The 57,671-nt window shown below is 34.9% G+C and carries 53 protein-coding genes and 1 other annotated feature (1 of these 54 running past the window's edge); of the genes, 40 read left to right on the plus strand and 13 right to left on the minus strand.

Translation table 11 applies throughout. The features are described 5' to 3' along the window. Positions 1-628: 628 nt before the first annotated feature. The 3 genes from CS063_RS08880 to mltG form a co-directional block, all read right to left on the minus strand. A complete protein-coding gene (locus tag CS063_RS08880; RefSeq protein WP_099449346.1) occupies positions 629-1,885 on the minus strand; it encodes a peptidase U32 family protein in 1,257 nt (418 codons plus the stop codon). Next, a complete protein-coding gene (locus tag CS063_RS08885) occupies positions 1,866-2,555 on the minus strand; it encodes an O-methyltransferase (protein WP_099449347.1) in 690 nt (229 codons plus the stop codon). Before CS063_RS08885 ends, CS063_RS08880 begins: the two co-directional genes overlap by 20 nt. Positions 2,556-2,658: 103 nt before the next feature. Next, the gene (gene mltG, locus CS063_RS08890) at positions 2,659-3,765 is read right to left on the minus strand and encodes an endolytic transglycosylase MltG (RefSeq protein ID WP_099449348.1); all 1,107 of its coding nucleotides are present in this window, start codon (positions 3,763-3,765) and stop codon (positions 2,659-2,661) included. 198 nt (positions 3,766-3,963) lie between these two features. Here mltG and CS063_RS08895 point away from each other — a divergent pair, with 198 nt between their 5' ends. Further along, complete coding sequence (locus CS063_RS08895) at positions 3,964-4,785, plus strand: recombinase family protein (protein WP_099449349.1); 822 nt, start codon at positions 3,964-3,966, stop codon at positions 4,783-4,785. Between the two features lie 85 nt (positions 4,786-4,870). Here the strand turns inward: CS063_RS08895 and CS063_RS08900 are convergent, their stop codons facing one another. From CS063_RS08900 to CS063_RS08910, 3 genes are all read right to left on the minus strand, one after another. Further along, positions 4,871-5,464: a dipicolinate synthase subunit B gene (locus CS063_RS08900; protein ID WP_099449350.1), complete on the minus strand. Its 594-nt coding sequence runs from the start codon at positions 5,462-5,464 to the stop codon at positions 4,871-4,873. A gap of 3 nt (positions 5,465-5,467) precedes the next feature. Next, complete coding sequence (gene dpsA, locus CS063_RS08905; RefSeq protein WP_099449351.1) at positions 5,468-6,337, minus strand: dipicolinate synthase subunit DpsA; 870 nt, start codon at positions 6,335-6,337, stop codon at positions 5,468-5,470. Between the two features lie 106 nt (positions 6,338-6,443). Then, on the minus strand, positions 6,444-7,424 hold the full coding sequence (locus CS063_RS08910) for a nucleoid-associated protein (RefSeq protein WP_180270735.1): 981 nt from the start codon (positions 7,422-7,424) through the stop codon (positions 6,444-6,446). A 150-nt stretch (positions 7,425-7,574) separates the two neighbouring features. On the opposite strand from CS063_RS08910, the gene CS063_RS08915 reads away from it, so the two are divergent. From CS063_RS08915 to CS063_RS08960, 10 genes are all read left to right on the plus strand, one after another. Then, positions 7,575-7,820, plus strand: coding sequence for a TIGR03905 family TSCPD domain-containing protein (locus CS063_RS08915; RefSeq protein WP_099449353.1), 246 nt, complete (start codon positions 7,575-7,577; stop codon positions 7,818-7,820). Positions 7,821-7,888: 68 nt separating this feature from the next. Further along, the gene (dapG, locus tag CS063_RS08920) at positions 7,889-9,082 is read left to right on the plus strand and encodes an aspartate kinase (protein WP_099449354.1); all 1,194 of its coding nucleotides are present in this window, start codon (positions 7,889-7,891) and stop codon (positions 9,080-9,082) included. Between the two features lie 62 nt (positions 9,083-9,144). After that, on the plus strand, positions 9,145-9,888 hold the full coding sequence (locus CS063_RS08925) for a ClpP family protease (RefSeq protein ID WP_099449355.1): 744 nt from the start codon (positions 9,145-9,147) through the stop codon (positions 9,886-9,888). Beyond that, positions 9,870-10,085, plus strand: a complete 216-nt coding sequence (locus CS063_RS08930) for a YlzJ-like family protein (protein WP_099449356.1) — start codon at positions 9,870-9,872, stop codon at positions 10,083-10,085. The genes CS063_RS08925 and CS063_RS08930 overlap by 19 nt, the downstream gene beginning before the upstream one ends. A 145-nt stretch (positions 10,086-10,230) precedes the next feature. Continuing rightward, on the plus strand, positions 10,231-12,522 hold the full coding sequence (locus CS063_RS08935) for an FtsK/SpoIIIE family DNA translocase (protein ID WP_143452455.1): 2,292 nt from the start codon (positions 10,231-10,233) through the stop codon (positions 12,520-12,522). A 25-nt stretch (positions 12,523-12,547) separates the two neighbouring features. Then, positions 12,548-14,218, plus strand: coding sequence for a formate--tetrahydrofolate ligase (locus tag CS063_RS08940; protein ID WP_099449456.1), 1,671 nt, complete (start codon positions 12,548-12,550; stop codon positions 14,216-14,218). Between the two features lie 20 nt (positions 14,219-14,238). Beyond that, positions 14,239-15,096, plus strand: coding sequence for a bifunctional methylenetetrahydrofolate dehydrogenase/methenyltetrahydrofolate cyclohydrolase FolD (folD, locus tag CS063_RS08945; RefSeq protein WP_099449357.1), 858 nt, complete (start codon positions 14,239-14,241; stop codon positions 15,094-15,096). Further along, entirely contained in the window at positions 15,097-16,443 is a 1,347-nt protein-coding gene (rimO, locus tag CS063_RS08950) for a 30S ribosomal protein S12 methylthiotransferase RimO (protein ID WP_099449358.1), read from the plus strand. It abuts the gene before it with no gap. After that, positions 16,427-16,987 carry a CDP-diacylglycerol--glycerol-3-phosphate 3-phosphatidyltransferase gene (pgsA, locus tag CS063_RS08955; RefSeq protein ID WP_099449359.1) on the plus strand — a complete coding sequence of 187 codons (561 nt, stop codon included), beginning with the start codon at positions 16,427-16,429 and terminating at the stop codon, positions 16,985-16,987. Before rimO ends, pgsA begins: the two co-directional genes overlap by 17 nt. A 91-nt stretch (positions 16,988-17,078) precedes the next feature. Further along, positions 17,079-18,302, plus strand: coding sequence for a BaiN/RdsA family NAD(P)/FAD-dependent oxidoreductase (locus tag CS063_RS08960; protein ID WP_099449360.1), 1,224 nt, complete (start codon positions 17,079-17,081; stop codon positions 18,300-18,302). A gap of 75 nt (positions 18,303-18,377) precedes the next feature. Here CS063_RS08960 and CS063_RS08965 read toward each other — a convergent pair whose 3' ends face one another. After that, positions 18,378-19,121, minus strand: a complete 744-nt coding sequence (locus CS063_RS08965; protein ID WP_099449361.1) for a lysophospholipid acyltransferase family protein — start codon at positions 19,119-19,121, stop codon at positions 18,378-18,380. Positions 19,122-19,292: 171 nt separating this feature from the next. Between CS063_RS08965 and CS063_RS08970 the strand changes: the two genes are divergently transcribed. From CS063_RS08970 to CS063_RS09010, 10 genes are all read left to right on the plus strand, one after another. Beyond that, positions 19,293-20,513, plus strand: coding sequence for a DUF1015 domain-containing protein (locus CS063_RS08970; RefSeq protein WP_099449362.1), 1,221 nt, complete (start codon positions 19,293-19,295; stop codon positions 20,511-20,513). 90 nt (positions 20,514-20,603) lie between these two features. Further along, positions 20,604-20,765, plus strand: a complete 162-nt coding sequence (locus CS063_RS17630) for a hypothetical protein (RefSeq protein WP_180270736.1) — start codon at positions 20,604-20,606, stop codon at positions 20,763-20,765. 130 nt (positions 20,766-20,895) lie between these two features. Next, positions 20,896-21,106, plus strand: a binding site (T-box leader). Positions 21,107-21,159: 53 nt separating this feature from the next. Then, positions 21,160-21,753, plus strand: a complete 594-nt coding sequence (locus tag CS063_RS08975) for a M15 family metallopeptidase (protein ID WP_099449363.1) — start codon at positions 21,160-21,162, stop codon at positions 21,751-21,753. A 44-nt stretch (positions 21,754-21,797) separates the two neighbouring features. Next, positions 21,798-24,443 (plus strand): alanine--tRNA ligase, encoded by a 2,646-nt coding sequence (gene alaS / locus CS063_RS08980; protein WP_099449364.1) that lies wholly within the window; start codon positions 21,798-21,800, stop codon positions 24,441-24,443. 127 nt (positions 24,444-24,570) lie between these two features. Then, positions 24,571-24,750 carry a 30S ribosomal protein S21 gene (gene rpsU / locus CS063_RS08985; RefSeq protein WP_013657175.1) on the plus strand — a complete coding sequence of 60 codons (180 nt, stop codon included), beginning with the start codon at positions 24,571-24,573 and terminating at the stop codon, positions 24,748-24,750. A gap of 35 nt (positions 24,751-24,785) precedes the next feature. After that, positions 24,786-25,235, plus strand: a complete 450-nt coding sequence (locus tag CS063_RS08990; RefSeq protein ID WP_099449365.1) for a GatB/YqeY domain-containing protein — start codon at positions 24,786-24,788, stop codon at positions 25,233-25,235. Positions 25,236-25,603: 368 nt separating this feature from the next. Next, positions 25,604-25,999, plus strand: a complete 396-nt coding sequence (locus CS063_RS08995; protein ID WP_099449366.1) for a hypothetical protein — start codon at positions 25,604-25,606, stop codon at positions 25,997-25,999. A gap of 49 nt (positions 26,000-26,048) precedes the next feature. Beyond that, the gene (locus CS063_RS09000) at positions 26,049-26,447 is read left to right on the plus strand and encodes a hypothetical protein (RefSeq protein ID WP_099449367.1); all 399 of its coding nucleotides are present in this window, start codon (positions 26,049-26,051) and stop codon (positions 26,445-26,447) included. 70 nt (positions 26,448-26,517) lie between these two features. Then, a complete protein-coding gene (locus CS063_RS09005; RefSeq protein WP_099449368.1) occupies positions 26,518-27,345 on the plus strand; it encodes a formate/nitrite transporter family protein in 828 nt (275 codons plus the stop codon). Between the two features lie 72 nt (positions 27,346-27,417). Then, on the plus strand, positions 27,418-28,407 hold the full coding sequence (locus CS063_RS09010; RefSeq protein WP_099449369.1) for a tyrosine-type recombinase/integrase: 990 nt from the start codon (positions 27,418-27,420) through the stop codon (positions 28,405-28,407). Here the strand turns inward: CS063_RS09010 and CS063_RS09015 are convergent. Further along, on the minus strand, positions 28,397-29,752 hold the full coding sequence (locus tag CS063_RS09015) for an aldehyde dehydrogenase family protein (protein ID WP_099449370.1): 1,356 nt from the start codon (positions 29,750-29,752) through the stop codon (positions 28,397-28,399). The two genes, CS063_RS09010 and CS063_RS09015, sit on opposite strands and share 11 nt — an antisense overlap. 190 nt (positions 29,753-29,942) lie before the next feature. Between CS063_RS09015 and CS063_RS09020 the strand changes: the two genes are divergently transcribed. The 3 genes from CS063_RS09020 (at position 29,943) to CS063_RS09030 (ending at position 33,188) form a co-directional block, all read left to right on the plus strand. After that, positions 29,943-30,710 carry a DUF3298 and DUF4163 domain-containing protein gene (locus tag CS063_RS09020; RefSeq protein WP_099449371.1) on the plus strand — a complete coding sequence of 256 codons (768 nt, stop codon included), beginning with the start codon at positions 29,943-29,945 and terminating at the stop codon, positions 30,708-30,710. A 97-nt stretch (positions 30,711-30,807) separates the two neighbouring features. Beyond that, positions 30,808-31,176, plus strand: a complete 369-nt coding sequence (locus CS063_RS09025) for a hypothetical protein (protein ID WP_099449372.1) — start codon at positions 30,808-30,810, stop codon at positions 31,174-31,176. Positions 31,177-31,226: 50 nt separating this feature from the next. Then, positions 31,227-33,188, plus strand: coding sequence for a BMP family ABC transporter substrate-binding protein (locus tag CS063_RS09030; protein WP_099449373.1), 1,962 nt, complete (start codon positions 31,227-31,229; stop codon positions 33,186-33,188). Positions 33,189-33,216: 28 nt separating this feature from the next. Here the strand turns inward: CS063_RS09030 and CS063_RS09035 are convergent, their stop codons facing one another. Beyond that, positions 33,217-33,804: a metallophosphoesterase family protein gene (locus tag CS063_RS09035; protein WP_099449374.1), complete on the minus strand. Its 588-nt coding sequence runs from the start codon at positions 33,802-33,804 to the stop codon at positions 33,217-33,219. Between the two features lie 198 nt (positions 33,805-34,002). Here CS063_RS09035 and CS063_RS09040 point away from each other — a divergent pair, with 198 nt between their 5' ends. From CS063_RS09040 to nth, 6 genes are all read left to right on the plus strand, one after another. After that, the gene (locus CS063_RS09040; RefSeq protein ID WP_180270737.1) at positions 34,003-35,352 is read left to right on the plus strand and encodes a L,D-transpeptidase; all 1,350 of its coding nucleotides are present in this window, start codon (positions 34,003-34,005) and stop codon (positions 35,350-35,352) included. 121 nt (positions 35,353-35,473) lie between these two features. Next, positions 35,474-36,823 carry an NADP-specific glutamate dehydrogenase gene (gene gdhA / locus CS063_RS09045; protein WP_099449376.1) on the plus strand — a complete coding sequence of 450 codons (1,350 nt, stop codon included), beginning with the start codon at positions 35,474-35,476 and terminating at the stop codon, positions 36,821-36,823. A 136-nt stretch (positions 36,824-36,959) separates the two neighbouring features. Then, entirely contained in the window at positions 36,960-37,997 is a 1,038-nt protein-coding gene (locus CS063_RS09050; protein WP_099449377.1) for an HD-GYP domain-containing protein, read from the plus strand. Between the two features lie 101 nt (positions 37,998-38,098). Then, on the plus strand, positions 38,099-38,341 hold the full coding sequence (locus CS063_RS09055) for a hypothetical protein (RefSeq protein ID WP_099449378.1): 243 nt from the start codon (positions 38,099-38,101) through the stop codon (positions 38,339-38,341). Positions 38,342-38,502: 161 nt separating this feature from the next. Further along, a complete protein-coding gene (locus CS063_RS09060; RefSeq protein WP_099449379.1) occupies positions 38,503-40,239 on the plus strand; it encodes a B12-binding domain-containing radical SAM protein in 1,737 nt (578 codons plus the stop codon). 10 nt (positions 40,240-40,249) lie between these two features. Then, on the plus strand, positions 40,250-40,942 hold the full coding sequence (nth, locus tag CS063_RS09065) for an endonuclease III (RefSeq protein WP_099449380.1): 693 nt from the start codon (positions 40,250-40,252) through the stop codon (positions 40,940-40,942). Positions 40,943-40,952: 10 nt separating this feature from the next. Here the strand turns inward: nth and CS063_RS09070 are convergent, their stop codons facing one another. Both CS063_RS09070 and CS063_RS09075 read right to left on the minus strand, forming a co-directional pair. Next, complete coding sequence (locus CS063_RS09070; protein ID WP_099449381.1) at positions 40,953-42,155, minus strand: glycosyltransferase family 4 protein; 1,203 nt, start codon at positions 42,153-42,155, stop codon at positions 40,953-40,955. 17 nt (positions 42,156-42,172) lie between these two features. Next, positions 42,173-42,811, minus strand: coding sequence for a hypothetical protein (locus CS063_RS09075; protein ID WP_099449382.1), 639 nt, complete (start codon positions 42,809-42,811; stop codon positions 42,173-42,175). 111 nt (positions 42,812-42,922) lie between these two features. On the opposite strand from CS063_RS09075, the gene CS063_RS09080 reads away from it, so the two are divergent. The 3 genes from CS063_RS09080 to CS063_RS09085 all read left to right on the plus strand — a co-directional run bounded on the left by CS063_RS09080 (position 42,923) and on the right by CS063_RS09085 (position 46,685). Next, positions 42,923-44,929 (plus strand): ATP-dependent helicase, encoded by a 2,007-nt coding sequence (locus CS063_RS09080; protein WP_099449383.1) that lies wholly within the window; start codon positions 42,923-42,925, stop codon positions 44,927-44,929. Between the two features lies 1 nt (position 44,930). After that, positions 44,931-45,080: a hypothetical protein gene (locus tag CS063_RS17635; RefSeq protein WP_180270738.1), complete on the plus strand. Its 150-nt coding sequence runs from the start codon at positions 44,931-44,933 to the stop codon at positions 45,078-45,080. A 90-nt stretch (positions 45,081-45,170) separates the two neighbouring features. Next, entirely contained in the window at positions 45,171-46,685 is a 1,515-nt protein-coding gene (locus tag CS063_RS09085; protein ID WP_180270739.1) for a VanW family protein, read from the plus strand. 42 nt (positions 46,686-46,727) lie between these two features. Here CS063_RS09085 and CS063_RS09090 read toward each other — a convergent pair whose 3' ends face one another. Continuing rightward, the gene (locus tag CS063_RS09090) at positions 46,728-49,379 is read right to left on the minus strand and encodes a transglycosylase domain-containing protein (protein ID WP_099449385.1); all 2,652 of its coding nucleotides are present in this window, start codon (positions 49,377-49,379) and stop codon (positions 46,728-46,730) included. A 153-nt stretch (positions 49,380-49,532) separates the two neighbouring features. Here CS063_RS09090 and yunB point away from each other — a divergent pair, with 153 nt between their 5' ends. The 7 genes from yunB to CS063_RS09125 all read left to right on the plus strand — a co-directional run bounded on the left by yunB (position 49,533) and on the right by CS063_RS09125 (position 56,893). Continuing rightward, positions 49,533-50,228, plus strand: coding sequence for a sporulation protein YunB (gene yunB, locus CS063_RS09095; RefSeq protein WP_099449386.1), 696 nt, complete (start codon positions 49,533-49,535; stop codon positions 50,226-50,228). A 114-nt stretch (positions 50,229-50,342) separates the two neighbouring features. After that, positions 50,343-52,448, plus strand: a complete 2,106-nt coding sequence (locus tag CS063_RS09100; RefSeq protein ID WP_099449387.1) for a glutamine synthetase III family protein — start codon at positions 50,343-50,345, stop codon at positions 52,446-52,448. 127 nt (positions 52,449-52,575) lie between these two features. Then, positions 52,576-53,541: a 1-phosphofructokinase family hexose kinase gene (locus CS063_RS09105; protein ID WP_099449388.1), complete on the plus strand. Its 966-nt coding sequence runs from the start codon at positions 52,576-52,578 to the stop codon at positions 53,539-53,541. 23 nt (positions 53,542-53,564) lie between these two features. Continuing rightward, a complete protein-coding gene (hflX, locus tag CS063_RS09110; RefSeq protein WP_180270740.1) occupies positions 53,565-54,812 on the plus strand; it encodes a GTPase HflX in 1,248 nt (415 codons plus the stop codon). A gap of 261 nt (positions 54,813-55,073) precedes the next feature. Beyond that, positions 55,074-55,340, plus strand: a complete 267-nt coding sequence (locus tag CS063_RS09115; protein WP_099449389.1) for a DUF6514 family protein — start codon at positions 55,074-55,076, stop codon at positions 55,338-55,340. A 110-nt stretch (positions 55,341-55,450) separates the two neighbouring features. Next, complete coding sequence (locus tag CS063_RS09120; RefSeq protein WP_099449390.1) at positions 55,451-56,092, plus strand: YigZ family protein; 642 nt, start codon at positions 55,451-55,453, stop codon at positions 56,090-56,092. A gap of 69 nt (positions 56,093-56,161) precedes the next feature. Further along, a complete protein-coding gene (locus CS063_RS09125) occupies positions 56,162-56,893 on the plus strand; it encodes a YebC/PmpR family DNA-binding transcriptional regulator (RefSeq protein WP_099449391.1) in 732 nt (243 codons plus the stop codon). 76 nt (positions 56,894-56,969) lie between these two features. On the opposite strand, the gene CS063_RS09130 is transcribed toward CS063_RS09125, so the two are convergent. After that, a protein-coding gene (locus CS063_RS09130) for a flagellar brake protein (RefSeq protein WP_099449392.1) crosses the window boundary here: on the minus strand, positions 56,970-57,671 show its 3' portion. It continues 15 nt past the right edge of the window; the window shows 702 of its 717 coding nt (coding positions 16-717); the start codon falls outside the window, past its right edge; it ends in the stop codon at positions 56,970-56,972.

The following is a 57,671-nucleotide window of genomic DNA, read 5'->3' on the forward strand; positions in this document are numbered from 1 at the left end:
GTGGATTGAATTCTTCATCTGTGTATGTAAATTCAATCTCTCTCGGTCGCACCTCACGTAGGTGCGTGGATTGAAATACCCCAACAAGATGGAATAATAAGGCAAAAAACGGGTCGCACCTCACGTAGGTGCGTGGATTGAAATTATATAATCACTTTCAACTGTATACTTGTGACAAGTCGCACCTCACGTAGGTGCGTAGATTGAAATTATTTTGCCCAATTCGCCTTTTCGGATTGAAGAGTCGCACCTCACGTAGGTACGTGGATTGAAACCACATCCACAATAATGACAATATAAATATTATATTGCATTTATATAACTATATGTAAATATAGAAAATACAAGACAAACAGTAGCAAGGAATTATTAGAAGCAATGAGGATTGAGAATCTATTGACCTATATGATTATAAGCCATCTAAATCAGGGAAAATCCTGCAAACTATCTAGTTGAGTTTAAGGGTTATCTACATACGAATGGTTGTATTGAATACGAAGAAGACATACCTATCCAAACGCAAATGAAAGACGAATAATTTAAATAAAAACACTAATAAAAGTGGTAATGATTACATGAATCTGTACTCATTACCACTTTATAAGATAATTTGAAAAAACTATAGGATTTATTTATTTCCCCATTTTCTAAGTATAGAAGGTACAGGTACCTGTTCGGGTACTTTAAAGGTAACTAATTGCTTAGGGTGAGGCGCTGATTCGATACTTTCACCTGCTTCATTCCACATCTCATCAATAACAAAGGAAAGTACATCACCTTGTGGACGTAAAATCTCTACTGTTTCTCCTACAGAAAACTTACGACGTTGTTCAACGGTTACTGTTTGAGTAGCCTTATCATAACCAACAATCATACCGGAGAAATCATAATTGCGTACGTAGGAATTATGTGTATAAGTTTGATCCTGGGAAGTGGGTTTGTGTTCGTAAAAACCGGAAGTAAATTCACGATGACTAGCCTTACCTACTTCTTCATAGAATTTTGCTTTCTGAGCTTCATAAAGAGCAGGATCTTTAAGGTAGGTATCAATGGCATCACGATAAGCTTTTGTAACTGTAGCCACATAAAGAGGCGTTTTCATGCGTCCTTCTATTTTAAAACTATAGACACCTGCCTGTATAAGTTCAGAAATGAATTCAATCATGCAAAGATCACGTGAATTATAAATATAAGTACCTCTTTCAGTTTCTTCAATAGGCATGTACTCACCTGGACGAGTTTCTTCTACTACATGATATTTCCAACGGCAAGGTTGTGCACATTCTCCACGATTAGCATCTCGGCTTGCCATATAATTACTCAATAAACAACGGCCCGAATAAGACATACACATAGCACCATGTACAAAAGATTCAATTACTACACCTTTCGGTAATTTGTCATGAATCTTTTTTATTTCTTCAAAGGAAAGTTCCCGTGCAGTTACAATACGCTCAGCTCCTAAATTAGCCCAAAAAAGCGCACTTTGAGCATTTGTATTATTGGCTTGGGTAGAAATGTGGATCTCCATATTAGGTACTGCTTCACGAGCAACACTAAAAACACCAGGATCTGCAATAATAAGTGCATCGGCACCCATAGCTTCTAAAGAACGAAAATAATCGGCCATACCGTTAAAATCATCATCATGGGCAAATATATTAGCTGTCACATAGACAAGTACACCATTTTCATGGGCAAAGCGGATACCCTCTGCCATTTCCTCAGGTGTAAAATTTTTAGCTTTTGCACGTAAGCTGTAGTGATCTCCACCGATATAAACAGCATCTGCTCCATAAAGGACTGCTATTTTAAGCGTTTCTAAACTACCTGCAGGGCAAAGAAGCTCCACTTTATTTTGATGTTTAAATTGATGTTTGGTCATGTTGAGTTCCTCCTATTTTATAGCTTAAAGCCACTCCATCTCCTATAGGTAAAACACTTGAGTGGAGTTCTGGTGAGTGGGTAATGCTCCAAAGATATTCTCGGAGCCTTGCATGTGTTGTACGTTGACGTCTTTCGATAAGGTAACGCGAACGAGCAACGGTACCTTTGTGCAGCACATTATCAGTAATGAGTAAGCCATTGGGTTTTAGTAGACGAATGCACTCTGGTAAAAAATTGATATATTGACCTTTAGCACAATCCATAAAAATGATATCATAAGTTTCTGTTTGTAATGTAGGTAAAATATTGACTGCATCACCTTTTAAAAGCTTAATCGTTTCATTAAGTTGAGCTTTTTCAATGTTTTTTACAGCTAAATCATACATATAATCAAAACGTTCGATAGTTGTAATATGTCCATTTTCTTTTAAAAACTCACTCATTAATATAGAAGAGTAGCCTACAGCTGTTCCCAGTTCCAGTATCTCAGCAGGCTGTAGCAGAGAGAGGAGCACCTTAAAAAAATCAGCTACCTCAGGTTTGATGATAGGCCACTGTTCCTCACCTTGGGCAATCAGTCGTTCAATTTCTTGTAAAACAGGCGAAGTGGGAGGAGTGTGCAAAGCACGTATATATTCAACAATATAGCTATAACTAATTTCACTCATAAAAGTATCCTTTCTAGATGACAAATTCCTATGTCACTATACAATATAAAGGAATTTAAAGGGTTATTCAAGCCTAAAACGAATAAATCGCCCTTTGGGCGATTTATTGTCTAAAATTCATATCTAAGGTTTGTTTATACTTTAATGTATTTCTTTCATGGTCTGCAGCTGTTTCAGCAAAAGAATGAGAGCCTATTTCATCACCTGTTACCACAAAATAATAATAGTTATGTTCCTCAGGCATAACAGCGGCACTAATGGCTGCTTCACCAGGACAACAGATAGGACCTGGTGGCAAACCTTTATGTTGATATGTATTATAATCTGAATCGACTTCTAAATCAGAATAACTTAAGGATTCTTTGCGTTTTTCAAGGACATATTGAATAGTAGAGCACATCTGAAGAGGCATATCCGCATTTAAACGATTATAAACAACACCTGAGATAAGGGGGCGCTCTTCACTTACCTTTGCCTCACTTTCGATAATAGATGCAACCGTTAAAATCTCATGCATACTATAGCCTGAAGTTTTAATGGCGCTGGAGTAGTTGGAAAGGACTTCATCATATTTACGAAGCATTTGATAAATAACTTCTTCAGGTGTTGCATTTTTACGAAAAGTATAGGTAGCAGGGAAAAGATAACCTTCTAGTGAGTATTTTAAATTAGTAGGTAGATCCTTTAAAAAGCTGTACTCATAGGAACGATTGCGAAGGTTGGTAGCAGCTAAGAAATCTTCTCTTGTAAAAAGTCCTGCTTTTTCAAGACGATCTGCAATATTAACAAGAGTAAAACCCTCTGGAATAGTAATGGTTACAGTATCTTCTTCTGATTTTAAATCTGAAGACATTAATTTAAGGATTTGTGCATTACTCATATTGCTTGTAATCGTATATTGGCCTGGACGTAATTGAGAGGCCAACTTATTCAGTTTTGTTTCAAATAGAAAGTAATGAATATTAGAGATAAGATTTTCTTTATAGAGGGATTTGGCTAAATCCTCCAGAGACATATCAGGTGTTAAGGTGATACTTACCTCGCGTATAACTGTATTTTTTTCCCGTTCATTTTCATTGGCAATAAGAGTTGAGGTATAATTAAAGCAATAATTAAAAACACGTATGCTTCCTATCACACCCGCTGTAAGCAAAAACAAGCTAAGCAGTGTACAGATGAGAAGTCGTAAGACAGACTTTTTTCTAGGCATAGTGAACTCCTTAAGATAGTATTTTATAAAATTATAACTATTTTTTTACTATAATTCAACTCATGCTGACTTAAAAATAAAAAGAGAGTAAAAAAATAATATTTTTTAACTTTTCAAACAATAAATTGCAGTTTCAAAACTAATTAGATATAATATAAGAAAAGGTATGAGAATGCCTACTAAAGGAGAGATGAGTAAATGCTTTACAGCTATAATTCTAAACTAAATACCGTTTATAGTTATGAGAAAATAAAAGCTGAAGAAAAGCACAATCTGACTTTTGATCAAGCTGTTCAGCATTATTGTCAAACCCATAGACTTCCATATTGTGAAAAATATGCAATTAAAGAAATACTCACTGAACAAGGAGCTTCTGAAGGTAATGCTTGTTTAATTGAACTTTTGTTGCATCTCAAAACAGGAGACATATTAATTATTTCAAGCTTACGAAGCATTACAAGCGTTCAAGAAGAAGTGGAACAATTTTACACCTTATTAGATAAATGTGGTATTTTACTAGTAGTGTTAAATGGAGCTGATGTGTTTTCTACCTATCCCTCTGCAATGTCTTTAGAAGAACAACGGATGCGGGCAAAATACCGGCAATTAGCTCTGCAAGGTTATTATATTGGTCTAGGTGAAGCCCTTAAAGACATAGAGCTTCTTGAGCAAGAAAAAAAGTTCACTTATAAATCCCCAGGTGCACCTCGCATCCAAGTAGATGAAACTCTATTTAAAGAAGTGTATGAGCTTTGGGATGCCAACTCTCATTTTTCTTATGCTCAAGCATGTAGGATGTTGGAGGAGAAGGGGCATCCTTATCGTTTAAATCCTAAAACAGGAGAAAAATGTTATACTAAAGTTAACCCATCTACCTTTGTAGAGGAGCCGCTTAAAATTTCCAAGCAAACCTTTCAAAATATGGTTAATCGTTACCGCGAAGAAAAGGGGATTCAAGGAAAAAGAGTGGATATCACAGGAAAGTATACTCAGTTAGCAAAAACTTCCCATAAAGAGTAACTAGTTTTATTTCTCAAAAAAAGAGCCTTTTAAGGTGTTCTCCTTTTTAATAAAGCAGGGAACAGCCTTGAAAGACTCCTTTTTATTACACAGAATATGTGATGAGTACAGGTTGTAATTGCTGATGCTCAAGTGCTAAAGAAAGGGTTTCAGGTACTTTATTTAAATCAGCAACAAGAGAACAAGGTTTGTGCACAAAATCATCTTGCCCAAGAGGGACAAAATAAATATTTTGTGCAGCCATTAAGGTACCTATATTTTTTAGATTAATACCTAAACCATCGTTAGTTGCTAAAGCAATGATGATAGGTTTACCATTGCGTAAAAGGGACTTTGCTGCTAATAAAACAGGTGTATCTGTAATAGCTAAGCTGAGTTTTGCTAAAGTATTACCTGTACAAGGAGCAATAAGAAGCGCATCAATTAAATTTTTAGGTCCTAATGGCTCCACATCTTTTAAAGTGTGTAACATGGTATGCCCTGTAAGAGCTTCAATTTCTGCTATAAAGTCTGTAGCCTTTCCAAAACGAGTAGATGTTTCATAGGCATTAAAAGACATAATGGGAGTTATATCTATACCATAACCTACTAAGGTCTTAATGAGGTCAACAGCCTTTGAAAACGTACAAAAGGAGCCACACAAAGCCACTCCTAAGCGAAGTTTTTTAAAATCTTTCATAAGTTAAGCCTCCTGGTCATGTAAAATCAATAAGAGGCATTGATAAAGAATAGTAGCAGCACTTTTAGGTGCAACGATACCTGGTAGACTTGGAGCGGGTATATAATTAACCCCCTTTTTTTCACAATAATCCTTATCGATTCCACCGGGTACAGATGCAAGTTCAATATAAACAACATGAGGAGCAAAGCAGTTAATAGCTTGCTCTCCTAAAATTTTAACAGGAACCGTATTAAAAATAAAATCATATTCCCCAAGATGATGGTTTAATTCAGGTAACGGAATGGGTTTATAGCCATAGGCTGTTATATAAGCTAAATCTATAGAAGAACGCGCTTCTACTGCGACCTTGGCACCTACACCTTGTAATTTGTGTGCTAATATTTTACCACAACGCCCAAATCCTAATACAAGACATTTACTGCCGTGCAATATGATTTCACTATTTTGCATAGCATATTGAATGGCTCCTTCAGCGGTAGGAATGGCATTAAGGATGGCTGTTTCATCCATATCCATAATATCTTTCCATTGAATATGATGTTCATCAAAGGCTTTTCTCATAGTAGGACTTAAGACACTACCTAGGACATAGCTATGAGCCGCTGCTAAGAAAAATTGTTCAATGGCAATATAATGATTACTCATGGGTGCAAAAACACATTTGTTATCTTTAGAAAAGGGAATGGGTCCAATAATATGGGAACAGTTACTAATATCCATTAAAGCAGAGCACACCTTCACTTGTTTCGGAATGTCTGGATGATTAATACCATAAATACATACATCAATACCTTTTTCCACTAAAAGCTGAGTGAGCCTTACAAAACGTAAGTCGCCACCGACAATGGCTACAGAAATAGGGTTCATCATTCATACCTCCAGCCTACTTTCAATGTCTGTAGTAATAGAGTATGAGAAAAGAAAAAAGTTTGTGCTTGTATGGAAAGAGAAAGTGTAAACAAGAAAAGCTCTGCTTTTATTTATTGATAATGTGTGAAATATTTTTAAGTACAATGGAAAGCGTACCATCAGCTTCGTTAATAATTTCAATAAAGTCTTGATTTTTAAAAAGGGGTGTTGGAAATTTGAGTTCAATTCCTGTATCCGTTTTTAAACGAGAAGACGCATAGTGATTACTTATTTTGGTATCTGCTATTTCCAGCGTCTTTTCTTTTAGTCCTAATTCATCCATTTTTTGAAGGCACATTTCTTTAACTTCTTCGTCCTTTTCAAAGGTACGCTCAAAAACCTCTTGGATAGGAAGTGTATTAGTAGTGGCAATACTCTCTACAATATTGTTACGCAGTTCTGCCATCGCATCAAGTGTATTGTCATAGTGTGTTTCAATCACTTCTGTGGCTACAGCTTCAACCACTTTTAGCGTCTCCTTAAGAGAAAGATCTGCTTCACATTCATAAAGAAGAGGAAGATATTGTGCTTTGGAATGATCCCATAAGGTAATATCACCAGATGCTAGTTCGATTAAAAAAGCTTCATCCACTTGTTTACCTGCAGCTGGAAAAAGCCCCTTATGTTTAATGATATGCGTTTGGATGCGACCTTCCTTTTGCTCTACATAATGAGTAAAACCTTCCTTGTAATTAAGTTTTAAAGTAGCTAAGTAACCCTTATTATTCATCTGGAAATAGGTAATGAGCAAATCTCCACTTAAAATGTTGCCATAACTTTGCATAAAATCATAGTATTTCTGAGCTAACCTTTCAGATAAATCTTGAAAGTTTTCTAAAAGAGTTTCTTCTTTAAAAAGAGGACTCCAAACAGAACCTATTTCAAAGCATGCCTTAGATGAAGAAGGACTACCGAAAATCTTCATTAAATGTTTGGTAATAAAGGCTTCTGTTTCATCTGTTAAAACCAAAGGTTCTGTAGAAAAAACGGGCATATTCATAGTTAAATCTAATACATGTATAATCGTTTGATTAAATACAATACTCATTTTCATCATCCTCTTCATTTCATTATTCATGACCCATTCTACTAAAAAGATACGTTATTGTACAGCAGGAAAAACTATAGGTTTCCTCAAGAATATGGTATAATACGGTTTGAAAGTGACAACATAAGTTAAGAAATAAGGAGAAAAAAGATGGAAAGTTATAAAACAAAAGGTGTTTGTTCTTCAGAAATTCAATTTGAAATAACGGATAATATCATTCAAAAGGTAGTTTTTATCAATGGCTGTCCAGGTAATGCATTAGGAGTTGCACGCTTAGTAAAAGGTCTTACTCTGCAAGAAGCGATTAGCCGCTTAAAAGGGATTGATTGTCGTGGTCGCGGCACTTCTTGTCCAGATCAACTAGCCAAAGCCTTTGAAGCCTATCTTATAAAATAGTCCTGGTCTACTTCACCTTGGTTGTTAATATATATACTTAGAACCTTCATTGAGAAAGGATAAAAATAATGGATATTATTATTCAAAAATTTGGTGGAACCTCTGTTGCTACAGAGGAAAGTCGAGAAGCTGTATTCCATAAAATAGCACAAGCACAAGCCAAAGGTTTATCTTCTGTTGTAGTGGTTTCAGCCATAGGGCGTAAGGGTTCTCCTTATGCAACAGATACTCTTATTGACTTTGTAAGTCAGACAGCAGGCTCTATGGCAGATGCTGATTATGACTTACTACTTTCCTGTGGTGAAATCATTTCAGCAGTAACAATGGCTACTTTGCTTAGGCAAAGAGGCTTTAAAGCCAAGGCTTTAACAGGAGGTCAAGCTGGTATTTTAACAGATTCTTATCATAAAAATGCAGAACTTTTATACACACATACGGATCGTCTTTTAGGCTATTTAGAGTCAGGAGTTATTCCGGTTGTAGCAGGTTTTCAAGGTATAACTGAAAGTGGTGAGATAACTACATTAGGACGTGGTGGCAGTGATACAACTGCTGCTATTTTGGGTGCCGCTTTAAAGGCTAAATGTATTGAGATTTATACAGATGTAAATGGCATTATGACAGCTGACCCACGTGTGTATGCACAGGCTAAAATCATTCCTTCGATTAGCTATACAGAAGTTTTTCAAATGGCAGATAGTGGGGCAAAGGTTATACATCCACGTGCAGTAGAATATGCGCGTAGTGCCAATATCCCACTTGTAATTAAAAATACTTTTTCAGAAGAACCTGGTACCTTTATTGTTCAACAGGTGAAAGAGAAAGCAGAAGGTAAAGCCGCTATTTTAACAAGTGTGGCTCATAAAATGAACCGTGTACAATTTACAATTCAAGATGAGGTGCTAAGTAAAAGGGAGCTGCTACAAGAAATAGCTTCACATAATATTAGTATTGACCTTATCAATATTTTTCCACAGCATAAAATTTTTACAGTAGATAAAGAAGATCAAAACCAACTAGAGGCATTGCTAACCCAAGGTGGTTATAGTTATACCTTTATTGTAGGGTGTGCTAAAGTTACAGCAATTGGTGAACGAATGACAGGAGTGCCTGGCGTTATGGCACGTATGATGAAGGCTTTAGCAAAAGAGAATATTGAAATTTTACAGACTGCTGATTCACTCACCACTATAAGTTGCCTCATTAAAGAAGAAAAAGTAAAAGATGCAGTCACCCTCCTTCATGAAGAATTTGGGTTATAGAGTATGAAGATTAACTTTTTTTTGCATACTAAACAAAAATGAATATGCGAAAGGAAAGTATTATGTCTGAAAAACAAAAACAAGATGAAAAACCCAAAAATGAAGAAGAACCTAATAAAGTAAATGAAGAAGTAACCGATACAATTAAGGAGTTTGGCCAACTTCCTATAAACCCTTCAGAAGGAGAGAGTCCTATTCATTGTCTTACTATCATTGGGCAAGTTGAAGGGCATATGAGCTTGCCACCTCAAAATAAAACGACCAAATATGAACACCTTATTCCACAAGTGGTAGGTTTGTGCGATAACCCAAAAGTAAAAGGTATTTTGGTTATTTTAAACACAGTAGGTGGTGACGTAGAGGCGGGATTAGCTCTAGCTGAACTCATTGCTTCTATTAATAAACCTGTGGTTTCCCTTGTATTAGGAGGGGCACATTCCATAGGTGTTCCTATTGCTGTAGCAAGTGACTATTCTTTTATTACACCCACAGCAACCATGACGATTCATCCTGTGCGTATGAGTGGAACGGTGATTGGTGTCCAACAGACCTTTGAATTTTTTGACCAAATGCAAGAACGTATTGTAGCGTTTGTTTCTAGAAATTCAAATATCTCGGAGGATCGATTTCGTCAATTAATGCTAGATGTAGGTAAGCTTGCACGAGATGTAGGCACTATTTTAGTGGGCAAAGAAGCTGTAGATGAGAAAATTATTAACGAAGTAGGTGGTTTAAGTGAAGCGATGCAAAAGCTTCATGTACTTATTCAGGAAGAGGAGGGAAAAGCATGCCCTACTACTCCATAGCCCCTTTATATGGTCTTGATGAACCTGTAGAATATGTTGAAATAGATTATGAGGGGTATCGTCTTTTAGCATGTAAGACGCAAGATGGGTATGTTGTTGAACGCCTTTATTCAACTAATCCTAAAGATTATTTAAAACAAAATCTTTATCCTGGTCAATTACTTCAAAATAATCTTATCAAACAATTTATAAAATGATATAATGAGATATGTGTGTAAGCACATATCTCATTTTTAACAAAAATATAGCTAATCTATTAAAAACTTTTAAGATAGATAGAAAAAGTTAAAGGGGATTTTCAAATGACAAAAAATAAAGATCAAGCATCGCCAACTAAGAAACGTGTTCAGAAAGTGCCATCTAAAAGACGTAAAAAAAAAGGGAAAGGAAATACCGCAATTAGATTCTTCACCTATTTCAAAAGAGATAGTAGGCATTGCTTTAATAGGGCTCAGCATTCTTATTTTAATTGGTGTATTTACGGATAAGGCAGGGCTTGTAGGAAGCATGATTCACAATCTTTTTGTAGGTTTTTTAGGAATAGGCGGTTATCTTTTACCTATTTGTTCTGCTATTATAGGTGGCTTTTATATCCATGGTAACCGTTCAAAAACACAGCATACAGCAGGTTTATTAATAAGTTTGAGTTTTATATTAATGAGCTTTTTTCATGTGCTATGCTATCAGGATCAAAGTACCTACTCTTTAATGAGTAAAACATACATACAAAATGGAGCTTGGAACAATGGGGGATGGTTTGGCGCATTTATTAGCTACATTCTTTTAAAATTAATAGGACTTTATGGTACCTATGTTTTTTTATTGCTTGCTTTTGGAATATGGTTATTAGTAGCAACTCAATTTCCTATTTTTTCATGGTTTTACGAAAAAATAATAGAAGGTTCAACTTTATTAAGAGCTTCTATAAAGCAATCAGTGACTAATAGAAAAAAAGCTAAAAAAGGAAAGGCTTCTCAATCTATTTTAAAATCTAAAGAGGAAGTCACTCCGGCTCCCTCCTTAATGATGCCACTTGATTTGGTAGAAGCTGCACCTGCAAACAGCCTAGAGCCCATACCTATTTATGATTCAACTAGCTATGTAGAATCTTTAGAGATATCCGATTTAAGTGAAGAAGTTGGGAATAAACCTACTTTAGTCAAACAACAAACCAGTAAAAAAGCCACAAAAGAAGCTTTACTAAGTAATGAACCACTTGATATTCCTGAAAGAGAGGTTGTACCTACTAGGGAGTACATCTTCCCTTCTGTTGAACTTTTAAATAAAGGACAGGTAGCTGTGAATAAAGATGCCTCGCGTAAGTCTCTTAGTACCGCTAAAAAGTTAGAACTGACCCTAGAGAGTTTTGGTGTAGAGGCAAAAGTGTTACAAATACATAAAGGACCAACTGTCACTCGTTATGAATTACAGCCTAAACAAGGTGTCAAAGTAAGTAAAATTGTTAATTTAGCAGATGATATTGCTCTTAACTTAGCAGCTTCTAATATACGTATTGAAGCCCCTATTCCAGGTAAAGCAGCAGTTGGTATAGAGGTAGCTAATGAAACCAGTGAAATGGTGTATCTAAGGGATGTGATTGATAGCGATCGTTTTTTAGCCTTTCCTTCAAAATTGGCCTTTGCTTTAGGAAAAGATATTGCCGGAAAACCCATTATCGCTGATATTGGTAAAATGCCTCACATCCTCATTGCTGGTGCAACAGGCTCTGGGAAAAGTGTTTGTATTAATACACTCGTTACAAGTATTCTTTACAAGGCAAGGCCTGAAGAAGTAAAACTTATTATGATTGATCCTAAAGTAGTAGAACTAAGTGTTTATAATGGGATTCCCCATTTACTTATTCCTGTTGTTACAGATCCTAAAAAAGCAGCAGGTGCTTTGTGGTGGGCAGTTAATGAAATGACTAGACGTTATAATCTTTTTGCAGAGAATAATGTGCGTGATATGAAAGGTTATAACGAGAAATGCACAGAAGAGTTGCTAAAGCTTCCGCAAATTGTTATTATTATTGATGAATTAGCAGATTTAATGATGACAGCGGCTAAAGAGGTAGAAGATGCTATTTGTCGATTGGCACAAATGGCACGTGCTGCTGGTATTCACCTTGTTATTGCGACACAAAGACCTTCGGTAGATGTTATTACAGGTGTTATTAAAGCCAATATCCCATCTCGTTTAGCTTTTGCTGTTTCATCTGGAATAGATTCACGAACTATTATTGATATGAATGGGGCGGAAAAGCTTTTAGGAAAAGGGGATATGCTCTTTAATCCTGTGGGTGAAGCTAAACCTATTCGTATTCAAGGTGCCTTTATTTCGGATCAAGAGGTTGAAAATATTGTAAATGCTGTACGAGTAGAAGAGCATCAGTATGAAGAAAATGTTATAGAAAGTATTGAAAAAGTAAACCAAGTTGAAAACTCAGAAGATGAACAAGATGAACTTCTTGAAAAGGCCATTGCATTTTCAGTAGATAAAGAAAAATTATCTATCTCTATGCTTCAACGTTATTTTCGTATTGGTTTCAATCGTGCTGCACGGTTAATGGATGCCCTAGAAACGCGTGGTATTGTAGGGCCTGATGAAGGAAGTAAACCTAGAAAAGTTTTATAATTTTAGAATAAAAGGAGTAGAGAGTATGAAAACAGATATTCAAATTGCGCAAGAAGCTGTTATGCAACCTATCACAGAAGTGGCTAAAAGACTTGGTATTTCATCTGATTGTCTTGAACAATATGGAAAATATAAGGCTAAATTACCCTATAAGTTGATGGAAGATTTAAAAGATAAGCCAAATGGTAAGCTTGTTTTAGTGACAGCAACCAATCCTACACCCGCTGGAGAAGGAAAAACAACCATTACGGTTGGATTAGGTCAAGCATTATGCAAAATGGGTAAAAACGCCGTGATTGCTTTAAGAGAACCTTCATTAGGTCCTTGTATGGGGATTAAAGGTGGGGCAGCCGGTGGTGGTTATGCGCAAGTTGTACCCATGGAAGACATTAACCTTCATTTTACGGGAGATATCCATGCGATTGGTGCTGCTAATAACCTTCTTGCCTCTATGATTGATAACCATATTCATCAAGGTAATAGTCTGAAAATAGATACACGTACAATTACTTGGAAACGCTGTGTGGATTTAAATGATCGTGCACTACGTGAAATTGTAATTGGCTTAGGTGGAGCTTTAAATGGTGTACCTCGCCAAGACGGTTTTATGATTACGGTAGCTTCTGAAATTATGGCTATTTTATGTCTTGCAAATGATCTTATGGATTTGAAACAAAAACTAGGTAATATTATTATTGGTTATAATACAGCGGGTGAACCTGTAACAGCAAGAGATTTGCATGCAGAAGGAGCAATGACAACACTTTTAAAAGAGGCCATTAAGCCTAACCTTGTTCAAACCTTAGAAAATACACCTGTTATCATGCATGGAGGCCCTTTTGCTAATATCGCCCATGGTTGCAACAGCATTATGGCAACTAAGCTTGCACTTAAGTTAGGTGATATTGTTGTAACGGAGGCTGGGTTTGGAGCAGATTTAGGAGCTGAAAAATTCTTAGATATTAAATGCCGTAAAGCAGGACTTGTACCAGATGCCATTGTTTTAGTAACTACTATTCGTGCGCTTAAATACAATGGTGGCGTAGCCAAAGAAGACCTTAAAGAGGTATGTATGGATGCCTTAAGAGCTGGTTTTTCTAACCTTGAAAAACATATTGAAAATCTTCAAAAGTATCAAGTGCCTGTTGTGGTAACACTCAATGCCTTTGTAACAGATACAGAAGAAGAAATTTCCTTTGTTCAATCCGCTTGTGAAGCGAAGGGGTGTGATTTTGCCACAGCTAATGTTTGGGAAAAAGGAGGGGAAGGTGGTCTTCTGCTAGCCCAAAAGCTAATAGAAGTTTTAGAAACGAAGCCAGGTAGCTTTAAATATCTTTACGAAGATAACCTTTCCATTGAAGAAAAAATTACCTGCATTGCAAAAGAAATTTATGGAGCTAAACAGGTAGCATTTGAGCCAGCAGCTAAAAAAGCGCTTGAGAAAGTAAAAGCTTTAGGACTTTCTCATTTGCCTGTTTGTATGGCTAAAAATCAATATTCTCTTTCAGATGATCCTAGAGCTCTTGGCAGGCCACAAGGCTTTACAACAACTGTAAGAGAGATTAGAATATCAGCAGGTGCTGGATTTATTGTAGCCTTAACAGGAAGTGTGATGACGATGCCTGGTTTGCCCAAAAAACCTGCAGCAGAAGTGATTGATATTGATGATAAAGGCATTGTAACAGGTTTATTTTAAAAAAGATGGGGGAGATGACGATGAATACACAACTAATAGATGGAAAACAGATTGCCTTAGAAATAAAAGATGAACAAAAGAAAGCTGCTGAAGCTTTAAGCCTTAAAGGTGTCCAGCCAGGTCTTGCAGTTATACTTGTAGGTGATAATTCTGCTTCCAAGGTTTATGTAAGTAATAAGAAAAAGGCTTGTGAATATGTAGGAATCAAATCTTTTTCTTATGAATTACCTACTGAAACCTCTGAAGAAGAGCTTTTGGAACTTATTCATACACTTAATCATGATAAATGTGTACATGGGATTTTAGTTCAACTTCCATTACCCAAACATATGGATGAACAAAAAGTAATCATGGCTATCTCTCCTCTAAAGGATGTAGATGGCTTTCATCCTTATAATGTAGGTGCACTTAGTATAGGACTTAATGGTCTTGTCTCTTGTACACCTGCTGGAGTAATTGAACTACTCAAACGAAGTAACGTAACGATTCAAGGCAAAAACTGTGTAATAATAGGGCGAAGTAACATAGTAGGCAAACCTGTCAGCTTACTTTTGCTCCGTGAACATGGTACAGTTACCATTTGTCATTCAAAAACACAAAATTTAGAATTAATTTTGCAGCAAGCAGATATTGTGGTAGCAGCAGTAGGTATTGCAAAATTTATTAAAGGTCATCAACTTAAAGAAGGTGCTGTAGTCATCGATGTAGGGATGAATCGCGATGAAAATGGCAAGCTTTGTGGCGATGTAGACTTTGATTCTTGTCAGGGTATTGCTAGCCAAATAACACCTGTACCAGGTGGAGTAGGTCCAATGACTATTGCTATGCTTATGCATAACTGTATACGTGCTACCAAGAATCAGGAAGGAGTTAATTAATTGAATTATTTAGTAGCTTTTGTTTCACTAGGTTGTGACAAAAACTTAGTGGATAGCGAGAATATGTTAGGGATTTTACACCAAGGAGGATATACCTTAACAGCAGATGAGATGAAAGCAGATGTAGTAGTTGTCAATACTTGCTGTTTTATTGAAGATGCGAAAAAGGAAAGCATTGATACTATTTTAGAAGTAGCACAATATAAAGAGCATGGTAAGTGTAAGGCACTTATTATAACGGGTTGTATGGCACAACGTTACAAAGAGGAGATCCTTACAGAAATTCCAGAAGTGGATGCAGTTATAGGCACAACTTCTTATGACCAAATCGTAGAAGTAGCAAATAGTATCTTGCAGGAGCAAGGTATAAAAACGCAACGTTTTGAGGGTATTGACCGTGAAATGTTAGAAGATATGCCACGTATTTTAACAACAGCTGGCTATTTTGCTTATGTAAAAATAGCAGAAGGCTGTGATAATAAGTGTACGTATTGTATCATTCCTCAGCTTCGTGGTAAGTACAGGAGTCGCCCTATAAATAAAATTAAAAAGGAAGTGGAGGGACTTGCAAAAGATGGTGTATCTGAAATCATATTAGTTGCTCAAGATACAACAAAATATGGTTCGGACTTAAAAGATACTAGTTTACCAAAGCTTCTCCATGAATTAGGAGAGGTAGAGGGGATTGAATGGATTCGTGTACTTTACTGCTATCCTGAGAACATTACAGATGAACTTATTGCAGAAATAAAACGTAACCCTAAAGTGTGTCACTATTTAGATATGCCTATTCAGCATGCTGCTGATCCTGTCTTGAAACGCATGGCAAGACGTACAACAAATGCATCTCTTAGAGAAGTTATTCATAAATTGCGTCGTGAGATTCCAGATATTGCACTACGTACAACACTTATTGTGGGCTTTCCAGGAGAAACAGAAGAAGACTTTAAGGTACTTTGTGACTTTGTAAGTGAAATGCAGTTTGATAGACTTGGGGTATTTACCTATTCCCAAGAAGAGGGAACACCTGCTGCAAAACTTAAAGACCAATTAGATGAAAATGTAAAAATAAAGCGTAAAGAAAGTATTATGTCCCTTCAACAGGCTATTTCAGAAAAGCTGACACACTCTAAAATAGGTCAGAAGATGAAAGTTCTGATTGAAGGAAAGCTAACAGACGAAGATGTGTATATAGGTCGTACGTACCAAGATACACCTGAAATTGACGGACAAGTTTTTATTGATTTTGATGGTGAACTCTTATCAGGCGATTTTGTAGAGGTACGAATTATAGGTGCAAATGACTATGATTTGATAGGAGAGATAAGTGATGAATATAGCAAATAAACTTACAACAGCTCGTGTAATCTTAGTTTTTGTTTTTATGGCTGTTATTTGGATTCCTTTTACGGATTTAGTAACACGTTTATGGTTAGCTTTAGCTATTTTTATTATAGCAAGTCTGACAGATTTTTTAGATGGTTATTTAGCACGTAAGCTGAATTTGGTAACTAATTTAGGAAAATTCATGGACCCTTTAGCAGATAAAATGCTCGTAGCGGCCGCAATGATTGCTATCGTTGATTTAAGAAGCGTATTGCCAGCTGGGAATTTACCTGCTTGGATTGTTGTTATTATCTTATTACGTGAGTTTATGGTTTCGGGTATCCGTCTAGTTGCAGCGACGGATAATAAAGTCATTGCTGCTAACTATTTAGGGAAAGTTAAAACAGTTATCCAAATGGTCATGATCAGTGTCTATCTTATTCCCATAGAAAATGGATTCCTATCAGGATTTGCACTTGTACTTGCGTATGCTGCACTTCTTTTAACACTTATTTCTGGGTTTGAATATTTGTGGCAAAATCGTGAAATCCTAAAGAATCAATAAGAAATGCTAGTTGGGGGTCACCACTGAGTGAGAACTTAGGGGTGACCCTTTTAAGAGTGAGAAATAAATAGATACAGAAAGGAGAAGAGCTATGCATTACCATACAATTATTATTGGTGCAGGACCTGCTGGTTTATTTGCAGCCCAACATATTGGCAAACAAAATAAAAAGGTACTACTCTTAGAACGAAATGAAAAAGCAGGAAAGAAATTACTTATTTCAGGAAGTGGTCAATGTAACTTTACGCATCAAGGTGATTTAAAACACTATCTTGAGTGTTATGGCGATCATGGTAAGTTTTTAAAAAAGAGTTTGAGTAGCTTTACCTATAAAGATACGATTAGTTTTTTTGAGAGTTTAGGTGTTACGCATGAAGTGATGCCTAATGGCAAAATCTTTCCAAAATCTAGACAAAGCAAGGATATTTTAGAAGCACTTATTATTGCTTGTCACAAGGCAAATGTAACAATTCGTTATAATAGTTTAGTTACTCACATTGAACCTTATGATGGGGTATTTGCTATAGAAATAGCAGAAGGGAAACGGTATTTTTGTGATCATGTGATTATGGCTACAGGTGGAAAATCTTACCCTAAAACAGGTTCAGATGGACAAGGCTATACTTTGGCTGAAAAACTAGGGCATACAATTTGTTCTTTAAAACCGGCTTTAACAGATGTTAGTACAAAAGAAAAAAACTATAGTAGTTTAATGGGCGTTTCTTTTCAAAATGTGCATATGGACATTTATCATGAAGGGAAAAAAATTAAAGAACATCGGGGTGATTTGCTTTTTACTCATAAAGGTTTATCAGGTCCTGTGATTATTGATACCTCTAGATGGATAAATAAAGGAGATCGATTAGTTTTTAACTTTTTATATCCACGTCAGTTTGAAGAAGTAAAGGTTGATTTTGCCCAAAATCTAGCTCTACGTGGAAAGGAAGAATTGATTACTTATTTAAAGAAGTTACAAATTCCTAAAAGTTTTTGTCAACTCATTTGTCAAATAAGTCATTTAGACGAACATATAACTTGTGCACAGATAGATAAGAAGTCTCGTGAAAAATTAGTGCGCCTCTTAACAGCACATACCTTTGAGGTAGAAGCCTGCGGGGGCTTCCATTTAGCAATGGTAACAGCTGGAGGTGTTCATCTCAAAGAAGTTAATCCTTGTTCTCTTGAAAGTCGTCTGCAAAAGGGACTTTATTTTATTGGAGAAGTATTAGATATAGATGGCAATACAGGAGGCTATAATATTCAAGCTGCTTTTTCTATGGCTTATATGTGTAGTGAGGCTATTCTTAAAAACTAAAAATAACAAATATTTCCTTGGAAATATTTGTTATTTTTAGTTTTTAAGCTATAAGTAAAGAATCTAATGAATAGACTATAATGATTTAGATAAATTAGTTTGAGATGCTGGTAACTTAGAAGCAATAAGCTCGTAAACCTTACTGGGAAGTTCCTGAAGTTCTTCTTTCGTTAAGTGAGCCGTAGATAGCGGAGGATGAATCGTAAGTTTCACGTTAGCAGGTTTAATCCTATTATTATTTTGCTCCATAAGCTTATACGTTCCATCAATAGTTATAGGAATAATAGGAACTTTAGGTTTTGTAGCAAGTTTAAAACTGGCCTCTTTAAAAGAACCCATCTTATCTCCTTTGCTACGTGTCCCTTCGGGAAAAATAACTAGTGAATGTCCTTCTTTTAGAAATTTAATACCTTCCACAATAGCTCCTGCACTTCCTTTGAGTGTTGAACGATCCATGAAGACACAGTGAATGTGACGCATCCATGTGCGTACAAGAGGAATTTTTAACGTCTCAACTTTAGCAATAAAACCCTTTGGTCTATCAATGTAACTCATTAAAATAGCAATATCAAAATTACTTTGGTGATTGCTTATATAAACAACTGGTTCTTTCTCTGGTAAGTTTTCAAGACCAAAAACTTCTACCCTAGCACCACTTCGTTTTACATTACCTAAAGCCCATTTTGATGTGACATGATGGATGTATGCTTCAGCTTCTTCCATTTTCCCTTGTTTTTTCAGTGTATTAACTTTCCAAAGTCGTGGTATATTACCTAATAAGGTTACAACAAAACCTATGTACCATATGATTGTACGCATCTTTTAACCTCCTATGTAGTTATTTTGTTTTATTATAGTACAAATTCCTAAAAGAAAAAAGGGTAGATCATTTTCTTGGTAAAGTATTTGTATTTTTACTATATTAATATAAAATGTTTCTATGTTTCTAAAAAATATGATATGATGAGACAAGAATAAAGGAGGGATTAGATGATTACACTTAAAGCGTTTAAAGGTTTTCGCCCCAAAGAGGATTTAGCACACCGGGTGGCTGCACTTCCTTATGATGTCATGAATACAGTAGAGGCAAAAAAAATGGTAGAAGGAAACCCGTATTCTTTCTTACATGTCGATAAACCCGAAATGCATGTTCCTACACCTCAAGAAGATGAACTCTACGCTTTTGCGGGTAGCAAGCTTGATCAAATGATTAAAGAAAATGTTTTTATACAGGATGAAGCTTCTTTATATCTTTACGTACTAACGAATGCCTATACCACTCAATATGGCATTGTAGGTTGTGTATCTGCCCAGGAATATGAACAAGGACTTATAAAAAAACATGAGAATACACGTACAGATAAAGAAGAAGATCGCATTAAGCATGTAACGTATTGTAAGGCGCATACAGGTCCGATCTTTTTAGCTTATAAAGGGTTAGAAATGCTAACAGCATGGGTAATAAACTATGCTGATGAGCATATGCCTCTTTATGACTTTACTTCTGAGGATAATGTTAGACATGTTGTCTATCGTTTAGAAGCTAAAGACCAAGAATATGTTATTGCATCGTTTAAAGAAGCAGATGCACTTTATATTGCTGATGGTCATCATCGTGCTGCCGCAGCAGTTGCAGTAGCTAAAAAGAACCGTGACGCTGGAACAGCTACAGAAGCTAATCAACACTTCTTAGCCACTATTTTTCCTAAAGATCAACTTCATATTATGGACTATAATCGTGTTTTAAAAGATGAAAGTGGTTTAACAAAAGAGGCACTTTTTGAACATTTGGCTACTTATTTTGAGATAGAAGCTGTCTTAGAAGAAACCTATAAACCTGAAAAACGTCATACTTTTGGCATGCGTTATGCTAAAACATGGTACAAATTAACTTTGAAGTCGGAATGGGAAAGAGAAGAAGATCCAGTAGCTGCACTTGATGTCTCTGTTTTGCAACGTTATATTTTAGAACCTATTTTCAAAATTATGAATCCTAAAGAAGATAAGCGTATTGACTTTGTAGGTGGTATTCGTGGGCTAAAAGAACTTAATCGTCGCACGGAAGAGGACATGGATGTGGCATTTAGTCTTTATCCTACTTCTATGGATGAACTAATACGTGTGGCCGATCAAGGCGCATTAATGCCTCCTAAATCTACTTGGTTTGAACCTAAATTACGTAGTGGACTTTTCGTACATAAAATGGATTAAAAATCCTCACATGTTTTATATCAAATCACGCATACTAATTCTACATATACTAGTATATGTGCATTTAATATAGAAAAAGGGGGAAGTAGGATGGACTTAGGACGTTTTATTACAGGTACTCTTATCGGTACCACAATTGGTGTAGCAGGAGCTGCATATATGCTTACTTCTGACAGAGAAAAAAGAAAACTAATGCGTCAAGGTAAACAGATGTTAAATAAGGCTACTCATACACTTGAGCAAATGTTTTAAGAACTCAGAATCAGCCCTAAACATTGGAAGTTTAGGGCTGATTCTACGCTAATTTATTGACAAAATGCTAAACATTACATATAATTGATGAGAATGAGCATAGGATAAGTCTAATAAACGTATATATAGAATAAATACAGTGAAAAGAAGGAGTATATAAATAAGGATTTCCAGAGAGGAAAGTGGTGGTGTGAGCTTTCTAATACCTATTTATAGAAGCAGTCTTGGAGTAATTACCTTGAAAAAAGTAGAGGTAAACGGGTAATTTCGTTATCAATTAGAGAGTGATGCCTATTTTAGGGTATAACTAGGGTGGTACCGCGAGAAACCTCGTCCCTAATTTGGGAGAGGTTTCTTTTTTATTTCCCTATTTTCAACTGTTAAGGAGGCCATTATGTATACGTTACAATTGGTAAACCGTGACTATCCTTTGGCTAGTCACTTTGTTCCTAGCCATCTAACACAGGATAAACAAAGTCGGATTTGGGTTTGCAAAGTTGCTTTAAAAGCTTTTAGAGCCTTAAATAAAGGATTAGAAAAAAAAGGTCTTTCTTCTCTTTTTTTAATAAGTGGATATCGACCCTATGCCTATCAAGAAAGGCTCTTTGAACGCAAAAAACAAGTCTTTTTAAAACAAGGCTTAGATGACAAAGCTGCTTATAATAAAGCAAGTCAAATTATCGCTCCTCCTGGTTGTAGTGAACATCAACTAGGACTTGCCATTGATGTAGCCACATGGTCTATGAAAGATTTAGAAGATCCACTTATTATAAGCTTTGGCGAGACGAAGGAAGGCTGTTGGCTTCAAAACTATGCACCTTATTATGGCTTTATTTTGCGTTATCCTTTAGATAAAACAACCATAACAGGCGTCAGTTATGAACCTTGGCACTATCGTTATGTAGGTAAAGAACATGCTCTAACTATGCAAAAAAGACAGTTTACCTTAGAAGAGTATACTAACTTTTTAAAAAAAGAGTCTTTTTGAAGATGTATTTTTTAGTCTATTTATAACACTATTAGGAGGAAATTATGAAGAACTATGGCTTAAATGAATTACGCGAAATGTACTTGCAGTTTTTTGAAAGCAAAGGTCACTTACGTGCTAAAAGCTTTCCCCTTGTGCCTCAAAATGATAACAGCTTACTTTTAATTAATGCAGGAATGGCTCCTTTAAAACCTTATTTTACGGGCCAAGAAGAACCTCCAAAAAGACGTATGGCGACTTGCCAAAAATGCATTCGTACAGGAGATATTGAAAATGTAGGAAAAACAGCACGTCATGGTACATTTTTTGAAATGTTAGGTAACTTCTCTTTTGGGGATTATTTTAAAGAGGAAGCTATTACGTATGCATGGGAATTTGTAACAAAGGTTTTAGAAATTCCAGAGGAAAGACTTTTAGTAACGGTTTATGAGGAAGATGAAGAAGCTGCACAAATTTGGCATCAGCAAATAGGTTTACCAAAAGAAAAAATCTTTTACATGGGTAAAGAAGATAACTTCTGGGAAGCTGGTATTGATGGACCTTGTGGACCTTGCTCTGAAATCTATTATGACCGCGGAGAAGAATTTGGATGTGGTGAACCTAGTTGCACAGTTGGTTGTGAATGTGACCGTTTTATGGAGTTTTGGAATTTAGTATTTACTCAATTTGAACGTCACGAAGATGGTACGTATACGCCACTTGCTCAACGCAACATTGACACAGGAATGGGACTTGAGCGTTTAGCTGCACTTATGCAAGGAGTAAGTTCTATTTTTGATGTAGACACTGTAAAAGCTATTCGTGACCATGTGTGCCAATTAGCAAATGTGACTTATGGTGCAGATGTTAAAAAAGATATTTCGATTCGTGTGATTACAGATCATATTCGCTCCGTAACTTTTATGGCAGCAGACGGTGTTCTTCCATCTAATGAGGGGCGTGGTTATGTGATGCGTCGCCTTTTAAGACGTGCAGTACGTCATGCCAAATTATTAGGTATCCAAGGACTTTTCTTAAGAGAGCTTGTAAAAACTGTTGTTGAAAATTCTAAACATGAATACACAGAGTTAGAAGATAAATTTGAATATATTATTAAACTTCTTACCGTAGAAGAAAAGAATTTTAACGAAACTATTGACAGAGGTTTAAATCTTCTAAAAGGTTACATGAAAGAAATGAAAAATAGGGGTGAAACAGTACTGGAAGGTAAGGCATGTTTTACTTTATCGGATACCTATGGTTTTCCAATTGACTTAACACGTGAAATTCTAGAAGAACAAGGTTTAAAAGCAGACGAAGAAGGTTTTAAAGTTGAAATGGATATTCAACGTCAAAAGGCAAGGGAAGCACGTGGTGGCTCTAAATATATGGGCGCAGATGAAACCATTTTCAATCAAATGGACGCAGCGATGAAAACACTTTTCGTAGGCTATGATCAGCTTGAAACAAAAGGACAATTAGCTATTTTAGCTAATGATGAAAAACTTTTAGATGTAGCAAGTTGTGGTGAAAACATTTATGTAGTGATTCCTGAAACACCTTTTTATGCTGAAAGTGGTGGTCAGGTAGGTGATAATGGAGTGATTACAACAGCAACAGGAAAAGCTATTGTTGCTCATACAACAAAAGTGATAGGAGGTAAATTTGCACATCATGCTAAGGTCATTGAAGGAAGTCTTGAAAAAGGCCAAATGGCTACTTTTACAGTAGAAAACACCTCACGTATGGATACGTCACGTAATCATAGTGCTACACACCTTCTTCAAAAAGCATTACGTGAAGTAGTAGGAGGACACATTGAGCAAGCTGGTTCAAATGTAACTAAAGAGCGTTTACGCTTTGACTTTACACATTTTGAAGCACTTAATCCAGAGCAACTTGCCCAAGTAGAAGCGTTAGTAAATGAAAAAATTCTAGAAGGTTTAACTGTTACTATAAAGCAAATGTCAATTGATGAAGCACGCCAATTGGGCGCTACAGCACTATTTGGCGAGAAGTACGGACAAACAGTACGTGTTGTCAACATGGGTGATTATTCGATTGAACTTTGTGGAGGAACACACATTCAAAATACAGCGGCCATTGGTACCTTTAAAATTATTTCTGAAACAGGTGTAGCTGCAGGTGTGCGTCGTATTGAAGCTGTAACGGGTCGTGGTGCCATTGCCTATTACCAAGAGATTGAAAGTAATCTTCAAGAAATTGCTCAAGTAGTTAAGGCAAAGAAAAGTGAGGTTGTTAAGAAAGTAGAATCTCTTGTAAGTGAGCATAGAGCACTTGAGAAAGAAAATGAAAAGTTAAAAGCTGAAATTACAGGTGCTAAAGCAAGTTCTATATTAGAACAAGTAGAAAGTATAGGTAATCTTCAAGTTTTATTAAGTAGGCAGGATAACTTAGACATGAATGCACTTCGCAATATGGGAGATGCACTGAAAGATAAGCTTGAAAAAGGTGTAGTTATACTTGCTAGTGCAGTAGACGGTAAAGTTAATTTAGTTGCAATGGCATCAAAGAGTGCTGTAGAACAAGGTATTCATTGCGGAAATATCATCTCACAAGCTGTTAGAGTGGTAAATGGAGGTGGTGGTGGCCGTCCTAATATGGCACAAGCTGGTGGGAAAGATGCTTCTAAAATTGCAGAAGCCTTGGAAGTAGCTAAACAAGTTATTGCAAGTCAAATCACTCAATAATCCTTGTTTAAAAACGCAACAAGTATTGACGTAGTAAAGGAATTCAAGTATAATCTAAGGTAGTGCTTTAATCTTTTCTCCGTACAATTGCATAAAGCACGACACCGCACCGGAGGGAGGGAAACAAATGTCAGAGGTTACTGTTCGCGAAAATGAATCTTTAGATAGTGCTCTTCGCCGTTTTAAAAGAAACTGTGCAAAAGCAGGTATTATGCAAGAGATCCGCAAAAGAGAACACTATGAAAAACCTAGTGTTAAACGTAAAAAGAAATCAGAAGCAGCGCGCAAAAAGAATAAACAATATTAATTGCTTATTCTAATCCACGTAAGAGGATGATGCAGATGTCTTTGAAGGAAAAATTTCTTTCAGATATGAAGGAAGCTATGAAAGAAAAAAATGTTCTTCGCAAAAATACCATTCAATTAGTTAGAGCAGCAGTGCTCCAAAAAGAAAAGGACACTTTACAAGAGGTGAGCGATGAACAAATTCTTGATATTCTTGTACAGGAAGTCAAGAAACGTAAAGATGCACTTATTGACTTTAAGAAAGCTGAACGCCAAGATCTTATTGAAGAAACCGAGGCAGAACTAGCAGTTTTATCTACTTATATGCCTCAGCAATTCTCAGAAGAAGATCTTCTTAAGATTATTCAAAAAATTATAGGTGAAGTAGGCGCTACATCCATGAAAGACATGGGAAAAGTCATGACACTTCTTACACCACAGGTGAAGGGAAGGGCTGATAGCAGTCAAGTAAGTCGCATTGTAAAAGAATGTCTAACTAAACAATAAGCTTATAGCTTAACTTATAAAAAACCACTAGTTTGTCTAGTGGTTTTTTATTATGCCCATTTTACATTCCCTTCTATTTGGTTTTTGGCCTTATTTCATCTATCCTCTTTAAAAGTCAGATTATTAATACAAAAATAATGAATAAATATTCTTTAAATTACAACACTTAGCTCTTCCCTTTTTCGCTACTTTTACACAACCCCCCACAGATAATAGTAAATTATCTGTGGGGGGTTGTGTTTTAAATGATGAATATGTTAATATTTTATTGTAGGTTAACTAAAGTTAACCTACAATAAAATATTAAGTTAACCAATATATATAACGTTAACTTTTTTTAATATATCTATTTAAAAAGGAGTTTATCTATGGGTGATGTAACATTTGGAGTAAAAGTATCCGAAGAAATGAAAAATGAGCTTAGTGAGTTAATGAAAAAGTGTACCTTAAGTGGAAAAGAATTTATGCAAATGTTATTAACAAGTTATAAGTTAGAGGAAGCAAAACGATCTAATCATTGGATAGAAAATGAGCTAACTGAACTTCAGTTTTTATTGCAACGTATTCAAAATCTTTATTTAAATATCAGTGAAAAGGCAGAAGTTGCTTTACATGTACATCTTCAAGAAAAAGAAAAAGAAATCCATGTTTTTAAAAAAGCACAAGAGGAAATGGTAATTCAGCTTGAAGAAAGTCAATTAATACTTCAAAAAAAAAGAAGAAATTATCCATCAAAAAGAAGAAGCTTTTATAGCTCTTACTGAAACCATTAAACAAAAGGAACAAGAACTTAAAGATTTTAAGCAACAATTGATGCATACTCAACTATTGCACACAAAGTATGAAGAGGAAATTGAACGGCTTAAAGAGCAAATAGAAAGCTTACAGCGTCTAAAATTAGAAATGGATGAACGTAATGAAGAAAATACTAGACTTAAGGAAAGAAATGATGAACTAGCTTCTGAGATGTGGTTTCTTAAACGAGAAATTGAAAAGGGAGAAGAAGAGAAGAAGTATCTACATGCTAAATATGAGGAAGAAATCAAACAGCTTCGTAATGCGCATGCACTTGAATTAAAAAATAGTCTTTTAGAATTGAAGTTAAGTAATAATGAGAAAATTCAACTTTTAAAAGAAGAAAATCTAAAAATACAACAAGATTTTAATGCACGCTTAGAAGCCTTCTACCAAGAAAAGCAAGATAAAGAATAATCCCTGTGAAAAATGTTGAATTTTGTGAAACGAAATGGTATACTCGTAAATTGGAAAAGGAGTGTATACAATGAACAAAAATTATTTAAGTCCATTAGAAATTACCGAGTATACGATTGAAGGTGGCATCAACAAAGTAAATCGTCCTTTTAAAATCGTCCTTTTAATGGCAATTATGGCGGGTGTTTATATTGCATTAGGAGGTTTTGCATCATCGGTTGCAGCCCATGATATTGCTAATAAAGGTTTAGCTAAATTAGTAACTGGTGCCGTATTCCCCATTGGATTAATGTTTGTCGTTATTAATGGAGCTGATCTTTTTACAGGTAACTGTTTAATTGCTGTTTCTTATTTCCATAAGCGTACAACAATTATAGCTTTCATTAAAAACTTAGCCATTGTTTTATTTGGTAACTTCCTAGGAGCAGTAAGTATCGCTTTTTTAGTTGCTAACAGCGGGCTTCTTACTATGAGCGATAACCGCTTTGGAGGATATGTGCTTAAAACAGCTTTTTCAAAAACACATTTACCTTTTACTCAGGCACTTTGCCTTGCTATTTTATGTAATATTTTTGTATGTGCAGGTATTTGGATGATTTATAGTGCTAAGGATGTAACTGGAAAAGTCTTTGCTGGTTTCTTTTCTATTTTTGCTTTTGCAATTAGTGGAGCAGAGCACGTTGTAGCTAACATGTACTATGTCCCTCTTGCTTTATTTGTAAAAGGTAACGAAGCTTTTGTTGAAGCAGCCCACTTAGTCGATCAGGTAAATACTTTAACCTGGGGGAATTTTTTGTTTAATAATGTAGTGCCTGTTACTATTGGTAATATTTTAGGTGGACTTTTCATTGGAATTATGTATTATTTTATCTTTAAAAAAGACTTAAAAAGTAATTAATTTAAACAGAAGAGGACTGTGTTGAAGCAGTCCTCTTCTGTTTAAATAGCCTATTTTAAGGTAAACAAGTAAATGATAGTATCTTTAAGTGAAGAAAGGAAAGAGACGATGCTTATTGATGAAGCTATTGTATATTTTATTACATCATTAGAAACCCAACAACTTTCAATACACTCTATTCGTGCCTATAGTCAAGATTTAAACCAATGGCGTGCATACCTTGATGCACAAATGACCTTAGACCAACTCAGCTTTAAGGATTTTCAAACCTATTTTATACATATAAATACGCTTAAACCCAGTTCTTTAAAACGTAAGCGAGTAGTATTACGTCGCTTCTTAGAGTTTTGTTATAAAAAAAGACTTTGTAAAGAAAGATTGCATGAATATATTGATCCTATTAAATCAAAAAAAAGTAATGCACCTAAAGAAATTTTAAGTAAAGAGGAAATTCATACACTATGGGCTTATTTAGAAAAAGAAATAGAGACAAAAGCACATACCCTTACAACAAGTTATGAACAATTTAATTATTATTATGCCTGTAGGAATAAACTTCTTGTAGCGCTCCTTCTTTATACTGGAGCAAGAGCAAGTGAGATTGTAGGACTTAAAAAACAAGATCTTCAACTTAAAACAGGACAGATTACTCTTTTAGCTAAAGGTCATAAATACAATCCAATTCCCATACATAGTTCTCTAAAAGAAGCCTTCAACCAGTATATGCAGCAGCTTGAAGTACTACAAGACCAAGAAATACACAGACTCCTCTTAAGTGATTATTTATTCCCAAGCCGTCTTCATCCTAAAAAACCGATTACAACACGCACTCTTCATGATTTAATGAATAAACTCTCAAATATTCTTGGGCGTCATATTCATGCTCACTTATTTAGACATACTTTTGCCTCTTATTGCATTGCAGCACATATGGATATTTCAACGATCTCTTCATTAATTTCTCACAGCAATCCTTCTATTACACTTTCTATTTATACCCATGAAATCGATGCACATAACAAAGAAGAACAACTTAAAAAGCTGCCTTCCTTTACCGAATAAGCTTCTTAATAACTGGAAGCTTATTGGTATAAGGTGGATAGCGAAGAGGTAACTCGTAAGGAGAACTTGTAAGAATTGTTTTTTCATGGGAAAAAGTTTGGAAGCTCCAATAACCATGATACTGGCCCATGCCACTATAACCCACTCCACCAAAAGGAACACGACTACTTGTTAAGTGCAAGAGCGTATCATTAATACAGCCCCCACCAAAAGAAAGGTGTTTAAGCCAATAACGAAGACGTCTTTTGTCTTCTCCAAACAAATAACATGCCAAAGGTTTAGGATAACGTTCTATAAGACGCAATGCACCTTCTAAGCTTTTGAAAGGAATAATAGGTAAAATAGGTCCAAAAATTTCTTCTTGCATGCAAGCATCACTGGGTGATACAGGATAGAGCAGAGTAGGTTCAATATACAAGTCATCTGTATTAAAGTGTCCTCCATAATAAATCTTTTCTTCATCTATTAACTGTAACAAACGCACATAACTTGCTTCATTAATAATACGTGTCATTTTTTTAGGATCATGATATGTTTTCTTTAATAAAGCAGTCATCGCAAAAAGTAATTTTTGCGCACAATTTTCATGAACTAGTACATAATCTGGAGCAACACAAGTTTGCCCTGCATTTAAAAATTTCCCCCATAAGATTCGTTTAGCAGCTAAGGGGATATTGGCATCATAATCTACAATTACAGGACTTTTTCCACCTAATTCTAAAGTTACAGGCACAAGAGACTGACTTACTTTTTCCATAATTTTTTTAGCTGTTTGTGTGCCCCCTGTAAAGAAAACATAGTCCAGGGGATGCTCAAGAAGCTGATGACTGATCTGAGCATCTCCCTCAACAACACATACATAATACGAAGGGAAAACCTGGCGTAAAATCTTTCGGATGATTTTGTTTGTAGCAGGTGTATGTTCAGAAGGCTTAAGGATACAGCAGTTGCCTGCCGCAATAGCGCCAACAAGTGGTGTAAGTGCTAATTGAAAAGGATAGTTAAATGGTGCATAAATAAGACATACCCCATAAGGTTCTTTATAAATGCGCAGACTACTTTTTAAAAGTGGAAGTACACCTGGTTTTAATGTAGGTTTAGCCCAACTTTTTAGTGACTTTGTTATATGATTAAGTTCAGCTACAACAGTATAAATCTCAGTTAAATAGGTCTCAAAGGCAGGTTTTTTAAAATCCTTATAGAGTGCCTTTGCAATTTCATCTTGATGAACTAAAATTTGTTTTTTAAGCTCTCTAAGATGCTTTAATCGAAAGTCTATATCGTATGTTTTCCTTTTATAAAAAAAGTAATGCATTTGTTGAATTTTTTCAGATAAATTTTGCATAAATCACCTCTATTTTTTATTTCTACTTGTATTATAAACTTATTTTTCTTTGAAGTCATTTTTTTATTGATACTATTTCCTCCATTTACATGAGACAATAGTTTGCAGATTTGCAAATCATTACTTCTTATAGTCGTAGAAGATTAGGGTAAACTAATTTTATAAATCACATACTGTAGGGGGATAAAAAATGTATAATAAAGTGCTGCTAATCATACTACTTCTTAGTTTAAGTTGTCCATTTACAAGTTATGCCAAATCCAAAACTTCTAGAGATGTGCCAGGTACAGCTATTTTTGTAATGGCTGAAAAGCCTCTCATACCCATTGAGACAAGAAAAATTCAAATCGAACGCCCTGAGCTCAGTCTTCGCTTAGAAATCCCTCAATTGAGAGGGCTTCAACAAAAAAAGTTTGAAAAAGAACTGAATAAGTCTTTTTTAGAAGAAGCTCAAAAAATTCAAAAAACGGCTATTCAAACAGCTGAAATGTATAATAAAGATCTTTTAAAGGATGGTTTACCACCTGTTAAGTTTGAAGTTGTTAAAAACTATTCAGTAAAAGAAGCTCCTTCTCCTTATTTAGTATTAAGTCTTTTCGATTATCAATACAGTGGAGGAGCACATGGTATAAGTTACCAAAATTATCTAGTTATTGATACTGCATTAGGAAAAAAAGTAGCTTTAAAAGATTTATTTAAAGAAAACACCAATTATATTTCTGTTATTAATGGTGAAATTAAAAAACAAATGCAAGAAAGAGAAGCTCAAGGTGCTTACTTTTTTTCAGGAGCTGAAGGCTTTGTAAGTATTTCTGAACATCAAATCTTCTATCTTAACAAACAAGGAGATGTCGTTATTGTTTTTAACATCTATGAAATTGCACCTTATGCAGCAGGTATTGTTGAATTTACTATTCCAAAAGCTATCTTATCACCTTATTTAAAGGAAGCAGCTTAAACAATATTTTTAAAGCCATTAAAAATTGTAAGTTATTTAAAAGTAGTGTAAGATAAGAGGGAAGAGATTCCTAGCCAATCAAAGAAAGGAAAATACTATGGAACTTCATTATTTATCTCCTAAACCTTCACGAAAAGGTTATCAAAATAATATTATTTGGGGAATATTTATTATAAGTATAATTTTTATAGGCTACTGGATGCTTTCTGCCTCTGAAAACTATAGTACACCAACTTTAGTTGGAAAATGGAAATCCCAAGAAACTGGACACACTATTACTTTCACGGAAGAAGGAGAAGTACTTAAGGAAGGAAAAACACTTTTAGGTACTTATCATATTCTTTCACCTAATCAATTGGAGTATCAGATTGATGATAAGACCTTTGTAATGATTTATCAGATAGAAGGACGTGAGCTAAGTTGGGGAGAAACCACTTCTTCATTAGAAGTTTTTACAAGGAAATAGAAAACAATACCTGTTAGCAAATATTTTTTAGTTAAGTAAGGAGTGAAAAAATGAATACACTCAATCATACTGAGTTAGAAGTAGTGTATGAACAGGCTTATCGAAGTGGGCGATTAGCATGGAGTAGTCAAATGTCTAAGGGTGAACCAGGTTATTTAAAAGCATTAGATAATATTGTTCAATCACCTGATGTAGCATCCGAAGTCTCTCTAGGACTTATTGATATTCCTATTGATAAAATCGTAGGAACTTATACACATTCACGCAGTATTTCCTTTGCACAAAATTTTATGCCTCTTATGCCACCTCATTCTGAGTTTGCTTCTAAATGGATGTCACTTTATGCCCATCATATTAAAGAAGGCATTACAGACCCTATTAAAGTTTATGAATACCTTAACCGTTTTTTTGTAATAGAGGGAAACAAAAGGGTGAGTGTGTTAAAATTCGTACAAGGTACTACTATTCGAGGTTATGTCACACGCCTTGTACCTAAAAAAGATAGTGAAGATAAAAAAACAAGCATTTATTATGAATTTATGAATTTTTATAAATATACAGGAATTAATACCATTTGGTTTTCTGAATTAGGACGTTTTACAGAACTATTAACCTTTATTCGTCAATATGGTGAATTAATAAAAGATGAAGATTATCAAAAAGCTTTTTTAGCAAATGTTTATCGCCCCTTTCGCCAACTTTATTTAGAAGAGGGGGGACAAAAGTTAGATATGACTACTGGGGATGCTTTTTTAACTTTTATTAAAATCTATGGCCTTCCTGTAGAAGTTACGCCTGAAAAAGACTTGCAAAATATTAAAAAACTAATGAGTGAATTAAAAGTTTTAGAAAAAGAAGCAAGCAATGTAAAGACTGATCAAATTCAAAGCCCTAAAAAACGTGTACTTACTTCCCTTACCGATTTAGTCGTACCTAAGAAAATACTTAAGGTAGCTTTTGTTTATGCTAAAACAACAAAAGAATCTGGATGGGTATATGCTCATGAATTAGGTAGGTTACATATTAGTGATAGCTTCAAGCATCAAATTGTAACAACTAAGATTGAGAATGTACCTGAAAATGATAGTGCTTATGAGACTTTAAAACAGTTAGCACAAGAAAACTATGATATTATTTTTACAACTAGTCCTACCTTTGTAGCACCTTCTCTCAAAGCTGCAATGGAATATCCTTCTATTAAATTTTTTAATTGTGCAGCCACACATTCTTATAAATCCTTAACTTTATATTATGGAAGGATACATGAACCACGTTATTTATTAGGGATGATTGCAGGGGCTATGACTCAAACCAATACGATTGGTTATGTTGCTCCGTATCCTATTTCAGAGGTGGTAAGTAGTATTAACGCCTTTACACTAGGAGCACGTGCTGTTAATCCACGTATTACCGTTAAGGCTATGTGGACCTATAGATGGGATAACCCAGAAGGAGGACTACATGTAGCAGAACGTTTAAGAGAGGAAGGCGCCGATATCATTTCTAACGAAGATTTACCTATTCCTGGAGACAGTTCTAAGACCTATGGCGTCTATAAAATAGATGAAAAGACTCAAGAAAAAACGCATTATGCCATGGCAATTTGGAATTGGGGTGTTTTTTATGAACGGGTTATACAAAATATTTTAAATGGTACATGGAAAAGTATTTATGAAGAATCAAGTAATCCCGAAATTCCTATGAATTTTTGGTTAGGTATGAATACCGGTATTGTTGATCTTCTTTATTCCAATCGTCAAATCAATCACCCAATGAAACTTCTTATTGAAAGTGTTAAAAAATCTATTATTCGTAATGAGTTTACTATTTTTGAGGGCCCACTTTATGATCAGTATCATCAGCTACGTGTTAAGTCAGGAGAAATATTAGATTACGAAGATATTGTTCATATGGATTGGCTGATAGAAGGTGTAGACGGTCAACTTCCTGATTTAAAAGATTTAAAACCAACAGACCCGTTTTCCTATATGAGAGGACTTATCAAACATTAAAAAGGTGCTTCCTAAGAGGAGCACCTTTTTAAAGTTCTAAAACATAATAATTATAACCATTAATTAGAGTGATTTCTTTATAGTTTAAGATACGCTTAGCATTAGAAGCATACGTAAAATGATTATGACCATATACATGATAGCTGGGTTTTAAAATCTCATAAACATCATAGAAGGCTTTAAATCCCTTATGACAAACACTATCTGGTTCATCACCTAGATAAAGAGTAGGAGAATGAGTTACTAAAATATCGATAGAACCTTTAGCAAGCTTTATTAATTTTTTTGTACGTTTTTGCATCTGTATTTCTGTATATTGATGAGGTCCACCTGTATATTCCATAGAGCCTCCTAAACCTGCTAAGCGTAAACCATTAAATTGAATAACCTTATCTTCCAAACAATCACAGCCTTCAGGGGGCTTTTTACCATAATTCTTATCGTGATTCCCATGTACATAAAAAACAGGCACCGCTAACATAGTCACTAAAAAAGAGAGATAAGAAGCTTTTAAATCTCCACAAGAAATGACACAATCAATATCTTCAAATTTACTTTTATCAAAATAATCCCAAAGGTAAGTACTTTCCACATCAGATACAAGAAGTATTTTCATCCTATTCATCCTTTATTTCGCCAAAATTTACTCTATTTATTTAGATTATACACTAAAAAAGAAAAACTGCCTACTTTTAAAATGGCTTGCTTTATCAACAGAAAAGAAAATGAATCAGGTTTTAGATTTTTATAAATTTAAGGCATGTTCAACTTTTTCTTATCATATATATGTTGTAGACAAGTTGGGGGGATGAAAATGATGCATCAAATCAAAAATAAAAATGTCCTTTTTTCTTTTTTTATAATTCTTTTATTAATTTGTATCTGGTTCTCAAGAGACTTTCATTTATCATGGGTAGAAGTGTATCCTAACGAGGCAAAAGTAACTATCAACTTTTTATTTCCTATGGTACAGGAACAGTTAGAGGATGCATTAGAAATCATCTACGAATCACCTTATATAAGCAAGTTTGAGTACCAGGTAAAATGGCTCTCATCAAGTGTAGCTGAGCTACATATTAAGGAAGAGAGTGTTTTAAAAGGTCAAAAAGTACAGCTTGTAGTACGTGAGCTTCCAAGCACTATTCCTTTTGTCACTAAAAGTATGACGCTACCTATTCAGTTTCAAACACCTGTTCAAGTAGTAGAGCCAATGGGTGAAAAGCTTATTGCTACGGAAAGTCCTTTTTATGTAAGATTCAACACACCTATGAATAAAAATAAAATACATCATTATTTAGAATGTGATGGAAGTTTTTATATTAAGCCTGCAAGATTTAGTAATCAAGAGGGGAAAGAATCAGAAGATTTATCGTGTTATATTTTTACCCCTAAGGAGCCTTTAGAAAATGGCAGGCGCTATATCCTTTCTTTCAGAAAAGGGCTTCCTGCTCAATCAGGTGCTTTATTGCAAGAAGATTACTCTATTTTATTGCAAACAGATACAAAACCAATTATTTCAGGGACTTATCCAACTTCTGAAAGTAAATGGATTGGTTTATATCCTCGTTTCACCTTGGAAACACAGACACCTGTCATAGGAGGAACTTTGAAAATCAATGGTGAAAACATTAAGGCACAGTTAAAAACCCCCTATGAGCTCTTCTTTTTAGCTGAAAAGGTGCTTGCACCCCAAACAACCTATACAGCTGAGTTTCAAGTTGAAGCAGTAACAGGCGAAAAAAGTGAAAAGAAAACGATTACATTTACAACAGTTGACTTAGAAGAAAATAGAATTTGGTTAGAAGTAGAAGTGAGTAAAACGCCTCAGGTTAAAGTGTATCAAGGTTCAAAACTTATTAAAACAATGCCTTGTTCTTTAGGACTAGATGAAAAAGAAACACCCCTAGGTACCTATTACATACAGAGTAAAGAAGATGTTTATACTAATAGTAAAACGCAAGAAGGCGCAAATTTTTGGCTTCCCTTTACAGAGCAGTTTGGTTTTCAAGGGCTTATACGCGATAATTATTGGCAAGTAAAAAATCATGCACCTAATCAACTAGGATTTACAAAAACAACAGGTAATATTGTATTAAGTGATGAAGATGCACGTTGGCTTTATGAGAAAGTAATGATACATACAATGGTTATTTTGCATCATTAATCACTTTTATGCTAAAATATTCAATAAGATAAATAGTGTATCTTGATATTTTGACATTTTATGTTAAAATAGCAATTAGCGGACTAATATACCGTATTCTAAAAATATAGGAGGAGTATTTATGAATTTTCGCACAGAATATATGCAAGATTTAATGAGCAGAGTAGAAAAAAATCATCCTGCACAGCCAGAATTCCATCAAGCCGTTCGTGAAGTATTGCTTTGCATGGAACCTGTTGCACAGAATCATCCAGAATATATAAAAGCTGGAATTTTTGAAAGAATAGTAGAGCCAGAACGTGTTATTATCTTCCGTGTATCATGGGTAGATGATCAAGGGAAAGTTCAAGTAAATCGTGGTTATCGTGTCCAATTTAACAGTGCGATTGGACCTTACAAAGGAGGCTTACGTTTCCATCCATCTGTAAACCTTGGCGTTATTAAATTTTTAGGTTTTGAACAAATTTTTAAAAATTCTTTAACAAGTCTTCCTATGGGCGGTGGAAAAGGTGGAAGTGACTTTGATCCTAAAGGTAAATCAGATAATGAAATCATGCGCTTTTGTCAAAGCTTTATGACAGAACTTGCTAAACATATTGGTGCAGATACTGACGTACCAGCTGGGGACATTGGTGTAGGCGCAAGAGAGATTGGCTTTATGTTTGGTCAATACAAGCGCTTAAAAAATGAATTTACAGGTGTTTTAACAGGTAAAGGTTTAAATTATGGGGGTTCTTTAGTGCGTACACAAGCAACAGGATATGGTTGTTGCTATTTTACAGATGAAATGCTCGCTACAAGAGGGGAATCTTTCGTTGGAAAGGATGTTGTTATTTCTGGTTCAGGAAATGTAGCTATTTATGCAGCAGAAAAAGCTATGCAATTAGGCGGTAAAGTTGTTGCTCTAAGTGATTCTAATGGTTATATCCATGACCCAGAGGGTATTGACCTAAATGCTGTTAAACAACTTAAAGAAGTAGAAAGAAAACGTATTAAAGAATATGTTACAACACATCCGACCGCAACTTACCATGAAGGTTGCAATGGTATTTGGACTATTCCATGCCAAATTGCACTTCCATGTGCAACCCAAAATGAGTTAGATAAAGAAGCTGCTCTTACACTTGTTAAAAATGGTGTTATTGCTGTAGCAGAAGGAGCTAACATGCCATCTACACCAGAAGCTGTTGATGTCTTTTTAGATAATAAAGTTTTATTTGCTCCTGGTAAAGCTGCAAATGCTGGTGGTGTAGCAACTTCTGGCCTTGAAATGTCTCAAAATAGTATGCGCTATAGCTGGTCATTTGAAGAAGTAGATGAAAAACTAAAAGGTATTATGAAACATATCCATAATAATGCACGTGCAGCCGCTGAAAAGTATGGTGATGCAGAAAACTATGTTTTAGGTGCTAATATTGCTGGCTTTTTAAAGGTTGCAGATGCAATGTATATGCAAGGCGTTGCATACTAAAAAATAATAAACATGAAAAGCTCACTTCCATTTGAAGTGAGCTTTTCATTTTAATTTATCTATTGTCTAAATAAATAATATACTATAATATAATAGTAGATCATTTAAAAATATAATAGTTGTTGGGGGACGTAGTATGCAAAAATTAGTACTTCCATTATCCAAATGTTTACCAGGGATGATTACATCAGAAGCGATACGAAATAAAGTAACAGGTACTATTTTAGTAGGGGAGAGACAAGTATTAACAGCAGAACATATTGAGCTTTTGGCTGATTGGAGAGTTATTGAAGTTGGTATTTTTGTAAATTCTTGGGATACTGTCTGGCAATTACCACAAGAAACATTAGCCAGTTACGAAGTTCATACAGATGAAGTTGCCCCCTTACTTGAGCAAATTGCTTTAGGTCACGATGTAGATGTAGAATCTTTTAAAGAAATCAAAGATAATATTTTAGATGAATTTAAAGATAATTTTAAAATTGTAGGATGCATTAATTTGTTTAAGGTAGCTGATAAATATACCTATACCCATAGCATTAATGTAGCCCTACTTAGCATGTTAATTGGTAAATGGATGAAGTTTAGTCCAACAATGATTGAATCTCTTTTGCTTGCAGGTTTACTTCATGATATTGGTAAAATGAAAATAGATCCTAAAATTTTGCATAAACCTGGACCACTTACACCGACAGAGTTTGAAGAAATGAAAAAACACCCACAATACTCTTACGATTTACTAAAATACCATACAGAAATCAGTTTAGATGTAAAAGTAGGCATATTGATGCATCATGAACGTATGGATGGTTCTGGTTATCCTTACAGTGTTTTTGGTGATAATATTAATGATATTGCAAAGGTACTTGCTATTGCTGATACTTATGATGCTATGATTTCAGAGCGTCCATATAAGAAAAAACAATCACCTTTTGATGTGATGCAACTTATGCAAGAAGGTGTTTATGGTAAAATGGATACAAAGACACTTCTCTGTTTCTTAAATAATGTGGCTAACTACTATATTGATGTTTATGTTCTCCTTAACACAGGTGAAATTGGACAAGTTGTTGCTATTAATCCAACATGTGTCTATCGTCCAATTATTAAAGTTGACAATAGATATATTGATCTATTAACAGAACGGTCAATTAAAATAGTTGAATTGACTTAATTATACTTTTTGAAATTATTCTATTTTATGTATAAACTACTAAAAAAAGACAATACTATACTCGTATAATTATTACTTTTAGAAAAGGAGTCGAGTTATTCATGAAAAAATTTTTAGTAGTTGTCAGTTTTGTGCTCATGAGTTTAACATGTGTAGGTTGTACAACCACTACGGAAACACCAGCACCTGAAACAACAACACCTATACAAACAACAACACCAGGCACAGTTACACCCGGTACAATAACACCAGGTACAGTTACACCCGGTACAGTTACACCCGGCACAATAACACCAGGTACAATGACGCCAGGTACAATGACACCAAGTACAACCACACCTTAAAGCTACTAGTTTAAATTGAGCCTCTAAAAAGATTGACTTTTAGTTTTATCTTTTTAGAGGCTTTTTCATATTCCTTTTTAAGAAGTACACCGTATTCTTTCTAAACATGTTATAATAAAAAAGTTGCTAATTTACTTGTTCACATAGAAAGGATTCTGATTATGAAAGTACTTTTATTGGCACTTAATGCCAAGTATATACACACTTCATTAGCTTTACGCTCCATTAAAGCTTATTGTAAAGCTTATGAAGAACAAATAACCCTTTTAGAAACGACTATTAATAACCAAGAAAACGAAATACTCCATATGATCTATCAAGCACAACCTACCCTATTAGGAATTTCTTGCTATATTTGGAATATGCAATTTGTAAAAGCTTTATTGCCTACACTTAGAAAAATCTTACCTGAAACTACCATTATTTTAGGAGGTCCAGAGGTTTCTTATGAATCAGAGGATTTACTTTACTCCTTACCTATTAATGGATTAATAATTGGAGAGGGGGAGGAGACTTGGAAGGAGTACTTAGATTATCGTATTCAAGGTAAAGGATATCTTTCAGAAATAGCAGGACTTGTTTATAAAAATGAAGACGGTATTCGTCGAAATAGACCTCGAAAACCTTTAGATTTAGACACACTTCCTTTTGTCTATGATACAATGGCAGATTTGCAGCATAAAATTATCTATTATGAAGCCTCTAGAGGATGTCCTTTTAACTGCCAATACTGTCTTTCTTCAGTTGAAAAAGGGGTACGTTTTGTGCCACTTGAAAAAGTCAAAACCCATCTTAAATTTTTCTTAGATGAAAGGGTTAAGCAAGTTAAGTTTGTAGATAGAACCTTTAATGCACATAGAGACTATGCTTTAGCTATTTGGCACTTTCTTATTACCAATGATAATGGACAAACTAATTTTCATTTTGAAATTGCTGCTGAACTTCTTACAGACGAAATGTTAGAAGTATTAAAAGCAGCACGACCTGGCCTTATTCAGTTCGAAATAGGTGTTCAGTCTACAAACCTAAAAGTATTAGATATTATCCAGCGTAAAATGCCTTTTGAAGAAATCAGAGAAGTAGTGCTTAAGATTAAACGTTTAAAAAATATCCACCAACATCTTGACTTGATAGCAGGCTTACCAGAAGAAGATTATACCTCCTTTAGCAAGTCCTTTGATGATGTTTTATCTGTGAGACCAGAGCAATTCCAATTAGGGTTTCTAAAGGTTCTTAAAGGCTCAGGATTAAGATGCAACGCAGAAAAATATGGACTTGTTTATAAAGAAGAACCTCCCTATGAGATTCTTTATACAGATGCACTACACTATGATGAACTGGTTCGTTTGCACGGTATTGAAGAGTGTGTAGAGCGTTATTACAATAGCCAGCGTTTTGGACTAACCTTAGAATATTTATTTGCTGTTTATGCAAGTCCGTTTACTTTTTTTGAACGGCTTTCTGAATTTTGGGAAAGACGTGGTTATCATCAACTTGAGCATAATAAACTTGCTTACTCTACTAAACTTTTAGCCTTTTGTGAAGAGGAACAAAAAGTACCTCTAGATGCAATAAAAGACTGTTTAAGGTGGGATTATCTCTTAAAAGAAAACTTAAATGAAATCCCGAAGGAGTGGCAAAGTTTAGATCAATCCGTTTATAAAGAGCGAAATAATGCTTTACTGAAAGATGAGCTTTGGATTCAAAAAACGCTTCCTCATCTTACTACTGCCATTCCAAGACAGCGTTTTCGCCTAACACGAATTGAATATTTCAAATATGATGTAGTAACTGCCTATCATCAAGGATTAGAGCCGACCTTAACTCTACTCAAAGAGCCCATCGGCATTTTATTTGATTATTCACAAAAGCCTCCAACCTTTAACGTATTATTATAAGGAGATTCTAATGAAACAATCTGAACAAATTAAAGGACTTTTAACTACCTTAGATACCTTTTATCCTAAAGAAGTTATTTGTTATTTGCATCACGAAACACCCTGGCAGCTTTTAATTGCCACTATTTTAAGTGCACAATGTACTGACGATCGCGTTAATATGGTTACACCTGCACTTTTTAAAAAATATCCTTCAGTAGAAGCCTTTGCAAAAGCTGATCTTACTGAACTAGAAGAAGCCATTCGAAGTACAGGCTTTTATAAAAATAAAGCTAAAAATATATTAGCATGTACACAAAAGTTAATGACAGAGTTTGGTGGAGAAGTACCTTCTGATATTGATGCTCTTGTCACTTTAGCAGGAGTAGGGCGTAAAACAGCTAATGTAGTTCGGGGTAATATTTTCAAAATTCCTAGTATTGTAGTGGATACTCATGTGAAACGTATTACCATTCGTTGGGGACTTACATTAAGTGAAGACCCTGTTCAAATTGAAAAAGACCTTATGCAGCTTTTACCCAAAGAGCACTGGATTCGCTATAATACACAAGTTATTGCTCATGGTCGTGCTATTTGTACTGCACGTCATCCTAAATGTACACAATGTATGTTTTTGACACTCTGTCCTTTTGGTCTTAGAAATATTTTAGAGAAACTTCCTTTTGAAACACAAGTAGCTTTTGAAAAGGGACATATGTACTAAAAAAAGCTAGTCATTGACTAGCTTTTTTACGTTTAAAACGCTTTTTTGAATGTTTCTCAGCATATTCTTTTAAGATATCTTGATAAAAAGTCTCTGCATTATGTCCAAAAACTTCTGCTGAAAGCGGCTTAACCGAATGAACAGCATTTTCACCAAGTTTTTGACGATAAGAAGGATCCGATAAAAGCTTTTGTAAAATCCTACTTAATTCTTGAGGAGTATGGAATAAACAACCATTATAGTCATCGCGTATAAGACCTGCTACACTCTCATCTTCTTTAGCCACAACTGGAAGAGAGGATGCCATCGCTTCTGCAAAAGTAAGACCTTGTGTTTCAGATACAGATGCACTTACAAAAACATCACCTATTTGATAAAACTTTCCAATGCTTGACCAAGGTTGCATACCTGTAAAAATAACAGCCTGGCGTATCCCTAAATTATTAGCAAGTTCTTCTAGCTCCAAACGTGCAGGCCCATCACCAACAATCACTAATTTTGCTTGAGGAACTTCGGGTAGTAGTAAAGACATAGCCTCAATAATTACATCAATGCTCTTTTCTTTAGCTACTCGCCCAATGAATAAAATAATAGGCTGGTCTAAAGGAATATTAAAAAGTTGTTTTAAATTATTAATTTCATCAACGGAATATGCTTTTTGGTCAAAAGGGGAAAAGTCAATACCTGTAGGAATAATTCTTATAGGTTTTTTTACTCCATAATTTTTAAGTAAACGTTCCGTCTTTTTAGTAGGAGCCACAACACCATCTACTCCATTACAAAAAGATTTACTGTACTTACGAGCAATTTTAGGTGAAAGCTCGATTCCTTTTGAAACATAATGCATGTACTCTTCATACATAGTGTGATAAGTATGGACAATAGGGATTTCTAATCTTTTAGCTACTAATTTTGCAAAAATACCTAGGGAAAACTCTGTTTGAGAAAGGACAATATCAAGCTTAAGCCGTTTAATCTTACGAAGCATACGATTAGAATACATAATTCCTACACGTTGCTCCTTTAAAAAGATAAAGGGAAGACTAGCTAAACGATAGACATCCTTAGTATCCTTTTCAGCATCAGGATGTGAAATAGTAAACACATAGACATTATGACCTTGCTTACGTAACTCTTTTTCAAGTGTAACAATGGAGCTTACAACGCCATTTACTTGAGGCAAATATGTATCCGAAAAAATACCGATATTCATCTGTTATCATCTCTCTTTCATTTACAAGTTTCCTGTAGTTCATCTATATGATGAAGTACTTTGGACAAATAAGGTGAAGTTAGAAGCTTGGTTTGTGCTAAAACTTTAAGTCTAGTAAGACGGGTTGTATTTTTTTGTTTGCTATAAAGCTCTGCAAGTATGAAATAAGGTCTTGAACGATCACACCCATAATCTAAAGCATATTCTAAGGTTAATTGTGCTGCTTCTGTATAGTTTTTTTCATTTAATATAGTACCATACTTTATGAGAATGTCTATAAAAGTATCATAATTTTTTTCATACGTAATAAGAGTATCTAAATGATTAATACCATATAGTTTCTTAAGATCACGATTACTTTTTTCCTTTAAGTTAACCATAGGAAGCTTTCCTATTGTAAGAACCTTTTGATAAAGTGATTCTAATTCTACATCAGGTGAAGCGGGAATAGCCTCAGTATTGATTGGAATAAAAAGCTCCTGAGGCAAGGTACCTCTTACTACCTGTGATGCTTCTAATTCCTTTTCAAAAAATTCTTCAAGGATTTCCTCTTTACTTCGAGAAGAAGTTCTTATTTTGTATCTAAGTGTTATAAAATAAGTAATGATACCCAATACTAGCAAAAGTAAAGGATATAAACTTTGCCATTTAAACATAATTTACCCCCTCTCCATGACTTTATTTAGATTATAATATAATTTCTATGTAATGGAAAGGCTAGAATATGCTATAATGAAGCGTAATCTTTAAACAAAGGAAGTTATAGGATGAATTTAAATGAAAACCAACTTCAGGCTGTAAAGTGTCCGTTGGGACCAACTATTGTTATTGCGGGACCTGGTTCAGGTAAAACACAAGTCATTATTCAAAGACTCTACCATATGATTACTCATCTGCATTGTAGTCCTCAGTCTATCTTGGTAGTTACTTTTAGTAAGCTAGCCGCTCTTGAAATGAGAGAGCGTTATATAAAAAGCTATGGGGCTTCCTCCATTACTTTTGGTACACTTCATAGTGTCTTTTATCGTCTGCTAAGACAGTATGACCCTTTACGCTATGATTTAAGTAACTTACTTAGTGAAGATGAAAAAAAGAAAGTCATTCAAAAACTGTATATAGGATTAGAAGCAGAAGAATATGAAGATTTTGTTGAGGAATTTCTAAGACATCTGACACTTATGAAAAATCAACTTATCGAAGCTAAACATTATTATCCTGATGGACTTTCTAGGGAGCTCTTTCTAAAACTCTATCAGCAATATGAACAGTACAAAGAAAGACATCAAAAATTCGATTTTGATGATATGCTTGTTCACTGCTATTTTCTTTTAAAACAGGAGCCCTCTCTTTTACAACGTATTCATCAGCGTTATCACTATTTACTTATTGATGAATTTCAAGATATTAATGTTGTTCAATTTGAAATCATCAAGCAGTTAACAGGTGACCAGGCACAACTCTTCGTAGTAGGAGATGATGACCAAAGTATTTATAAGTTTCGTGGTTCTAAACCTGAGTTTTTATTGGATTTTAAAAAACACTTCCAAAAGGCTCATGAAATTTATCTTTCTGCCAATTATCGCTGTTCTGGACATATTGTTCATTACAGTTCAGCTTTAATTAGTGCTAACAAAACACGTTATCCTAAAGAGCTTACGACCCCTAATCCTCTAGGTCCTTTACCACAAATGATTGATTGTAAAACAGGTGAAGAGCAAGCACAAAAAATACTTGAACAATTGATACATTATAAAGAACAAGGACAGGCATGGAAAGAAATGGCTGTTATTTATCGTACCAATCTAGGTGCAAGGCCTATTGTTCAGGCTCTACTACAAGCTAATATCCCTTTTTGTTTAAGAGATGGGATGATGACCTTATATCATCAATGGGTAACACAAGATATTTTAGCCTACTTGAAATTAGCTCAAAATCCACAAGCACTTGAACAAGCATTACGTATCATCAATAAACCTAAACGTTATATAAGTAAGTCTATTTTAGCACGCACAACGACCTTACCTGGTTCCCTGTTATTTAATTTATTAAAAGAGGAAGAGCTTTCTGAGTGGCAAAGAAACTATATTGATAAGCTTATTTATGATTTGCAGTTACTACGCGAAAAGAAATTAAAAGAAGGAATTACTTATATAAGACATACTATTGGATACGATAACTATATTACGGATTATGCATCTTATCGCAAAATACCTGTTATGCCTCTCTTTGAAGTACTTGATGAGATAGAGGAGAGTGCTCAGAACTTTTCAGAAGTTATAAGTTGGGAAGCTTTTCTTAAAGAAATGGCTGAACAAATTCAGCAGAGTACCACTAAGCAAAAGGCTATGTCAGATGTCTTGACATTAACAACAATGCATGGTTCAAAAGGTTTAGAGTTTCAAAGTGTCTTCATATTAGATGTAATAGATGGGGTTATTCCTCACCAAAAAAGTAGTCATGATATAGAAGAAGAACGCCGTCTACTTTATGTAGCTATGACTAGAGCAAGGGAAAATCTTCTACTTTATATCCCAAGTGAAAAACATGGTAAACCTGTTACACCCTCTCCTTTTATTGCAGAGTTAAGACAACCGTTTTTAGCAAATTATTTTAAAGTAGGACATTTTATTTATCACCGTGCTTTAGGAAGAGGGAAAATTATAGAAGTTCAAGATAATTATTTACTACTTGTCAGGTTTAAGGGTGAAAAAATTCGAAAAATAGATGGTAACTATTGTCTTAATAATGGTATAATTAGATGGGAGGAAGAATAACATGAAAATGACAAATAATACACGTAAAAAACGTTCACTAAATATTTTTAAACAATCTCATAAATACAAAAAAGTTATGGCAAGTGCAGTTAGTCTCATTATTGTTATAAGTATGATAGGTAGTTTAATTGTTCAATTTTTTGTAAATTAACTATACTTCCTTGTTAAGGGGGAGTATAGTTTTATATCAGTATGGCATACTAAAATGAGAGTCTTATCTCAACAGCTAGGAGGCGCTACAATGAGTAAAATGCGTACTTTTAAATGGATTATTCTTATAACCTGCATTGTTTTAGCAGGTATTGCTTTGGGTACTGCTATTTACATATATACAGAAGTAAGTAAATTTGATAAGGTTTTTGCATCCAATATTTGGGTGGAGGATTTTTCCATAAGTGGACTAACTTATGAAGAAGCACAAGAAAAGCTAGAAGCTTATTGTAAAGAACAGGATAAAGGCAAAAGTCTCATCCTCTCTAAGAAGCAAGTAGCTGTGGATATTCCTTTTAATGCGTTAGGTTTTACCTATGCTATTAAAGAAGTTCTAGATGAAGCTTATGAAATTGGACATCAAGGAAATTTATTGGAACGTTACCATTATGCTAAAATGGAAAAACCCACTAAGCATACCTTTGAATTAACTAAAACCTATAATAAAAATAAGCTTACTGAAATAATTGCATCTAAAAAAGAGGCTTTTTATATTGCACCTATTGATGCAACAATTACTCGTAAAAACCGTGCTTTCATTATTACCTCAGAAATACCCGGAGAAGAGTTAGATCTTCCTCTTACAGTAGAACGTGTAGCTGCAGCATTAGAAAACACCTCGGAGGTACCTATAAAAGTTGAAGTAGTTACCAAAGAAGTTCCTGTTCAATTTACTAAAGAATCTTTTAATCCTATCCAGCAGCCTATTGCAAGTTTTTATACCTCTTATAATAATGCTGACCCTGATCGAAATATAAATTTAAAGGTAGCAGCAGATAAGATTAATAAGCAGCTTTTACCTGGTGAAACCTTTTCCTTAGCTCAGCAATTAGAACCCATTAATTTTGAAGCTGGATATCGTAATTCAAAGGTTATTGTTAATGGTAAATTAGAGCAGGGAATAGGAGGTGGTGTTTGTCAAATTGCATCTACACTGTATAATGCTTTGCTTTTAACGAATGTAGATATCAATATGCGCCAAAATCATTCACTGCCAGTAGCCTATGTTCCTCTTGGACGTGATGCAACCTATGCCTCAGGTGCTATTGATTTTCAATTTAAAAACAATAGTAATTTACCCTTATTTGTTGAAAGCTTTTGTGAAAATAATAAAGTATATGTAAATATCTTTGCTTCACCTACTTTAAAACCAGAGAATACTATTAAGTTTACATCTGAAATAACAGAAGTTATTCCGGCACCTCAACCTCAAAGAATAAATGATCCAGAGTTAGAAGAGGGGACTGAAGTAGAAGAAGTAACTGCTCTAGATGGAAAAAGAGTTAAACTGTATCGTTTGTTTTACGATAAAAATAATAAATTAATTAATAAAGAAATAATTAATAGCAGTTATTACCGTCCACGGGCAGCTGTTATAAAGGTAGGTAGTAAAAAAACAACTCAGCCAACTTTTAATACACAAGAGCATTCATTGCCGATACAACCTACTAACGAACAACCCTTTATAGACTTTGAATTACCTGGCATAGAAGAACCACTTCCTTCTCCACCTTTAGATGACTCTTTTATAAAACCACAAAATTAAAAAGCTAGAAGAACTTTAAAAGGTTCTTCTAGCTTTTTATTATTAACCTTGTGGAACAGCAAAGGGGTCATAATCATCTGGATTAGGGCTAGGTGATGGATTTACTACTGGGGGGAGAGAAGGGCTTGGGGTAGGCGATGGTGTTGGTAATGGACTAGGTGATGGACTAGGCCATGGGAAGGTTGGCCAACCCCCTTCATCATCTGGAAGCTCTTCTTCAGGTTCATCAATAACAGATCCATGGATATCACAAATCTCACCACGTATAACAGGGTCTTGACTTGTGGTATCACGTTTAATTATACGTTTTTCAAGTATATCTTTTGGGCAATACTCATTAGCTATTTTACCTGATTCCTTACATACATCAACTTCCACATGAATATCACATGTTTCAGTAGGTACAGTATCTTTTGTAAAGTACTCAGACTCTATCACATGATCTGGATCTGCCTCACAAAGCTCTGTTGCTAGTTTTCCTGAAAGCTTACAAAGTTTTACTTCCATAACACTATCATCTGAAATATTAGGTTTAGGGAAGGTTTTATAGGGTAATCCTTCATGGATTTCATTCATAATTTTTCCCCATATATCGAGATGGTAGCTTCCATTTGCTACAATTTCCTTTTGTGTATCATGCCCTGTCCAAATCGTTGCTACATAATAAGGTGTGTAACCTGCAAAGGTTAGGTCCACACTATTAGTTGTTGTTCCGGTTTTACCTGCTACTGGCATAGAATTAAATGTACTACGTAAACGACGTCCAGTTCCCTCTGGCTGAGTCATAACATCTTGCATCATATCTGTTAAAATATGTGCTGTATCTGTTTTAATAACTTGATGTGATTTTTGAGCATGTGCTTCTGATGTATTATCTAAAAGTACAGTTCCGTCGTGGGCTAATACTTTTGTGTAAAGGATAGGCTGCACATACATCCCGTCATTAGCAATAGCACCAAAAGCTGCATTAAGTTCCAAAGGTGTAACACCTTTAGTCAAGCCACCTAAAGGTAAAGATTGTACTTTATCATTAGCTGAAAGTGTTGTAAAACCAAAGTTTTGCAAATAATCATAGGCTGTATCTATTCCTACTAATTGAGTTGTCTTAACAGCCAAAACGTTCATAGATTTATAAATAGCACGACGAATAGGTGTTGGTCCTTCAAATTTTCCATCCCAGTTTCTAGGAGAATAAGGTTTTCCTCCTGGATTTTGAAGTGTAATGGGTTCATCAATTAAAAGTGTATTAGCAGAAATAACACCTGTATCTAATGCGGGCGCATAAGCTGCTAATATTTTAAAGGTTGAACCGGGTTGCCTTGTAGCAGCTGTAGCACGGTTAAAGCCACGCCCAGCTTTATCGCCACGCCCACCAGAAAGCGCTTTTACTTGCCCATTACGATAATCCATAACCACAAAAGCTGCTTGAGGTTGTGGAATTCTTAAAAGTGTTTCTTTTTGAATTTTATCTGCAGAAGTAATACCCCATGTTTCTAGCTTATCCTTTTTAAAGCTTTCAATATCCTCTTCACTTTTTACAATGCCTTCACCACCATAATTGGATATTTTGTCTTCACCAGCTTTTTTTACAGATACACTGTAGCTGAGTTTAAGCTGATAGGCTGATTGAGGGTAGAGGCTTTCATCTTCAATATACGTATCAACAATTCCCTGCATTCTTTGATCTAAGGTAGTATAAATACTAAGCCCTCCGCCATAAATAAGATTATTAGCCTCTGTAGAAGTCATGCCTTTTTGAGCTTGTAAATCATCAATAACTTGTTGAAGTACTGCATCTACAAAATAACTATGTCCAGACTTTTCTTGATAAATCTGATCGACTTCCTTAATATTTTTATAAGGGTCCTCAGCTAAGGCAGCATTTTTTTGCTCTTCTGTAATCATGCCTTGCTCATACATTTTTTGAAGGGCTATTTCTACTTTCTCACGGTTATTTTGAGGATTTCTAATAGGGTTATAACGCGTAGGAGCTTGTGTAATAACCGCTATCACTGCACTTTCAGCTAGGGTAAGTTCTGAGACATCCTTACCAAAGTAACGCTGCGAAGCAGCTTGTACGCCTTTTACACCTTCACCTAAAGCAATGGTATTAAGATAGTACTCCAAAATCATATCTTTGTCATAAAGTTTTTCAAATTCAACGGCAAGGTATTGTTCCTGTATTTTACGCGTAAGTTTTTTTTCTGTTGTAAGGATATTGTTTTTAATCAACTGCTGCGTAATGGTACTTGCACCTTCACTGAACGTTCCTGATTGTAAGTTCTTAACAATAGCCCGAAAAATCCCTCTTATATCAATCCCGTTATGTTCATAAAAACGTTCATCCTCTAATGCAATAAAAGCATCTCTTAAATAAGTAGGAATTTTGTCTAAAGTAACATAGATACGGTTATCAGCACCTGAAAAAGTATCAATTTCTACATTATTTTCATCATAGACAAAAGAAGTAAAATTTGTAGTAGGTTTAAGTTGGAGTTGTGAGACATCAGGTGTGCTCTTAATAATACCAATAAAGATTCCTAATCCTCCACCTACAATAGCAAAGAGTCCAATGACAATAGCCATAAATAAAATACGGAAAGTTAGTATTTTTCCTTTGGTACGTTTTTGTTTATTTGGATTCTTTTTATTATCTTTTTCTAATTTTTCACGTGAATCTTTCGAATAATTCATACGGTTCATCCTCCTCAATAACTCATTATAGCAAAGATAGGGGCTAGGGGCAAATTACAATTTGATTAAGTCGTCCTGACCTTTTAAAACTTTGAATGTGTACAGGTTATACTGAATATACTTTGTACAAAGAAGGCTATAGGAGGCTTATTTATGCCAGAGATTATCTACAATCCCCAAAAAAGCATAGCGCACAAAAAAGGGCGCCGAAAGCTGTTAAAAAACCGAATCTTCTATTTGTTTATTATTGCCCTAGCAATAGGGGTTTATATACAATTAGATCAACAAATTTTTCCGAGTGTATTAGCTATGGCTAAAGTACAGGCCCATACTGTAGCAACACGTGCCATCAATCAAGGGATTACCCAAACACTTTTAAGTCACCAAACGTCTATGGAGGACCTCATTACCTGCCATTATAATAAGAATGGAGAGATAACTTCATGGGAGGTTAATTCTGTACTTATTAATAATCTGTGCGCCGACTTATCAGAAAATGCTTTAAATGAACTTCATGATATAGGGCTTGTTAAATTTAAAATTCCTATTGGAAATGCCTCTGGAAGTAAACTCTTAGCCAGTTTGGGTCCTGAAATAAACGTAGATGTTCTACCTTTAGGAATGGTTCGTGTGAATTATGAAAACGAACTACGTTCTACAGGAATTAATCAGGTGAATCATACCGTTTGGCTCGATGTAGAAGCAACGATTCAAGTTGTTGTCCCACTTTTTTCAGAAGAGATCACTGTTCATCGTAAAGTAGTTCTTATTGATAAAATGATTGCTGGAGTCGTTCCACCTACCTATGTTAATGTGCCCAAAGAGGAGATGTTAGAGCTCCTTCCCTAGTGCATCGTTCATAATTCTTATATTTCAATTAAAATATTATTGTCAGTGTATAAGATATCATGCTATATTTATGGGTATTGGAGTATAAATTTAAAGAGTAGAGGTATCGATGTAATGAGTAATATGAATTTATCCGAATTGTTTGGGAAAAATGTATTTGATGACAATGTCATGCGTGAAAGATTACCTAAAAGTACTTACAAGCAACTTCATCGTACGATTGATGAAGGACTTACTTTAGAAGCAAGTGTGGCAGAAGTAGTAGCCAATGCCATGAAAGACTGGGCAATTGAAAGAGGAGCTACCCATTTTACCCATTGGTTCCAACCCATGAATGGGAAAACAGCAGAGAAACATGATTCTTTTTTATCACCTACATCTGATGGTCGTGTGATTATGGAGTTTTCAGGTAAAGAACTTATTAAAGGTGAAGCAGATGGCTCTTCCTTCCCTTCAGGAGGGATTCGTCAAACCTTTGAAGCAAGAGGTTATACGGTATGGGATTGCACTTCACCTGCCTTTTTAAAAGAAGATGCGAGTGGAGTAGCTCTTTGTATTCCAACTGCTTTTTACTCTCACACGGGCGAAGCTTTAGACAAGAAGTCTCCTTTACTACGTTCAATGGAATGTATTCAAGCTGCATCTCTACGTATTTTAAATCTGTTAGGTGAGACAAATGTCCGTAAAGTAACGGCTACAGTAGGGGCTGAACAAGAATATTTTCTGATAGATAAACGTCACTATCAACAACGCAAAGATCTTATTTTTACTGGACGTACTCTTTTCGGCGCTCAACCACCTAAAGGTCAAGAGATGGAAGACCATTATTACGGAAGTATTAAAGAAAAAATTGCAAAATACATGCGTGAAATTGATCTAGAACTTTGGAAATTAGGTGTACCTTCTAAAACAAAACATAATGAAGTGGCTCCAGCTCAACATGAATTAGCTCCTCTTTTTGCAACATCCAATGTAGCTTGTGACCAAAATCAATTAATTATGGAAGTCCTTCAAAAGGTAGCCAATCATCATGATCTTGCCTGCCTCCTTCATGCCAAACCTTTTGCAGGTATTAATGGTTCAGGAAAACATGTCAATTGGTCATTAGCGACTGATACAGGGAGAAATATTTTTTCACCAGGGAAGCATCCTCATGAAAATAAAATATTTCTTATCTTTTTAGTAGCTGTTATTAAAGCAGTAGACAAATATAGTGATCTTTTAAGAATGTGTGCAGCTAGTGCGGGTAACGACCACCGTTTAGGTGGACATGAAGCACCACCAGCCATTATTTCGATTTTTCTTGGAGATGAGCTTACTAATATCCTAGAGCATATTGCTCATAATGAGGCTGTTGTAGAAGAAAGACGTCAGTTAATGGAAATGGGTGTCTCTACTTTACCTAAACTAAAAAAGGAGTCTACTGATCGTAATCGTACATCGCCTTTTGCTTTCACAGGTAATAAGTTTGAATTCCGCATGTTCCCTTCTTCAGAGTCCATTGCAGAAGCAAGCACCATTATGAATACCATTGTTGCAGATGCTCTAACTGACTTTGCAGAAGAACTTGAAAAAGCAAGTGACCTAGATAAAGCCATTAATCGTCTTATAAAAGATACTTATCTTAAGCATCAACGTATTATCTTTAATGGAAATGGTTATTCAGAAGAATGGGTAGAAGAAGCAAAAGCAAGAGGCCTTTCTAACTACGCAACAACAGTAGATGTTTTACCAAGCTACATCAGTGAAGAATCCATTTCTCTATTTGGAAGAATGCAGGTTTATAATGCTACTGAAATCTTTGCACGTTATGAAATCATGTTAGAGGAATACTACAAAGTAATTAATATCGAAGCTAAAACAATGCTTGATATTGCAAAGAAACAAATTTTACCAGCGTGTATTTATTACTCGACAGAAGTAGGAAAAAATGTAGAAGTTTTAAAACACATTGGTAGTTTTGATATTACTGCACAGCTAGCTATTCTTGATGATTTAACCAAAGGCATTGCAGAATTTAAAAGAGCTATTGATGCATTAGATGAAAAAGTTATAGAAAGCAATTCTATTAAAGAGAGTCTTGAAAAGGCACGTTTCTTTAAAAATGAAATTCTGCCTTGTATGGAGCATTTACGTAGCATTTCAGATATGCTAGAAAATCAAGTGGATGAAAAAGTTTGGCCATTGCCTACTTACGGCGAAATACTCTTTAGAGCTTAAAAAAAGGCATTGCAAGACAACGTTTTGCAATGCTTTTTTGATTAAATAAAATAAAGAATGGATATTTTTCTAAAAGATGTGCTATAACTATAATAAATGTTAATAGGATTAAAAGGCAGGTGTTTATATGATTGTTACAGTAGCGCCCTTTCCATCTATTGAATACATATACCAAATTGATAGGCTAATGCCTCATTGTGAAATAGAAGCATCCCATGTTTCCTTAAGTATTTTATCCAAATGTATTCATAGTGCCGAAATTATTAAAATATTACAAGGTGAACCTCTTTTACTAAGTAGTTTAGGTGGATTTGCAGGTAAATACATTAAGCATTACCTCGATAAAGCTAAAATTAAATCAGACATTATTTGGTCTGACTTAGAAACGCCTCATAAAATGAAAATAGTATTAGAAAGTTCCTCCGATACCTATTTATTACAAGCAGGGCAAGGACAATTCGCGCAGTCAGAAGCCCTTCACAAACGCATGATTAAATTGACTCAAAAGCTACGAACGTATTTAAATCAAGTTTCTACACTTGTTATAGGAGGCTACCTACCTGATTGCATAGAAGATGATTTCTATGGTTTATGGATTAAAGAGGCTAAAAAATACAACATTAAAACTCTTATTTCTACTGGTCAACCCAAGCTTTTAGAAAAAGTTATTGAAGAAAGTCCTTATGCTCTTCTCTTTACTGAAAAGCAATTAGAAACATTAGGTATCGTTTACGCAAATGAACATGAATTACTCACACAGCTCCTACCTTATTTCGATAAAGGCATTCACTATATAGGACTTTATCTTAAAGAAAAGGGTGCCTATATGCTTTCTAAACATAAGCTGTGTGCCATTTCATTTCATAATCAAGTCTCTTTATCTAAAGAAAATACTGCAGCAAGTGGTGCCTTTTTAGGTGCTTTTGCTATTGGTATTCAGCGAAAGTATGAACAAGAAAAATTTTTTAAAATGTGCACAGCCGCTGCACTTGTTGCTTGCTGCGATGTAGATAGACCCTTATGTAGTAAAAAAGATGTAGATACCTTTGCGAAAAAGTTAAAAATAAGAGAGATTAATTTATCATCATTTTAAGAATAAGAAAGGAAATAGTTTAAATGGAAAATAAGCAAGAACGTTTAATACTTGTAGCAGCTCAGAAAAAAATTCACCCTGAGTCAGAAGCTTTAGAAAGCTTAGATGAATTAGAAGAGCTTGTAGAGACTGCTGGAGGACAAGTTCTTTTTAAAGTTTTACAACGTGTGGATCGAATAAATGCAGGTCTCTATATTGGTTCTGGAAAAGTAGAAGAACTCAAGGAACGTATCCAGCAAGAAGGTGCTACAGGCGTTGTATTTGATGACGAACTTTCACCTATACAAATGCGTAATCTAGCCCTGGCTTTAGAAGCAAAAGTTATGGATCGTACTATGATTATTTTAGATATTTTTGCTTCACGTGCTCTTTCTAAAGAAGGAATTATACAAGTAGAAATGGCTCAGCTTAAATACCAGTATTCGCGTTTAACAGGGTTTGGAGAAATGCTTTCTAGACAAGGCGGTGGTATTGGTAGTAAAGGACCTGGGGAAAAAAAATTAGAACTTGATAAACGCCACATTAAAGTACGCATGGAGATTCTTAAAAACGAGCTTCTTGAGATTGAAAAGCATCGCCAACTTATTCGTTCACGTCGTGAAAAAAACAGTACACCTGTTATTGCTATTGTAGGGTATACCAATGCTGGAAAATCCACTTTACTTAATGCCCTATGTGGAAGTGATGTCTATGTAAAAAATCAGTTATTTGCTACCCTTGATCCTACCACACGTTCCGCTAAATTACCAAGTGGAGGAGAGATTCTTGTAACGGATACAGTTGGATTTATTCGCAAATTACCTCATCATCTTGTAAAAGCTTTTTATTCTACTCTAGAAGAGGCTAAATATGCAGACATTATTTTACATGTTATGGATATGAGCTCTCCCCATCTAAAGACACATCAAACTGTCGTGCAGGAAACGCTTAGTAAGCTTGGTGTACAAAATATCCCTATCGTTGCCGTCTATAATAAAGTAGATAAGGCGCCAGACATCTATCCTAAAACAGAATGGGCAGAACATCACCTTGAAATTTCAGCTAAACAAGGATTTAATATAGATAGTCTTTTAGCTTGCATTGAAGAAATTCTCTACAGTAGTCGTAAAACCTTTAAAATTCATGTCCCCTATAATGCACAGGAGGTTGTAGCATTTTGTCACAAATATGGGGAACGTTTGCAAGAAAGCTATGAGTCTGAATATGTTTATTTAGAAGGTTACCTACCACATAATAAATTTTATAAAATTGAACCTTATTTAGTTCCTTAAAGTTTGTCGAATTTCCATAAATAGATACTTAAAATAGTTATTTTCTCTTTAAATTTTAAAAAAATATCGCAAATTAATAGTTTTTTATCATTAATAATTGTTCCTTTTCTGAAATATTAGGTTAAAAGTCTTTAAAGCTCTTTCTTTTTTGTTGAAACCCGTAAAAAAGACAACTCTGCTGACGATAAGTTTTTGTGTAAATTATTTAGAAAATATTGTATAATTTTTTTAGTAATTGAGTTGTAAAGTTGGAGGGGAAAAATGGTTATTGAAAAAATTCATGTAGGAACAGTTCAGTTAAATGCCTTTGAAGTAAGTTATTATCAAATAAAGAGAGAAGATTTTTACGGGATTGAGGTTATTGAACGCTATAACGACAGAATTTTAAGCCAAAGCGAATATTTCACAGAAATAGAAGCGCTTGCCCAACAATTAGTTACATGTTGTTTTAATCATCTAGTAACACATACTACTTTAATCAATATTATTGATGATTTTATAAGTGAGAGAGATGCGATAAGCATCTAAGAAAGAGCCTATGGAATGAGCCCCGTAGGCTCTTTCTTGCGAGAACTTACTTTTTTATGCTATGATACACATAGATTTTTAAATAGATAGCTTAAGAATAAGGTGGAAAAATGATTAATTATAAGACGATTATCAATCCCAGCGAAGTAGAAATCATTGAGAAAAAGTCACGATTTATTGCTACTGTAATCCCTGTAGCTACTCAAGAAGAAGCAGAACAAGCCTTACAGCAACTACGAAAAAAATATTATAATGCCACCCATAATTGCTTCGCCTATCAGATAGGTGAAAAGAATCAAATTCAACGTTGTAGTGATGATGGCGAACCACAAGGCACAGCAGGTAAGCCTATTTTAGATATCCTTAAAGGATATGGTACTCAAAATACACTTATTTGTGTAACACGTTATTTTGGAGGTACTTTATTAGGAACAGGAGGACTTGTAAGAGCTTATAGTCGGGCTGCTAAAGAAGGGATTTTAGCTGCAGGCATTAAGGAAAAACGCGTTATTCAGCTCTATATTTTGAATATGTCCTATTCTTTATTAGGAAAGGTACAACATTTGTTAGCTGAAAAGGGATATGTTTTAAGAAATACAACTTATCTTGAAACAGTCACTTGTGAGGTAGAAGTTGAGGTAGGACATCAGGAGGCCTTTTGTAAATGGCTTACAGAAAACACTAATGCCGAAGTTCTTATCACAGAAGGTGAATTAACCTATATTGATGTGCCTTTAGACGTATATTGCTAAAGAAGACGCAGTTGTGCTAGAATAGTAAAGTGAGAATTGAAGTGATTTACTTAAGGAGGAAGAATAGAAATGTCTGGACATTCAAAGTTTGCCAACATTAAGCATAAAAAAGCTAAAAATGATGCGCAAAAAGGAAAAGTATTTACAAAAATTGGACGTGAAATTGCTGTAGCCGTTAAAGAAGGAGGTTCTGATCCTTCTGTTAATGGAAAGCTTCGTGATATTATTGCAAAAGCAAAATCAAATAATATGCCTAATGATACAATTCAACGCAGTATTAAGAAGGCTGCTGGTGAAGATGGCGCTGTTAACTATGAATACATTACTTATGAAGGCTATGGTCCAAATGGAGTCGCTGTTATTGTTGAAACCCTTACAGATAATAAAAATCGTACAGCAGGTAATGTACGTTCTGCTTTTACAAAAGGTAACGGAAATATGGGAACAAGTGGGTGTGTTTCCTTTATGTTTGATAAAAAAGGGCAGATTGTTATCGAAAGGGAAGCCACTGATAAAGACGAAGATGAACTTATGATGCTTGCCATTGAGGCGGGTGCAGATGATTTTGAAGCAGAGGAGGAAGGCTTTACTATCACAACAGCTCCCGAAGCTTTTGGAGAAGTACATGCTGTTCTTGAAAATGCAGGTATTGAGATGGCCGAAGCATCTGTAACTATGGTTCCTCAGACATGGACAACTCTTACTTCAGAAGCTGATATCAAAGCCTTTAACAAAATGATTGACCTCCTTGAAGACGATGATGATGTACAAGAAATCTACCATAACTGGGACGAAGAATAATACTTTTTAAACAAAACCCCTTATAACTTAGGCAGGAAACTCACCTAGGTTATAAGGGGTTTTATTTCTATTTTTATTAAATAGTATCTAGGGGCACATTTGCCTTTTCTAAATCTTGACGTTGTTTTTCAAAAATAAGCTTCGTTAATAAATTCTCTATAGGACGTTCCATTTTTAGGAAACGGATACGATGTGCAAAATTCCCAGAGACCGTTGGATCGCCTAAGAAAAGAACCTCACCCATTAACTCAAAGGGTTTGTCCATAAAATTAAACTCTAAATAAAGACGATTACCTTTATGAAGCTGCTCTTTACTAACAAGACACATCCCTCCTGTACTAATGTTAACAGCTGTTGCTTGATAAGTAGGAAGTGTATTTAATATTTCTTTATCTTTTTCAGCCCTATCGATTAAAATGCGATAAGTAAGTGGTATAAGTATATCTAAACGAAAAAATTTACGTTGTTGTTTTTTTACTAAAGGCGAGACAATTTGAACACTATAATAAAGAATATCTTTTTTTCTATAATGTCTTTTTATTCTCACAGTAGCCCCATACATACCTGATTTAGAAATAAATATCATATTCAATTTTTTCTCTGCCTCAATAAGCACCCAATTTAATTTATCAAGTGGTGCTTCAATAATCAATTTATCCTCTATCCATTGAACTAATTTCGTAATATAAGTCTTTTCCTTAACTGTTAAATGAAGCTTTAAATTAATATCTTTTAAAAGTGCTTCTTTATAACGTTCTATGGATTTTTGTATTTCCAT

It is taken from the genome of Sporanaerobium hydrogeniformans (assembly GCF_002735925.1).
GTDB classification, from domain to species: Bacteria; Bacillota; Clostridia; order Lachnospirales; family Cellulosilyticaceae; genus Sporanaerobium; species Sporanaerobium hydrogeniformans.

What these genes read in the sequence shown, in the direction of transcription:
- CS063_RS09100 (WP_099449387.1), top strand. Translation starts at nt 50,343, where the DNA reads ATGAGTAATATGAATTTATCCGAATTGTTTGGGAAAAATGTATTTGAT.
- CS063_RS09050 (WP_099449377.1), top strand. Translation starts at nt 36,960, where the DNA reads ATGCAAAAATTAGTACTTCCATTATCCAAATGTTTACCAGGGATGATT.
- CS063_RS09120 (WP_099449390.1), top strand. Translation starts at nt 55,451, where the DNA reads ATGATTAATTATAAGACGATTATCAATCCCAGCGAAGTAGAAATCATT.
- folD (WP_099449357.1), top strand. Translation starts at nt 14,239, where the DNA reads ATGAATACACAACTAATAGATGGAAAACAGATTGCCTTAGAAATAAAA.
- CS063_RS09040 (WP_180270737.1), top strand. Translation starts at nt 34,003, where the DNA reads ATGATGCATCAAATCAAAAATAAAAATGTCCTTTTTTCTTTTTTTATA.
- CS063_RS08885 (WP_099449347.1), bottom strand. Translation starts at nt 2,555, where the DNA reads ATGAGTGAAATTAGTTATAGCTATATTGTTGAATATATACGTGCTTTG.
- CS063_RS08970 (WP_099449362.1), top strand. Translation starts at nt 19,293, where the DNA reads ATGATTACACTTAAAGCGTTTAAAGGTTTTCGCCCCAAAGAGGATTTA.
- CS063_RS08880 (WP_099449346.1), bottom strand. Translation starts at nt 1,885, where the DNA reads ATGACCAAACATCAATTTAAACATCAAAATAAAGTGGAGCTTCTTTGC.
- CS063_RS09015 (WP_099449370.1), bottom strand. Translation starts at nt 29,752, where the DNA reads ATGCAAAATTTATCTGAAAAAATTCAACAAATGCATTACTTTTTTTAT.
- CS063_RS08965 (WP_099449361.1), bottom strand. Translation starts at nt 19,121, where the DNA reads ATGCGTACAATCATATGGTACATAGGTTTTGTTGTAACCTTATTAGGT.
- CS063_RS08915 (WP_099449353.1), top strand. Translation starts at nt 7,575, where the DNA reads ATGGAAAGTTATAAAACAAAAGGTGTTTGTTCTTCAGAAATTCAATTT.
- CS063_RS09010 (WP_099449369.1), top strand. Translation starts at nt 27,418, where the DNA reads ATGATAGTATCTTTAAGTGAAGAAAGGAAAGAGACGATGCTTATTGAT.
- CS063_RS09105 (WP_099449388.1), top strand. Translation starts at nt 52,576, where the DNA reads ATGATTGTTACAGTAGCGCCCTTTCCATCTATTGAATACATATACCAA.
- CS063_RS08960 (WP_099449360.1), top strand. Translation starts at nt 17,079, where the DNA reads ATGCATTACCATACAATTATTATTGGTGCAGGACCTGCTGGTTTATTT.
- CS063_RS09005 (WP_099449368.1), top strand. Translation starts at nt 26,518, where the DNA reads ATGAACAAAAATTATTTAAGTCCATTAGAAATTACCGAGTATACGATT.
- CS063_RS09075 (WP_099449382.1), bottom strand. Translation starts at nt 42,811, where the DNA reads ATGTTTAAATGGCAAAGTTTATATCCTTTACTTTTGCTAGTATTGGGT.
- nth (WP_099449380.1), top strand. Translation starts at nt 40,250, where the DNA reads ATGAAACAATCTGAACAAATTAAAGGACTTTTAACTACCTTAGATACC.
- CS063_RS09060 (WP_099449379.1), top strand. Translation starts at nt 38,503, where the DNA reads ATGAAAGTACTTTTATTGGCACTTAATGCCAAGTATATACACACTTCA.
- CS063_RS09080 (WP_099449383.1), top strand. Translation starts at nt 42,923, where the DNA reads ATGAATTTAAATGAAAACCAACTTCAGGCTGTAAAGTGTCCGTTGGGA.
- CS063_RS08990 (WP_099449365.1), top strand. Translation starts at nt 24,786, where the DNA reads ATGTCTTTGAAGGAAAAATTTCTTTCAGATATGAAGGAAGCTATGAAA.
- CS063_RS08895 (WP_099449349.1), top strand. Translation starts at nt 3,964, where the DNA reads ATGCTTTACAGCTATAATTCTAAACTAAATACCGTTTATAGTTATGAG.
- gdhA (WP_099449376.1), top strand. Translation starts at nt 35,474, where the DNA reads ATGAATTTTCGCACAGAATATATGCAAGATTTAATGAGCAGAGTAGAA.
- mltG (WP_099449348.1), bottom strand. Translation starts at nt 3,765, where the DNA reads ATGCCTAGAAAAAAGTCTGTCTTACGACTTCTCATCTGTACACTGCTT.
- CS063_RS09030 (WP_099449373.1), top strand. Translation starts at nt 31,227, where the DNA reads ATGAATACACTCAATCATACTGAGTTAGAAGTAGTGTATGAACAGGCT.
- CS063_RS09115 (WP_099449389.1), top strand. Translation starts at nt 55,074, where the DNA reads ATGGTTATTGAAAAAATTCATGTAGGAACAGTTCAGTTAAATGCCTTT.
- CS063_RS08925 (WP_099449355.1), top strand. Translation starts at nt 9,145, where the DNA reads ATGTCTGAAAAACAAAAACAAGATGAAAAACCCAAAAATGAAGAAGAA.
- CS063_RS09025 (WP_099449372.1), top strand. Translation starts at nt 30,808, where the DNA reads ATGGAACTTCATTATTTATCTCCTAAACCTTCACGAAAAGGTTATCAA.
- CS063_RS08900 (WP_099449350.1), bottom strand. Translation starts at nt 5,464, where the DNA reads ATGAAAGATTTTAAAAAACTTCGCTTAGGAGTGGCTTTGTGTGGCTCC.
- CS063_RS08975 (WP_099449363.1), top strand. Translation starts at nt 21,160, where the DNA reads ATGTATACGTTACAATTGGTAAACCGTGACTATCCTTTGGCTAGTCAC.
- CS063_RS09055 (WP_099449378.1), top strand. Translation starts at nt 38,099, where the DNA reads ATGAAAAAATTTTTAGTAGTTGTCAGTTTTGTGCTCATGAGTTTAACA.
- pgsA (WP_099449359.1), top strand. Translation starts at nt 16,427, where the DNA reads ATGAATATAGCAAATAAACTTACAACAGCTCGTGTAATCTTAGTTTTT.
- CS063_RS09035 (WP_099449374.1), bottom strand. Translation starts at nt 33,804, where the DNA reads ATGAAAATACTTCTTGTATCTGATGTGGAAAGTACTTACCTTTGGGAT.
- dapG (WP_099449354.1), top strand. Translation starts at nt 7,889, where the DNA reads ATGGATATTATTATTCAAAAATTTGGTGGAACCTCTGTTGCTACAGAG.
- CS063_RS09125 (WP_099449391.1), top strand. Translation starts at nt 56,162, where the DNA reads ATGTCTGGACATTCAAAGTTTGCCAACATTAAGCATAAAAAAGCTAAA.
- CS063_RS09090 (WP_099449385.1), bottom strand. Translation starts at nt 49,379, where the DNA reads ATGAATTATTCGAAAGATTCACGTGAAAAATTAGAAAAAGATAATAAA.
- yunB (WP_099449386.1), top strand. Translation starts at nt 49,533, where the DNA reads ATGCCAGAGATTATCTACAATCCCCAAAAAAGCATAGCGCACAAAAAA.
- CS063_RS09020 (WP_099449371.1), top strand. Translation starts at nt 29,943, where the DNA reads ATGTATAATAAAGTGCTGCTAATCATACTACTTCTTAGTTTAAGTTGT.
- CS063_RS17630 (WP_180270736.1), top strand. Translation starts at nt 20,604, where the DNA reads ATGGACTTAGGACGTTTTATTACAGGTACTCTTATCGGTACCACAATT.
- dpsA (WP_099449351.1), bottom strand. Translation starts at nt 6,337, where the DNA reads ATGATGAACCCTATTTCTGTAGCCATTGTCGGTGGCGACTTACGTTTT.
- CS063_RS08910 (WP_180270735.1), bottom strand. Translation starts at nt 7,424, where the DNA reads ATGAGTATTGTATTTAATCAAACGATTATACATGTATTAGATTTAACT.
- rpsU (WP_013657175.1), top strand. Translation starts at nt 24,571, where the DNA reads ATGTCAGAGGTTACTGTTCGCGAAAATGAATCTTTAGATAGTGCTCTT.
- CS063_RS08930 (WP_099449356.1), top strand. Translation starts at nt 9,870, where the DNA reads ATGCCCTACTACTCCATAGCCCCTTTATATGGTCTTGATGAACCTGTA.
- alaS (WP_099449364.1), top strand. Translation starts at nt 21,798, where the DNA reads ATGAAGAACTATGGCTTAAATGAATTACGCGAAATGTACTTGCAGTTT.
- CS063_RS08995 (WP_099449366.1), top strand. Translation starts at nt 25,604, where the DNA reads ATGGGTGATGTAACATTTGGAGTAAAAGTATCCGAAGAAATGAAAAAT.
- CS063_RS09070 (WP_099449381.1), bottom strand. Translation starts at nt 42,155, where the DNA reads ATGAATATCGGTATTTTTTCGGATACATATTTGCCTCAAGTAAATGGC.
- CS063_RS08940 (WP_099449456.1), top strand. Translation starts at nt 12,548, where the DNA reads ATGAAAACAGATATTCAAATTGCGCAAGAAGCTGTTATGCAACCTATC.
- CS063_RS17635 (WP_180270738.1), top strand. Translation starts at nt 44,931, where the DNA reads ATGAAAATGACAAATAATACACGTAAAAAACGTTCACTAAATATTTTT.
- CS063_RS09085 (WP_180270739.1), top strand. Translation starts at nt 45,171, where the DNA reads ATGAGTAAAATGCGTACTTTTAAATGGATTATTCTTATAACCTGCATT.
- hflX (WP_180270740.1), top strand. Translation starts at nt 53,565, where the DNA reads ATGGAAAATAAGCAAGAACGTTTAATACTTGTAGCAGCTCAGAAAAAA.
- CS063_RS09000 (WP_099449367.1), top strand. Translation starts at nt 26,049, where the DNA reads ATGCATACTCAACTATTGCACACAAAGTATGAAGAGGAAATTGAACGG.